Genomic DNA, 57,671 nt, shown 5'->3' with positions numbered 1-57,671 from the left:
AAATGATGAAACAATTTCTATTATAGCAAAGTCAAACAGTAAGTTTTTTGAACCTTTGGATTATGAATTTTATATCAATAAGTCTTTTTCAAAAGACGATATTACTGTTGAATGGACAACGCTTATGGGCAGTACTGAAGCGACAAAAGAAAATCAATTATGTGTCGCAATGGTAAAGGTTAAAGGAAATGAAGAGGCAATAAAGATTAATTTTTTTAATAAAGGAATTGAATTGATAGAAGATGCCTTAGCTAAATAAGTAAGTTTAAAAGAGTTGAAAAAGGAGTTGTTGTTTGTAGTGGGATTTTTTAAGAAGAATAAAGAAAAATTAATAACTTTTATAATCTGTGGAACTATTTTTATTGCTGTTTTATCCGTTATTGCTTTATTTAGTGGAGCAATAATGCGATTGTTTGGTTTTCAATATCATTCTGTAGGAAGTATTATTTTATTCTTTGTTATCGCAACAATTGTTTCATATCCGATTAATCTAATTGCGGGTGGATTTCCGAAGGCTCTTTATAAATTGAAGCGAATCAGTAAAAAAAGTACAATCGGTTTATATCTAATTTTAGATACTATTGCGACATGTTTTGGATTAATGATTGTGGACTATTGTATGTCTACTATTTTTGCAAGTGATCTATCAAAACTAGTCATTTCTTTTATATTAGCTTTGCCGGGCATTGATGATTTTAAAAATATGTAAGAATACGATGGAGGATTTTATATGGAAGAAGTAGTAAATAATGGAGAAATTGTTGCAACATACCCAGCTGTATTTGTGGGTACAGCAATTGGTGGCACAATATTTGAATTTATCTGCATGATTGTTTGTATAGTTGCAGCACCACCTGAACAAAAAACACTTTTGACAACCTTATTATTAGTTATTACATCAATTTTGATTATCATTAGCATTGGTTTTAAACGCTATAAGGTTATTGTTAATAGTGAAGGCATTACAGAGATTCCATTATTAGGAAAAAGAAAATACGTTAGTTTCAAAGAAATTAAAAGCATTAAAATCAAAGGATCAAAAGCAATCTTAATTTTAGGCAATGGTGTAAAGATTTATATTGATCCTTCAGCAGTAGGGCATAAAGAAATATTCAATGTTTTTTATGAAAATGGATTAATAAAATCTTCATTCTCCAAATAAGTTATAAATTTGAGTTTTAATCTTCTGTAGTATTATCCAATCATCCTATTTCCCGTTTTTAAAAGATGTATTGAATAGAATAAGATATGTTTTAGTCGGGATTTATCTCTTTTATCAATCTATTCGATTAATGAAGACAAAAAATGAAGTTAGAAAATAATTGGTTTTCAAAAGAAATGAAATTTTAAGTTAAGGAGGCGTAATTATGTCAGTAACTGCAAGAATTAAACAAAAATCATTATTTAAGAAAAAAATGAATCTAGAAGATATTATTAAATTTACAGGATTATCTTATGGTGTTTGTGATGAAAACTATCGCCTTGATAGAGATGAGATAGGCGAACATACTCTAATTTATGATGAAGCAAAATTAGCTAGAGGATTTGAGTTGTGGCTTGAAGGGAGTGATGTTTTACTTTCTTTAAGTTTACCAACTGCACCATCAGAAATTAGACTATTCTATAGCTTAGTAGAGAAACTTTGCAACGAGTTCAATACTAAAAAATATTTAAGAGAAGATGAAGAAGCTTATTTATATGAAGACGAAGAATTTATTAAATGGGATGAAGAAGCAAGTATTGTTGCACTAGAAGAGATGACAAGTAAAACGGAGGATGAGTATCGCTGTTTTGAAATATTTGGTATTTATAATCCAATCGCTATTGGACAAAGAGAATTACAAAGAATTGATTGCAACTTAAATAATCTTGAAGAATATCTAAATGAAATCCAATCTCTAGATGTTTATTATGCAACACCAAGCGTATATAGGAAGAAAGATACGAATGAATTATTTGGGATTTATTCGATTGTTGCTGATATTCCTTGTGTTGTTCCTAATAAACCTTATATCATTCTTGATCAAATCAAAGGAATTAATTATTGGTATGTCATGATTAGAAAAGGAATGACAGTTACATACGACGATTTTATCAATCATATCTCTTCAAAAGAATATTATGATGCAAATCATGTTATTGCCTTATTAAATGATGATGAAATTGATGCTTTGATTGAACAATATAGTGTCGAAATTTAGATTAAATGGGTAAGGATAAGGAGGCACTCTATATGGGATTGTTTGATAAATTTAAGAAGAAAAATGAATTATTAGATAATGAGCAAAATGAAGAAATTGAAGCACTAGGATGGGATGCAATAGATAAGTTATGTGATAAAGTTTATCCTAACCAAAAGAATCCTAAGCATTATGGAGCGATGATAAAATGGAGATTGGGCGGTAATGATCCCCTTGATGGTATTAGTGTATATGATGGTGGTGATTATTGGCATTTTATAACTTATGGACTATCTGAACTTTATGAAAAAGAAAGCGAAGATAAAGAGTGGAGTGGTTATGGTATGGAGTTGACTTTGAAACTCAAAAAGGATCACTACGAAAATGAAGAAGATGAAATACGTTGTATATGTGGTATATTACAATCTATTGCCAGAATTACTTTTACCCAAGGTGAATTATTTAATGCTTACGAATATCTATACACAGGTCAAACAACAGGTATAGATAGTAAAGGGACATCCAATATTACAGGATTTATAACGATACCAGATGATAAATTTGTTGAAATAAATACACCTAATGGAAAGGTAATATTTGTTGAATTTATTGGAGTGACAGATAAAGAATTAAGAGCCATTCAAAACAAGGAATATAGTGTAATAGAATTACTTGAGAAATTAAACACAGATGTTACGAGTTACACTAGATCATCAATAGTATAAGGCTGTAAGGTTAAAAAGGTTGTCACGTTAGTGAACAAGAAAATATTAGTTAATAATCATTTTATGTCATCAAATCATTATTGAAGTGAAAACATTTTAAATGGGGATAATTATGAAAGAGAGAAGTTACTTAATTAGTGTAGGAATTGTTATTTACATTGTTATGTCGGCAGTTGATAGGTTTATCTACCATATACCTAATATTATTTATATTCCATTGGCAATTCTTGGTATTACCTTAATTTTAATTGGCTTTTTCAAAGATAAATCTCAACAGCATAATATAAATGGTTAAAAAGATAGGAACTGAACTAATAAAGGAGATAAATATGGGAATATTTGAAAAGCTAAAAAAGAAGAATCATGAATTAAAATCTTTAAAAAAAATAAATAAGGTAGATATTACTCATATTGAAAAATTATTTAATATTAGTCTGCCTAGTGACTATGTTACATTTCTATTAAAATACAATGGTGTAGTTAGTAATGACGCATTTAATGAAATCTACTTAAAGGATATAAATGAAAATGTTAATGTCGATGTTATTTATGGAATAGATACAGGGAATGATGCTTCAAATATAGAATATTGGACGAATGCTTATATTGATGATTTATTTGGAAGCACTGTTATTATTGGGGATAGTATCCAACATGGTTTCTTTGTTTTAGTTTGTGATGGGTCAAATGACGGAGTTTATTATTATGATGATTCTTATAGTCTAAGTTCATCAGATGATGAGAACAATGTTTATTTTATCGCTAATACTTTTGATGAGTTTTTTACATTATTATATAACTAATCATTGATTTAAAGGTGGTGTTATTATCAATGAAAAATAAGTATAAAGTAGGTTTAATTTTTATATCAGCTATTGTTCTGTTGTTTGTTGTTTATGTGTTATATTTTTTCAATTACATCCCACATCAAAAATATTCAAATAGCGATTTTAATATCACAACCTATAAGAGTTCACATGATGAAGATGATGATGGCATCGATGATCAAACAGATATTTTGAATAATGTAAAAGCGTATGTTAGTAGCAAGCCTAAATATAAAAGTAAATATTACGGTACAGGTTATCCCAATGATCATTTTGGAGTGTGTAGTGATGTAGTAGCTTTTGGACTAAAAGATGCTGGCTATGATTTAATGGAGTTGGTTAATCAACATGTCCAAAATCATAAAGAAGATTATGATATAGATATTATTGACAAAAATATTGATTTTAGAAGGGTGCAAAACTTGAAGATTTATTTCAAATATAACGCACAATCATTAACAACCGATATTCACCGAATTGAAGAATGGCAAGGCGGAGATATTGTCATATTTGAAAATCATATTGGTATCGTATCGGATCATCGGAATAAAAATGGTGTAAGTTTTGTTATTCATCATGCTAGTCCATACCAAAGATATTATGAAGAAGATATATTGGAGTATCGAAATGATATCGTCGAACATTATAGAATAAATTGATTTAAATTAAGGAGTAATAGCTATGGATATAATTTTAGTTATTTATGCAGTTTTAGTGTTTTTGATTGGACCTATATGGATTATCAAGAGTGTGAAAACTGATAGCCAAAATAGAATAAAAATGGTTATGACAATAATAATTGGTACTCTTTTGGTTGCAAGTGTAATTTATGCATTAATCAGTGTACTAAAATAGAATTAAATATTAAGAAAGTTGGGATGATTATGGAAAAACAGGTAATAGGATGTTCAAAGTTTGTAAAAATATTAGGGATGATAACAACTGTGGTATTTGGACTAATATGTTTAGTAACACTTATATCAGGTTATTATATTGCTGCATTTTGTTTTCTGCCTTTTGTGTTTTTAGGTGGTGCACTTTTACTAGCATGTAAAAAGCAAACGATAGTCATAGATAAAAACACACTTACTTTTAATTATGTATTAAAAAAATCAATTGAAGTACGTTATACAGAAATTAGATGTTTATTATTGATACCACTAGGAAATAGAACACAAATGGCACTGATTGATAGAGGTTATAATCGTTTAGTGACATTAGATTATGCATTTGCTAATTTAGAATTGCTTTACGAAGCTTTAGCTGAACATGGTGTAGAAATTGTTGACTTTGAGGAATTGTTAGAAAAGAAAAAAGATGTATCCAAATATGTTGGTACATTTAATGCGATTGAGCGTAATTATTATAAATCAATTGTTGAAGAGTCTAAAACAATAGAAAGAATTTCTTCAAATCACTGTGGATTTTATTTAAATAAATCTAGGAAAATTTTACGTATTCTTGGAATAGTCTTTATCGTACTCGATGTAATTGGGTTTTTAATTGGTGGAAAACTTATGATGATTATGTATGTTTTTGTAATACTTGGATCATATGCAGTATACCTATGGTATTATCCATATATTTATATTGAAACAAAGACTAAAAAAGGTGAAGAAGTCATGTTACAAATGCCATTTCTAGGTGCTGCAATTGCTTTGCTTTTAAATTTAGCGACAGCAAAAATTTTTGGGTATGATTTTATTGATTATTTAAAAATAACATTGCTTTTAACAGTTATTTTCTCCATTCTTTTTATCATTAAAACATTGCGTACAAAAGTTCCACAAAGATTTGGTCGTAAATTATCGGTTATTTTTGCAGTTTTGGTGTTCTCGTTTACAATTACATTTCCTGTCAATTTCTTATTAACGTTTGGAAAGCCAGAACATGAAACAATTGTTATTACAGATAAAGATGTCGATACGGGCAATAGTTTGACAGATTATCAATTAATTGCTTCTTGGCGTGGTGAAGAAAAGGAATTTAATGTATCGAAAAGTCAATATTTAAAAACTAATATTGGTGACAGTCGTAGAGTATGTATCCGTAAAAGTTTGTTAGGCTTAGAGTACTATAGTGTTCATGAGTAAAATTATTAAGTTCGAGGTGTTTATGTTATGGCGATTTTGGTTCATATATTAACAATTCTATTTGGTTTCGTGACGTTTGTTATTATAAAAAATAAAAGATACAAAGATGTTCCACTTGTTAGTTCTATCATGATTTTCTCTTTTGTGGGATTTGGTATGATTTCGGTTATCACTATTTTTGTCCCTTCAGGAAAATTATTAGTTTTTCCTTTGGGTTGCATTATCTTTGGGCTAATCATAATTTTGATGCTCATTAATGATGTGTATTCACTTGTTAGATGCAATGAAAAAATTAATGGTGTGTATTGTGGATACAATACTTACTATGGTGGTAATGGAGTTTCTACTCAAGCACCAGTGTTTGAATATACATATCAAGGTCATGTATATAAAGAACAAACAACTCAAAATATTTCCTACAAACAATTAACAAAAAAGATGAGAGAAGGAGAAACTTATCAAATTTATGTTGATTCAAAACATCCAGCTGTATTTATTCTTCAAAAAAAGATCAAAATGAGTTCTATTGTCGTAGCATTTTTTGGAATTCTATTTTTAGTAGGTGGAATAGTTACTCTCTATGATGCATTTCCATACTTTTTAAAGATTATGAATTAAATATTTTTTTAATTAGAGGTTTGTAAAAGGTGTTTGACAAACAAATTTCATGTTGACATGTATATTGATGAATTAAGATACATTAAGATATGAGATGAAAGGAGAGAGAAGAAGATGGATGTTAGAACAAAGTTGAAAAAAGCAAGGAAGAATTATGGTCTGTCACAGGATGACCTAGCACTTAAATTATTTTTATCGAGGCAAACAATCTCTAATTGGGAGACGAATAAAACGTTACCAGATATTAAAAGTCTAATTAATATATCCTATATCTTTAATGTATCTTTAGATAACTTATTAAAAGAAGATTTGGAGGAAATGAAGAAAATGGTTGATAAAGGATTTGTTAAAAGATTTAATAAGCTCAGCATCTTGTTTTTTAGCGAATTAGTTCTATTGGCGGTTACGGCATATCCATTGTTTATGGAGGGTGTTCTAGGTTTCTCTACATGGTTTATTTTATTTTTGGTAACACTTTATACATCTAGTAAAGCCGAGAATTAAAAAAAAGAAAATGATTTACAAACATATAAAGAAATTATTGCTTATATTGAAGGAAATACACTAAGTCATGATGAGATAGAACAAGAAAAGGGTAAGAGGTCATATCAAACGATTGCATTTGTATTACTGGTTGGTATAACTACATTTATAATCATGCTTATCTCTATATTGATTTGCCATAAAGTTTTATGATATCTACACCTAAAAGCGTAAAAGAAGATAAGTATTTTGGTGAAGTGGATTAAAATTCTATTTGTTAAAGAGCTTTGACAATATTTTAAAGGTCTTTGAGGTTGCGTATTAAGATTTATATAATTGATTACGATGAAAAAAGCGAAAAGTGAATTTAGAGAAGAATATTTTAACATTTAGAAAAAAGTTAAGACTTTCTTAAGAAAAGTTAGGCAATGTAATTAGAGTAACTCGTCAAACTATTTCTAATTGGGGGTGTAGTTTGCTAATACTAGATGCATATTAATTGCTAGCGTTGGCTAAGGCACTACAGGTAAGTTTGGATACGCTTGTAGGTAATTTATTAGAATCTCTAGATATTGAAAAAGTAAATACTGTAGAAGAAATTAAAAACGCAAATTGCTTATTGAATTTGTTTTAATGATTTCAATTGGTAATATTTTTATTTTTTTAAAAAATGCTTCGATAAATATCTGATTGCTAGAAGCATTAGATGTTTTGTATGTGGGTTGAGCAATTACCTGCTTCATAAGTACGTATTAAAATCAATCTAATAACTAGGATACTGTGGGTTCAGTTTTATTAACTGAACTTTTTATTTTTACTGTATATAATATATATTGACAGTATTGATAGTTAGGTATATACTGTCTATGTAAGATATATACAGTATATAAAATTACGAGGTGAAAAAATGGAAATTATACTTAGTAGCTCGAGTTCTAAACCAATTTATGAACAAATCGTCATACAAATTAAAGAAATGATCATGAATGGTGAACTCAAAGCGAATGATCCTTTACCTTCGATGCGCAAGTTGGCCAAGGATTTACATGTTAGTATTATTACAACGCAAAGAGCTTATGATGAATTATCAAAAGATGGATTTATCCATGTTATTCCCGCAAAAGGAGCATTTGTATCTAAACAAAATAAAGATTTAATTCGAGAAGAAAATCTACGCAGAATTGAAAAGCAAATGGATGACATATGTTTGTTGGCAAAACAAAGTGGAGTAACTATGGATGAATTGGAAAAAATACTTCATTTGATGTATGAGGAGAGTTAATTATGGAAAATGCAATTGAAATTAAAAATCTAAGTAAAAGTTATGAGGATTTTTGTTTAAATAATATAATATTAAATATTCCCAAAGGAAGCATTGTCGGTTTGATTGGAGAAAATGGGGCTGGTAAATCAACATTAATTAGTTCGCTATTAGGGATTATAAAATCTTCTTATGAGGAATTAAAAATATTTGGAATGGATTTTAAAACAGATGAAATTCAAATAAAAAAAGATATTGCGGTGATATTTGATACCACACACTATGATGATGAGTTTACTCCAAAGTTTATAGGACAAATATTGAGTAAGGTTTATTCAAATTGGGATCAAGCAACTTATCTTAAATATATTCATCAATTTAATTTACCAATGAAAAAGAAAATCAAAAAGTTTTCTCGTGGTATGAAAATGAAATTAGAATTTGCGATTGCATTTAGCCATGATGCAAAACTATTGATATTAGATGAAGCAACTAGTGGGTTAGATCCAATAATTCGTGATGAGATTTTATCAATTATTCGTGAGTATACAGAAGATGAAAATCATACAGTATTGATGTCTTCACATATAACAAGTGATTTAGATAAGATTTCGGATTATATTGCTTATATTCATGAAGGCGAGCTTTTATTTATGAAGCCATATGATGAGCTAAGAGAAGAGTATGGCGTTCTTCATGTGGGTAAAGAATTATTAGATTCATTAAATCGAGAAGATATCATTGGATATACTAAAGGAGCCTATAGTTATACTATATTAGTTAAAAATCGTTTGGCAATACAAAGCGTTTTTAAAGATCTTGAAATTATGAGGCCAACGGTTGAAGAAATTATGTTGTTTTATGCAAAAGGGGGATGCTAAGTATGCTAGGGATTATGTTAAAAGATTTTTATGAAACATTTTGTATAAAGAAGAATCTATTAGGATTTGTATTTAGTATTTTATTGTATTGTTTTATTTTCTTTTTGATGCCAAGTGAATATATTATTATACTTTTAGTAGCATTATCAGTTCCAATGATGAGTGTCTCGCCATTACAGTATTCTATTGAAAGAGATGAAATTTCAAAATTTGATCAAATTTTGCTGACATATCCAATATCTAAAAAACAAATTGTAATTACTAAAATTTTAGAGACATATATTTTTACTGCTATATGTCAATTAGTGCTTTCTTTACCGATTATATTGATGTCTGTTTATGGGTATCATATTTTAGATTTGCAAGAAGGATTACTTATATTGTCAGTAGGGATTATTTTTTCTTTAATTATGTTACCAATTAATAATGCTGGATTTATGGCGCTTGGAAATAAAAAAGGAGCGATTATGTATGTAATTTTACTTGTTGCTTTTGTAATTGGATTTATTGCTTTAAACTTTGTAGTAGGAATAGAACAGTTATTGCTTATTCCTTTAAATAATTGGTTGTTATATGGTAGTATTTTAGCAGTTATATTAAATATCTTAGGATATTTTGCTTGTTTGAAAATATATGATATAAAACATTCTTAAAAGAAGTGGTAAATCTGTTTTGATGAAAGAATAGATTAACTATTTGGGAGTAATTTCAAGATTATCTTTATTAATTTTATAGATCTTTCTTTTGAACATTTAAAGAATATTGGTACTATGTCAAGAAAAAGTACCAAGTATCAAATTGGAAGAATGGAAAAAGTTATCCTGATTTGGAGATGATTATCAAGATTAGTAATCATTTTAATATTTCTGTCGATAACTTATTGAAACAAGACCATCAAATTGTATCAAAAATAGATTTTCAAAAAAGAAATCAAGAGTTTATTTTGTTATGTTGATCATGGTTTTAGTTATAAGTATTTTAATTGTTATGGGCATATATTCTTACTATAAAGAAAGTAATGCGGTTGCCTTTTCAATGAATAGAGATGAAACTTATAATGCTAGTGAAACTAGTAAATCAGAATTAAAAGTAGCAACTGGTTATTTTTCACTTGCTAAATCTGAAAAATTAAATGTAGATATAGACGCTAGTATCGATGATGGTAAAATGCATATCTATATTTTAAATGAAAATGATAAGCTTTGTTATCAACTAGATGGTCAGGATATTGCAGATTTACAAAAATTATTTTTAGAAAAAGGCTCTTATATGGTTCAAGTCGTTGTTGATGGATATAAGGAGGATGTAGTTTCGTTGAATTACGATATTAATATTCATAATTAAATAACTATCATCAGCTTAATTAAATTATGAGAAAATTATTTTCAGGAAGTACATTAAAAGTTATAGCAGTGAGTGCAATGCTGTTAGATCACTTTGGACAAGTTGTGTTAAAAAATGGTATAACATTAAAAGTACCTTACTCTATGTTTACGGACTTTCAATTTTCAAACTTATTGAATATAATTGATGTCTTACATATGATCGGTAGATTAGCATTTCCAATTTTTTGTTTTTTACTTGTTGAAGGATTTATGCATACACACAATTTAAAGAAGATTTAGCAAATTTATTAATATTTGCTGGTATCTCAGAGCTAATATACGATCTATCGTTAACAGGAAATATATTTGATGTAAGGCAGCAAAATGTATTGTTTACACTTTTAATAGGACTTCTTGTTATTGCAATTATTAAAAATAGCAGTAATAATTGGATTGTAGCTATTCCAATAATTTTAGGTGGAGCTTTTATATCATATATTTGTATGATGGATGGTTCGTATTATGGTATTGGCTTAATTAGTGTTTTTTACTTGTTTTATAATAGAATGTATTGTAAATTTTATATCTAATTTTCAATTATCCGCATAAACACTATACATTCAAGCATTTTGAAGTATAGAAAAACACTCATCTTACCACGAATTTACCACGATTGAATGAGCCTTGATATGACCGTAAAACTACTAAGGGAGATAGCACGAAACTGTGTATCTCCCGATTTTTTTATACAGTTGATTACTTCACTCCGATTTCAAATTTCAATATTGCTTTCATCATGTCTGTATGAATTTCTCCTTTTAGTTCTTCATCAACCTGCATAATGATTTTACCACTTTCAGAGTGGTAAAAAGGACGCAAGCATAATTTAGAAATATAACCGTCATAAAACTTCAAAATCTCTTTAACTGCCATTTCATCTCCGCTTGACGCTTTGCAAATCAATTCAAAAGAGGGATAGCCATAATCTTTACTCATTTCTTTACTTCCCTTCGCTCAAAAGCATTTTTAACTTCCTTAGTCCTCTAGTTCTTCTACTGCAAATAGCAGAACGTGATACATGGTACAGTTCTGAAATTTTTCTGTCGTTCATTCCTTGAAAATAACGTAATAAAATCGCACTACGCTGTTTTTCTGACAGTCTATGTAAAACTGTACCAAGTGTTTCATCAGATACATAAATTGTAAAGTGCAAGACTTTAAATGATACACAATCATAAAAACAGGTATCAATCGTTCCACGTTCAACTTGTTTCGTTTCGGCTATTTCACAAAACAATACTTCACGTTTAGAATGTCTTGCAAGCTGTCTGTTTCGACTTTTCACTTTGTTCTTAATGACAATCAGCATTAAAGAATTGAACTGTAATCTGACGATATGCTCGAAAGAAGATGTCCTCATAATCTCACCCCCTTTCTGCTAATGCTGAAATATATAAACGGAATACCGTTTATACCCTTTAGAAATACAGAAAAATGGTAAGAAAAAAGCCCACACAAAACATATATTTGTGCGAGCCTTAAATATTGCAATATTACTCTTTCTTTTATAACACTATCCTTTTAGCAGATTTCAAATTTTCTTTTATATATTGTTTTTAGCCTAACATACTATTTAACCCCTTGTATTATATCTCTAACTTTTGAAAAATTCTTTTTGAATATATTGAAATCATGATTGAAGCAATAGAAGCTACAAACATAACAACCCATGTTTCTTGTATAAATACATCGAATAAAATACCGTAAACCATTTGTCCAATAGGTTGACCGCACATAGCAACTGCTACCAGCGTAGCCATTATCTTTCCTACTAATTGCGGTGGTGTTTGTGTCTGAACAAGAGTGTAAATTTGAACAACAAACATAGTAGATACACCCATAGCCACAAAGCACATCACTGTAACTACCCAGTAGGAAACTATTGCAGGCAATTCTAAAAATAGCGAAATTCCCATAAGTAAAACAGCAGTAGAATTTCACGTTTCTTGTCTGGCAACTCACGTAATGCTTCACTCAACAAATCATTTTCAACGCCTACTGATAACCCATTGAGTGTAAAAATCTGAAAGTCAGTTGAATAGTTATCTGTTGTCGCAAACTGGCTAACAAGATAATCGCCAACATCCGAAAAGGACACCTCACGCTTTGCAATCCTTGAAAGATAAAGCATATAATTCTTTCGCTCGTCTTCCATAGCACGTTTACAGATATAGTCAAACTGATTTTCTATTGTGGTCTGAAAAGAAGATGGTTTCATGTTTCTCACCCCCTTTCTGTCTAGGAAAGGAAGTGAGCCTTGCTCGTTTATCTCCTTTCACTCTTAGTCCCAATGTGAAAGGGGGATTTGTTGCATTACTGATAAATAAACTTTGTAAAAAAGTTCTGAATAGCCAAAAAAGCATATAAACAGATTTATTTCTCTGTTTACATGCTTCTGTTATTCTATCTATATGATTTATAAAACCACATTGGTGGACGTACTTATCTATTGCAGATAGACGACTTTTTTTGACAAGAACCCAATGTAAGGAAATTTATTGTATATGATGTACTTCATGGCGACGTTGACCTCCAACAAACCGCCATTTGGAAGTAATATACAATATTTTAACAGCGTAAATAGCACTACCATATAACGGTTTTTTTTATTGGCGTTTAGTAGTGCTTTTTATTAAATATAAACCTATAAACCATATAACACGTTTTTCTATACCTGTTTTTAATTCAGTAGGAACAATAAAATGTATAGAGGTGGTCTACTATGCGTAAAAAAGAAGATAAATATGATTTTAGAGCCTTTGGTTTAGCCATTAAAGAAGCTCGATTGAAACGAGGTTTAACTCGTGAACAAGTGGGAGCATTGATTGAAATTGACCCACGGTACTTAACTAATATTGAAAATAAAGGGCAACACCCCAGCATACAAGTTCTTTATGACCTTGTATCGTTACTTCATGTTTCCGTTGATGAATTTTTCTTACCTGCTAATAACTTGGTAAAAAGCACCCGACGATTACAGATAGAGAAATACATGGATAGCTTTACAGACAAAGAACTATCCTTAATGGAATCTTTAGCCAGCGGTATCAACGAAGCAAGAAACATCGAAGACTAATTAAAAGAATCCATACATAACGGAAAGAGCCGATAAAATGAGATTGTATTAATCTCATTTTATCGGCTCTGCGTCTTTGCGTCTGGCTCTGTAATCACAGTTACTTTGAACTGCTTTATTTCAATTAAATTTTCTTGTCTGCATTTCGGACAATAGAGGGGGAATTTTTTTAATTCAGTATCTTCCCTTATCTTTAATCGTGTTTTATTTCCACATACAGGACACAATATCCACTTGTAGTTTATAATAACTATCTCCTCCTTTACACTTTAATTCAAATCTTTATTAAAAAATATTTCATCTTATTTAACAAGAAACCATATTTATATAACAACATAAAATACACTAAGTTATTTTATTGAACATATATCGTACTTTATCTATCCGACTATTTGGACGACGGGGCTGGCAAACAGGTTCACCGGTAGTAACATGGTACCCTTTTAACTCTGTTAAACAAACACTACGTCCATTTGTAAAGAAAGTTAAATCACTACGATATTCTTGAATACACCGAGCAGGGATTTCTCCACTAAGAATGACCTCATTATTTTTCAATTGAGTGTCTACGATGTTCGCACAATATTTAGGAGCATCGTTGTATGCTCGTGAAAGATATTCCTGTGGCGCATAAATTTTAAAACTAAGATATGGCTCTAACAATTCTGTTCCAGCTTTTTTTAAGACTTGTTCCAATACAATAGGAGCAAGCATCCGAAAATCTGCTGGGGTACTAACAGGGCTATAGTATAAGCCATACTTAAAACAGATTTTACAGTCCGTCACATTCCAACCATACAATCCTTGTTCACAGCCATAGCGTATCCCCTCCATAACTGCATTTTGAAACGATTGATTTAAGTATCCAAGAGAAACCGAGCTCTCATACTGTACTCCGCTCCCTAATGGAAGCTGTGCTACAGATAGACCAATGGAAGCCCAGAAAGGATTCGGTGGAACTTCGATGTGAATGGTATACTCTGCTTTTTTTAACGGTCTTTCCATATAAATGACTGTAGGCTCTTTTATTTCTATCTCCACATGATACTTTTCTTGCAACAGTGCACTAATCACTTCCATTTGTACTTTCCCTAAGAAAGAAAGTATAATTTCATGTGTCGTAGAATCCACGTAATATCGTAGAAGCGGATCACTATCTGAGATTTCCAAAAGGGCATCAAGCAACATTTCTCTCTGTTCAGGTTTACTCGGTTCAACAGTTGTTTGTAGTAGAGGGTGCGGATTTTCAATCTTTTTTCTCTGTGGCAATAGTTTTGTATCTCCAAGAACACTATTTAACTTCAAAAACTCATTTTGCAAAATAACAATTTCCCCGGAATAAGCCTTATCGATTTTACATAATTCACCATTTATTGAAGTATACATTTCTGTAATTTTTATTTTTTCCTTTTCCGATATTCTAACCGAATCTCGCAAATGCAGTACGCCACTATAAAGACGTATATATGCAAGACGCTGTCTTTTTTCCGAATACTCAATTTTGAAAACTTTTCCGCAAAGTTCAGACTGACCTCGATGTGTTGATGAATAAAATTTATTCGTAATCACTTCTATAAGGTTATCAATCCCTATATTGTTTTTTGCACTTCCGTGATAAACAGGGAACAGGGAACAATTATGAAATCTTATGCTTTCCTCTTGTTCGAGTTCTAATGCTTCCAATAATTTCCCAGACGTATATTTCTCTAAAAGGTCATCGTTTCCCTCTATTACCGTATCCCATTGTTCAGATTCGGTAAAGTTCGTCACACACATATTAGGATACAGTTCTACCTTCTGTTTGATTACAATTTCGGCAGAAAGTTTCTCTTTAATATCCTGATAAACCGTTGATAAATCAATTCCATTTTGGTCAATCTTATTGATAAAAAAGATTGTGGGAATCCCCATTTTCCTAAGTGCATGAAATAATATACGAGTTTGTGCTTGTACGCCATCTTTTGCAGAAATCAGTAGAATTGCCCCATCTAAAACTGATAATGAACGATATACTTCTGCTAAGAAATCCATATGTCCTGGCGTGTCTATGATGTTCACCTTCGTATTTTCCCACTGAAAAGAGGTTATTCCTGTCTGAATTGTAATTCCTCTCTGACGTTCTAAAAGCGTATTATCCGTCCTCGTTGTACCTTTGTCCACGCTTCCTAATTCTGTAATCGCTCCACTGTTATATAATAAGCTTTCTGTTAAGGTAGTTTTTCCCGCATCAACATGAGCTAAAACTCCAATATTAATAATTTTCATGTGATTTTCCTCCATTCAAAAGCCCAAAAGGGCATAAAAATCCCAGTGATAAATACTCTTATCACTGGGATTTTTATGCATAACCATAGGCATACAAAGCATACAGATATTCTCCGGATACTTTAGAATCACATGATAAAGGTATTCTTAAACTGGGTACAAAAAACTAAGCCCTCCTAAAAAAGGACATCCAATTATTTGTTCCCACTATCAAATTGACAGTTTATTTAAGAATACCTTGCCGCATATTTATTAACTCCTTTTAAATAGATACTTAAATAATAGCACGTAAGAGCATATTTGTAAAGGAATCTCCAATTTTTTATCAAAGAGAGTACGTGATTACAAAATAGCTGTAATAATGTACCAATATTTGTTATTCTATAATCTTCCAATTACTCCCGTTCTTTTCAAGTACCAAATCAAATTGAGATACCTGCGTTGCCTTTGCCTGATTTACCACAAATCAGATTTTATCCCTTTCTTCCTCTTGATTGCCCACAACAGAAAAGAAAAAGCCCTGTCAAGAGCTTTGCCACCATTGGTGGTGCTTTGCACTCTTGATCGGGCTTTTTGTTTGCTGTATCTTCTCGCAAGAGGAAAAAAGTTACTCGTCCTCATCATCAAAATTGTTATTCCTTAATACTTCTCGTAACAGTTCCATATCTTCTTTTGAGTTCGGGTTTATCATTTTCACGACTTGATAAGGTGTCTTATACTTATGTCCCTCTATGCTTTCCCCAAACATATCCATACTGTATAAATCATCATAGCGGTCTAATAATTTTTGAAACTTCAAATGCTGGATAAATTCTTTGATTGGGTAAAGGTCGGACGCTTCAATGCTTTTCCCGTTGATATAGTCTGTAATATATTCCCGTAACTTTTCTAACTCATATTCCAGCCATTCTTCCTCGCTGTCAAAGAAGTTATCATAGTGTCCATGTTTCAGTTCTGCATTTAGACGTTCTTCGGCTCTTAAAAACTGACAGACTTCCTTTTCAGATTGATTGACATACTTCCATTCTCCCGACAACAATTCATTGGGCGTAACGTCCAGCACTTCCATTATCTTTTCCAGCGTTTCATAGGCAGGATAGTTCAACCCTCTTTCAATCTTGGAAAGGCTCTGCATATTGATACCGATTTTGTCCGCAAGTTCCTGTTGTTTCATTCCCCTAAATTTTCTTATGGTCTGTATATTATTTCCTAAATGGCTTATTTTCATTGCATAACCCTCCATATCTCGTTATATCTTCGCTATTATAAGTCTATCATGCTTAATATGATTTGTAAAGGCAAAAAAAGATATTGACAAATAAGCATATAAGAATTACTATGTTCTTGTAATCGAATAAGCACAATAGAATGAAATATAAAAACATTCAAAAAGAAATACCTATCTGATTAAATCCGTAGATATGAATATCGGTTGAAATGGAACTTGTTAGAAAAGGCAAAACAGAACTTGCTGACAAAGTATTTCTGACACGGTGGCGGAAGCCTCTCAGGCTTACCGCCATGACACCTTGTGTCAAGGGGAAGAAATGCTTTGTCGGCTGGCGAGCCTGCGAGCCTTGTCTGTGCCCCCGTTATCTAACAGGGGGGCACTATTTCACAAAAGACAAGTCAAAAACCATACAACCCCAAAGCTGTAAGGAGTAATGAGGAGTTTTAAGAAGATAGTAATTTCACATTCTTTTGAATAGTGGTTTACAGGTATTTCAAGGCTATTGTGGGATTGGAGGAATACAATGAACAATTTAGAATTTGCACTTGAAATGAAGAATAAACGTCTTGCAAGCGGTCTTTCACAAGGAGAACTTGCAAGTCTTACCCATGTATCAAGATATAGTATCAACCGCTTTGAGAACGGAAAAGCCAACGCCAGCAAGGAAACACAAAATATTATCCTGCGTTGTCTGAATTACTATATCTGCGATAAGCCTTTTTATCTGCTCGTTGATTATCTGTCTGTCCGTTTTCCAACGACTGACGCATTGGAAATTATCCGAAAGGTGCTTGGCATGAAAGCAGATTATTTTATCCATTATGACTATGGATATTATGGCTATAAAGAGCATTACGCCTACGGAGAAATCAAGGTTATGGCTTCTGATGATGAACACATGGGCGTATTTTTGGAATTAAAAGGGGCAGGCTCACGCAATATGGAATATGTTTTACAGGCACAGAACAGGGATTGGTATTCATTCTTGAACCGCTGTCTTGACTGTGGCGGTGTTATCCGACGTTTTGACTTGGCAATCAACGATATGTGCGGTCTGCTGGATATTCCCGTTTTATCTGAAAAATACAAAAATGGCGGTGCGGATTGTCGCTGTAAAAACTATGAAAATGTGCAAGGCGGTAAACTAAGCGGAAAAAACCGCAATTTAGCAAGCACCCTTTATATCGGCTCAAAAGCAAGCACAAAATATTTCTGCCTGTATGAAAAACAAAAGGAACAGGCAACTAAAAAGAAACATACGGATATTATCAACCGTTTTGAAATTCGTCTGCGTGACAAAAAGGCAGTACAGGCAGTTGAGGAACTGTTATTGACGTATAACCCTCATGGGCTGGTGTTTTACCTTATTACTGATTTTGTGCAATTTCCCGACTATCCGCTGTGGGAGATATTCATTTCCCATGATAGTTTACCTTTTGAAATGAACCCCGTACCTGTCAATATGGAACGCACTCTGCAATGGCTGGAAAGACAGGTCATGCCGTCAATCGTGATGATAGAGGAAATCGACAGGCTGACAGGCTCAAACTACATGAAAATGATTGATGAATGTACCCACCTTTCTGAAAAACAGGAAATGCTTGTGGAACAAATGTGTACGGACATAGCAGACGTAATTGAAAGTGAGGGGGTGTTTTATGAGTAATGCACAGGATATTCCCGTATGGGAAAAATACACCCTTACCATTGAAGAAGCGTCAAAGTATTTCCGTATCGGAGAAAACAAGTTAAGACGCTTGGCAGAGGAAAACAAGGACGCTGGCTGGCTCATTATGAATGGCAACCGCATACAGATTAAACGACGACAGTTTGAACAGGTTATTGATAAATTGGACGCAATCTAATGCAAATGAGCCTTGTATGTGTTATGATGAACACAAGTCATATCAAGGCTCTTTCCAACAAGGAAAGGAGCAGACACCATGAAAGAAAAAAGACGGGATAACAAAGGACGTATCCTGCATACTGGAGAGAGCCAACGAACAGACGGAAAATACTTGTATAAATATGTAGACGCATTTGGAAATACAAAATATGTGTATGCTTGGAGATTGACACCCACAGACCCGACACCAAAGGGAAAACGGGAAAAAACCTCACTTCGTGAACTGGAACAGCAGATAAGACGGGATATTGAGGACGGTATCGACAGCACAGGCAAGAAAATGACGCTTTGCCAACTCTACGCCAAACAGAACGAACAGAGGGCAAACGTGAAGAAAAGCACAATGAAACAACGGGAACAGCTCATGCGGTTATTGAAAGAGGACAAGTTGGGTGCTAGGAGCATTGATACGATAAAACCCTCTGACGCTAAGGAATGGGCGTTACGCATGAAAGAGAAAGGCTTTTCCTACAATACTATTAACAACCATAAACGCTCGTTAAAAGCGTCATTCTATATCGCCATACAAGACGATTGTGTAAGGAAGAACCCTTTTGATTTCAAGTTAAGTGAAGTCCTAGAAAATGATACCAAAGAGAAAGTGGCATTGACAGAGGAACAAGAACAAGCCCTACTGTCATTTATTAAGACGGACAACGTGTATCATAAGTATTATGATGATGTGCTGATACTGTTAAAGACTGGACTTCGTATCTCGGAACTGTGCGGACTGACAGTAGCCGATATTGATTTCAAGAATGAAGTTGTGATTATCGACCACCAGTTATTAAAGAGCAAGGAACAGGGCTATTATATTGAAACGCCTAAAACAAAGAACGGAACAAGGCAAGTGCCATTAAGCAGAGAAACAATACAGGCATTTCAACGGGTTATGAAAAAACGCCCAAAGGCAGAACCATTTGTGATAGACGGACGGAGCAATTTTCTGTTTGTCAATCATAAAGGCAAGCCCAAAGTTGCGATTGATTACAATGCCTTATTTGTCCGTATGGTAAAGAAATACAACAAGCAACACAAGGACAATCCCTTGCCACATATCACACCGCATACGCTACGCCATACGTTCTGCACAAGGCTGGCAAGCAAGAACATGAACCCGAAAGATTTACAGTATATCATGGGACATTCAAACATCAGTATCACAATGAACTGGTATGCTCATGCGTCCATAGATACCGCAAAATCAGAGGTTCAGCGTCTAATCGCATAGAAGTATTTACCACGATTTTAACCACGTTTGATAGCGAAAATATAAAAAGATAGACCTAGATATGTGAGGTTTACCACAAAAGCAAAATGCCCGTAGAGCCGATAAAATAAGGCTTTGCGGACATTTGAGAAGATATAAAAAGATAGTCAAAAAGGCATATATAATTTAAATATAAATATATTATTTCTATTATTTTTATGTTTGTTTGTGGACTAGATTTTTTAATTTGTGGATTGTTTGATGGGTATTTTTTAACTGCTGTTTTTTCGATATTACTGATAAGTTTGTATAATGGTAAAAGAGGAGTTAATTTAAAGTATTTCTTTTATATATTTTATCCCGGTCATTTATTAGGATTATATCTAGTGGCACTATGGATAGGGTGTCTATTTCAATAGAAAAGTAAATATATGTGTAATCTATTAGGTTATACATTTTTTTATTATTATAGAAATTAAATGATTTTTATACCAATTTTTTAACATATAGAATATAATATTTTATCATAATATAAAATAAATTAGATTACAAAAATATATGGAGATGGTATGAAGTGTACAAGATTATGATTATTGAAGATGATGCAGTCATTGCTCAACAAATTAAAAAATACTTACAAACATGGGATTATGATGTAGAGTGTGCTTGTTGTTTTAATCATATTATGGATGATTTTTCACAGATGAATCCAGATTTGATTTTATTAGATTTAACATTGCCATACAAAAATGGATTTTATTGGTGTAATAAAATACGAAAGATTTCTAAAATACCGATTATGTTTATATCATCGGCTACTGATAATATGAATATTGTCATGGCTATGAATGCTGGGGCTGATGATTTTATTTCTAAACCGTTTGATCTTAATGTGTTACTTGCAAAAATACAAGCTTTATTAAGGAGAAGTTATGATTTTACTTCTCAAATGAATTATTTAGAATATAAAGGGGTTCGATTGAACTTAGGAAATAGTGTTGTAAGTTATGAGGGTAAAAGTGTTGAACTGACAAAAAATGAAAGTAAGATTTTAAAAATATTATTAGAATACAAAGATGAAATCGTGGAAAGAGATACTTTGATGGAGTATCTATGGCAAACGGACTGTTATGTGGATGATAATACGTTATCGGTCAATGTCAATCGTTTAAGAAAAACCTTAGAAAAGATCGGTATTCATGATTTGATTAAAACAAAGAAAGGGATTGGATATATCCTATGAAGTGGTGGTCACTGATTAAACCTTATTTAAGGGAACGAAGTTTTTATATTATCACATTGTCTATTTTTATTGTTATTTATTGTGGTGTTTATTTTGTTTATGATATTGAATTACAAGCTGTATTTTATGCTACATATTTAGTTTTATTTATATTAGTTATTGTTGCTTGTATAGATTTTTATACTTATTATCGAAAGTATCAAGAATTAAAATTAATGAAGCAAAATGTATTGGTATTTAATAATCCTAGCTATAAGTTAGGATTATTCGATAAAGAGTATCTAGATGTTGTTGAGGAAATAAAAAGATTATATTATGAAAATGATGGAATCACTAATCAACAGTTTAAAGATTTAGAAGATTATTTTACTTTGTGGGTTCATCAAATTAAATTACCTATCTCCGCTATTAAATTATTGTTAGAAACGGAAAAAGTGCCGGATAAAAAACTTTTAAAATCTGAACTTTTACGTATTAATCAATATACAGATATGGTATTGGCTTATTTAAGAATGCGAAGTATCGATACCGATTATGTCTTTGAAATTTATGAATTAGATGATTTAATTCGTCAAGCTATTCGTAAATTCTCAACTGAATTTATTCGAAAAAAGCTTCAAATTCAATTTGATGAAACACATATAAAAGTATTAACTGATGAAAAATGGCTTGTCTTTGTCTTAGAACAATTACTATCTAATGCAATTAAATATACAAATCAAGGGTACGTTCATATCTATGGAAATGATAACACCTTATATATTGAAGATACCGGAATAGGTATTGATGCTTCAGATTTACCTAGAGTATTTGATAAAGGATTTACAGGATATAACGGTCGTAGTGATAAAAAAGCATCTGGATTAGGTTTATATTTATGTAAGAATATTATTGATAAGTTATCTCATAGATTAGAATTAGAATCACAAGTTGATAAAGGAACAAAGGTTATTTTACATCTTGAGCGTAAGGATTTAAGAGTAGAATAGCCTTTTCTTACAAAAATGTCCAAAATGATATCAAAGTGTAAGATAAATCGATGGCTAACAATCGTTGTATTTTTTATACTTGGAGATGTAAAAAGGAGGAATTGAAATATGATGTTATTAAAAGTTAAAAATTTAAAAAAGATATATGCTACTCGATTTGGAGGACAAAAGATAGAAGCATTAAAGAATGTTAATTTAGAAGTAGAAAATGGCGAATATGTTGCAATCATGGGTGAATCAGGGAGTGGGAAGACGACCTTGTTGAATATGTTAGCTGCTTTAGATAAACCAACTAATGGCCAAATTATTTTAAATGGAAGAAACATTGTCGATATTAGTGATAAAGATATTTCTGCTTTTAGAAGAGAACACTTAGGTTTTGTATTTCAAGATTTCAATTTATTAGATACCTTTTCTTTGAAAGATAATATCTTCTTACCATTAGTTTTATCGAAAACAAATTACAAAGAAATGGAAAATCGTATCGTTCCTATTGCAAAAGATTTAGGAATTAGTGATTTATTAGAAAAATATCCTTATGAAGTATCTGGAGGACAAAAACAAAGATGTGCAATAGCAAGAGCGTTAATCACAAAGCCAGAACTAATATTAGCAGATGAGCCAACAGGAGCACTTGATTCAAAATCTACAAATGATTTATTGACACTGTTTAATAAGATAAATGAAAATGGACAAACAATTATTATGGTGACCCATTCAACGTTGGCAGCCAGTCATGCTAGTCGTGTGTTGTTTATCAAAGATGGAGAAGTTTTCCATCAAATTTATAAAGGAACTAAAACAAATGAAGAAATGTATCAAAGTATCTCTGATACATTAACATTATTGGCTACAGGTGGTGTTAGAAATGAATAAACTTTTTTATCCTAAACTAGCACTTACAAATATTAAGAAGAACAGTAAAACTTACATACCATTTTTGTTAACGTGTATCATAACGATTGCTTTGTTTTATGATATATGCTCATTAGCTGGTAATAGCGGATTAGATTCTATGCCAGGTGCGGGTGAAATGAGAATGATGTTAATACTTGGAACTTATGTAGTTGGGTTCTTTGCAATTATTTTCTTGTTTTATACAAATAGTTTCTTAATGAAACGTAGAAAAAAAGAATTTGGTTTATTTAACATATTAGGAATGGAAAAAAGACATGTGTCTTTGATTATTGCTTATGAAACATTATTAACAGCAGTTATTAGTTTGTCATTAGGCTTTCTGATTGGTATTTCTTTAGATAAACTTTTATTTATGGCAATTGGAAAAATGTTTGATTCTAATATAACTTTAGGCTTCTATATTTCATCAAGTGCAATAAAAACTTCATTGATTTTATTTGGCCTTATTTTCTTATTCATGTACTTGAATTCTATTCGACAAATTAAGCTCGCAAATCCAATTGAACTTCTTCATAGTACAGAGTATGGAGAAAAAGAACCAAAGTCGAAATGGATCATGACAATTTTAGGAATCGTGTGTTTATCGATAGGATATTATATTTCCTTAACAACGAAAAATCCGATAACTGCGATGATGTTGTTTTTTGCTGCGGTCATCTTAGTTATTATTGGTACTTATCTATTATTTACTGCAGGAAGTGTAACGTTATTAAAAGCATTAAAAAAGAATAAAGGATATTTCTACAAACCAAATCATTTTATTAGTGTATCAGGTATGATTTATCGTATGAAACAAAATGCAGCAGGACTTGCCAATATTTGTATACTATCAACAATGGTATTGGTAATGATTTCTACAACCTTTAGTTTATGGATTGGTATTGATGATTTAACTAGACAAAGATATCCAAGAGAAATTGTTGCTTATACAAATGCGAATGAAGATGATATACAAACGATTCGTGATGTGTCAGATCAACTTCTTAAAGATAAGAATCTTGAAAAAGAGAATATACTAGATTATAGATATGTGGAATTTACAGGTTATCAAAAAGAGCAATCCATACTTACAGATAGAAAAAATATTTATGCGAATATGACAGATGCAATTTGTACAGTAATGGTTACAGATTTAGATGATTATAACCAAAGTATGAATACAAATTATACACTCAATGAGAATGAAATATTACTGTATGGCAATAGAAAAGAATTTGAATACGATCAATTTGAAGTATTTGACTATAAATTTAAAGTAAAAGAACAAGTTGATGAATTTATGGGAAATGGTAATTCGGCAGCGAATGTTGCATCAGGATATTTCATCGTTGTAAAAGATGAAACAATTGTAAATGATATTTATCGATTACAAAAAGAAGTATATGGTGATTATGCCTCTAATTTATATAATTATTATGGATTTGATATAGATGCATCGGATACTGTAATCAAGGAATACTATCATTCATTGGTAAGAAATCTAGGAGATGTTGGACTTGAGGGTTATGATGTTGAATGTAAAACAATAAGCTATGCAGGATTTATTGCATTGTATGGAGGATTCTTATTCATCGGTATTTTCTTAAGTATTCTATTTATCATGGCTACAATTTTGATTATTTACTACAAACAAATTACGGAAGGTTATGAAGATAAAGAAAGATTTGAAATTATGCAAAAAGTAGGAATGGACCATAAACTTGTAAAGAAATCTATCAATTCACAAGTATTAACTGTATTCTTTTTACCATTAGTTACAGCGGTTATTCATTTAGCATTTGCATTTCCAATTGTAAGCAAACTACTTTCTATGTTGATGTTATCAGATATTGAATTGTTTATATATTGTACATTAGGTTGTATTGGAGTATTTACATTAGTTTATATATTCATTTATTCAATTACAGCGAAGTCATATTATTCTATTGTAAAAAGAAATTAGTAGATATTAACAGGTCAATATAAAAGGAAGGTATGATTTATGGGCAAGAGAATTAAATTTATTTCATCATTATTAATTGTAACTATTATTAGCTGCTTTCTAACAGGATGTTCGTTACAAGATAAAATAGATGAATATGCAAGTGATAAAGAACAATGTTATTTGAATTCTGAGGATGTAACACAGTTCATATATAAAAAGAAGAATTATACAATTTTAGAAGATACTGTTTCAGATAGAGAACTAGGTGATTGGGTTGGATATTTTAGACAGTTGGTTGTTGTTGATGAAACTGGAAAAATTCTTTATCAGGAAGAAACAAAAACAAATATTATTGATTCATTAAAGGATATGCCGGACAACATTGCTAGTGAATCTTATGTTATTCCTTTTCTAAATATTTATACGAATACAAAAGATGATAATTCCTTAATAGTAGAGGTAAATGGAGAATATCATAAAGCAATATTTAATAAAAATGTAAAAGATATGGATAAAATCTTTGATTTTAAAACTTTAAATCAATCAATAAGTGATAAATTTGAAGTCAATCCTGAAAATACAACACAACTTATTTATGGGAAAAGAATTTATCAAATTACCACAGAAATTATTTCAAAAAATGAATTAGGTAATTACATTGATGTTTTAGCAGAAAATATCGTATTCGATGCCATAACAAAGATTCCATTGTCTGATAAAGAATTAGGAGAAATTGACTGGTCTGGAAATGAAAGTAATCATCAACGTGAACAATGGATATATAAGGATATTTATGAGATTAAAAACATTGATAAAAATGAAGCAATAGCAGTAATGATAAATAATCAGTATTATGTTGCAAGACATCAATAATAGAACTTGAATAAATAACAAGGCATTAAGATTATTCTTAGTGTCTTTTTCTAAATGAGTTAAAATGCTATATGGAAATCATAATTTAGGAAAATACTCGATTCATAATAAAGGTACAGTTGAAGAAATAACATCATTAATTGAATCGAATGGAATTTATATGTCAAATGATGAAATTACACTCATTGGTAGAAGTGATTATAGTTTGCATGATAGAAAAGAAATGAGTTCTTATGAGTTAAACAATAGTACATATAATATAGTGCTTGACCATCAACCAAGAGAACTTGAAAAATGTTCTAATAACAATGCTGATTTGCATTTGTCGGGATATACTCATGCTGGACAAATCTTTCCATTATATTATGATTATGAGTTTTTAAATATTAATGAACTAAATTATGGATTAGAAACAGATAATCAAATGAATGCCATAAATACTTCGGTATTTCTGGATAGGGATTTCCAATTAGAACCGAATAACATAGTGAATATGTAATTGACATTCGTTAAAAATAATGTACTTTATAAATTTATTATGAGATAATGAAAATAAATTAAGGAAGTGATAATTGTGAAATACATTTTTCTACATGGATTAGGTCAAACATCTTCAAGTTGGGATAAAGTAATAGATAATTTAGATTTTAAAGATGATATTTTATGTCCTAATTTATCAAAATGGACTAAAAATAAAGAAACTTGTTACCATACATTATATACGGAACTTGAAAACTACTGTAGTGAAATTAGAGAACCTATATGCCTTTGTGGACTGTCATTAGGTGGAATATTAGCAATGCAGTATGCTATTGAACATTCTAATAAAGTTCATGCAGTTGTGCTAATCGGTACACAATACAAAATTCCAAAACTATTATTAAAAATACAAAATGTTATATTTCGTTTTATGCCTCATTCAATGTTTTCTAAAATGGGATTTCAAAAAGCTGATTTCATTCACCTTTGTAAGTCTATGATTGAACTAGATTTTACAAATGATTTAAAGAGAATAAGTTGTCCTGCTTTGATTTTATGTGGTGAAAAGGATAAAGCAAATAAAGAGGCTTGTATCCAGTTACAAAAGATGTTATCAAATGCGACACTTAAACTTATTTCCAATGCAAGTCATGAAGTTAATATTGATAATTCAAATATATTAGCAGATATTATCAAAGATTTTTTTGGTAATCATTAACATAAATAATAAAAATCAAATCGTAAAATTTAGTTTACATTACATTTTTGCGTAGAAATTGAAATATTATAATGCATTATCCGGAAATGATTAGAGTTTTATAGAAGGTTATATTAGAAAAAATTTAATCGAATAAAATTCTATGTTCAAGTAATGTTGCTTATAATATGAAATTGATATATCATTCCTATTATTAATGGATATATTTGAGTTTATCTTGTTAATTGCTTTTGTATAGGAATTTTAAATCATTTGTTTTGTATGAAATACTTGTTTTGCTAGATGGAAAAGAGGTGTATTTATTATGCAATATCTATTAACATCTGATTTTATATATGAGTTATTAGTGTTATTGGCTAATACAATCACTGTTGCAGGTATTATGTCGACTTATTTAAAAACGAGAAATATAAAGCCGAAACTTAAAATATATTTTATAGCACTTATTTTTGTGATGATAAGCTATACGTTTATTTTTGACATCTTATTAAAACCTTTGGTAGAAAATCTAAATCCAGATAGTTATACTGATATATTAATTTCTTGGTTATATGCAAATCTTTCAAACTATTCAATGATTGTTTTATCAATTCATCTATTTCTGGATAAAAATTTAAAATTGAATTTATTTATAACATCTATATTTTGGTCTATGTATGGATTATTATTTTTCTGTTTTAACAACTTTCTATATTTATTTACATCTCCTGAAATGTTGTTATATCCAATGCTTGGAATAATTATGGCTATTGTTATATTTATTATCCAATATTCTTCTGTAAAATTTTTGCGATTTAAAGAATTGTTTGAAGAATTTAACAATAGAAATTATCCATATTGGTTTGTAATTTCAGTTTCTATACTTGTCTTAATGATTGTTGTATGGGTTCCAGCAGTAATACCTAGATATGATTCAGAGTTTAGGATAGAAGAATTATTTACACTGGTTGTTATTCTTTCATTATTAGTACTACTTGTACGATATTCATATAATCTTATCCGTATTAAAACAGAATACGAGTATAATCAAATGATTTTAAATCAACAAAATTTATACATTAAAGATTTAGAAGATATCCAACAAAATATGCGTATATTTAAACATGATTATAAAAATATGATGTCTAGTATTTATCTGAATTCAAAAGAAGGGAATTTAAAAGAAATTGAAAATTTAATTTCAGATATGATTGATGAATTTGATGAAAATATTGATTCTAAGATGTCCTTGACAACTCAACTTTCAAATATACAAATTAATGAAGTTAAGAGCTTACTTTTTAAAAAGATTACTGAGATTCATAAGCGAAATATAGATTTTCATTTAGAAGTTGTAAAACCTGTTCAAAAGAATAACATTCAAACAGTTGATTTAGTAAGAATGTTAGGAATTTTGCTAGATAATGCAATTGAGGAAGTAGAAGAGAATCATGGAGACATAACACTACTTATGATTCAAGATGAAGACGCGCTTACAATTGTTGTAGATAATTATGTAAATCGAGATGTAAATATAAATGAAATTGACGGAAATGGGTTCAGCACAAAAGAAAATCATTTGGGTATAGGACTTCATAGTTTAGAAAATATAATAAACAAATATTCAAATATCTCTCATAATATATCTTGTAAAAATAATCGATTTGTTCAAGAAATAATTATTTTAATGGTTAGGAGGTAAAGAAGTGTTAAATGTATTTATATGTGATGATGAAAAAGAAATTTTAGATTTTATAAGTAAAGAAATAGAAAATCAAATCATAATCCAAAATTATGATATGAAAATTATATCAAGTACAATCAATCCAAAAAATCTTATAGATAACCTAAAAAAGAGTCAATCAAAAAGAAATTTATATTTTCTTGATGTAGAGTTTAAAAATAGTCAATATGATGGATTTGCTTTAGGAAAAGAGATTCGTAAAATAGATCCGAATGGAACAATTGTTTATATCACAAGTTATAAAGACCTAGCATACAAAACTTTTCAATATCATTTGGAAGCCTTCGATTACATTATTAAAGATACAGATAAAAAATTAAGAGAATCAATTTGTGATTGTTTAAAGTCTATAATTGAAAGCATGGTACAAGAAACAATAGATCCAAGTGAATTTTATACATTTAAAACAGGTGAAAGGTTATGTCATATACCACTTGATGAAATTGATTATTTTGAAACATCACCAAGATCTCATTATGTGGTTCTACATGCTAAGCATGATAGAAAAGAGTTTATAGGTAATCTATCGGATATTGAAAAACAATTGTTTCCTAGATTTTTAAAAATTCATCGTTCTTACTTAGTTGCATTAGATAAGATAGATCAACTTGATTTAAAGAATAACCAAGTTTTTATCGAAGGAAATGTTTGCTTAGTATCTAGAAAGATGAAATCAAAATTATTAGAAGAAATGAACAGGATACGCTAATGTATCTTGTTTTTTGCTGTTTAGGAAATAAAATGACCATTTAAGAAATTTTTGACATAGAAAAATATAGTTCTTTTATAATCATCATGAAAGGAATGGTGATTATGCAAAAAGTGTATATTCGATTAGAGCATATATCTAAGAGTTTTGGAAGTACGCAAGTACTGAAAGATATATGTGGAAAATTATATAAAGGAGAAATACTAGGTTTTTTAGGCCCAAGTGGTGCTGGTAAGACAACAACGATTAAAATTCTTACAGGACAACTAAAAGCCACAAGCGGGGATGCCTATGTATTAGATATTCATTCTAATAATATAGATGAAACAATTTATGAACAAATTGGAATTGTTACGGATAATAGTGGTGTCTATGAAAGAATGAGCGTATATGATAATTTAAGATATTTTTCAAGGATATTAAATGTACCAAAAGAAAGAATTGACTATTTATTAAATAGAGTTGGTTTATATGAACATAAAAACAAACTTGCAAGTCAGTTATCAAAGGGGCAAAAACAAAGATTAGTTTTAGCAAGGTCTATCTTACATAATCCAAAAGTTTTATTCTTAGATGAACCAACGAGTGGATTGGATCCTTCAACAGCTTTAGAAATTCATAAATTATTACTTGAACTTAAAGAAAGTGGAATGTCGATTTTTCTTACAACTCATAACATGGAAGAAGCTACTAAATTATGTGACCATGTAGCTTTGTTGAATGATGGAAAAATTGTAGAATATGGAACACCTAAAGACTTATGTATCAAATACAATACAGATAAGAAATATAAAGTTACTTTAGTAAATGATGAAGAATATGTATTAACAAGTTCTATAAATGATATTAAAACTTTAATAAACTTAATCAATGAAGGAAAGATTGAAACAATACACTCTTGTGAACCGACTTTAGAACATGTATTTATTAAAGTTACTGGAAGGGAGTTGAATTAGATGATTAGCTTTAGAAAAGTATTTGCGATTATGGATGCAAAAACTAAAACACTAATGAGTAAGAATTTCTTTCTAATGATGTTATTTTCTATTGGTTATGGAATATTAATGAATTCAGTTATAGGTGAAGTAACTACTTATGCTCTAGCATTAGCGGTCGTATGTAATGTTGGAATGGCTTTATATATTACCACACTTATACTAGCTGAAGAAAAAGAAAAGAACACACTACGAGTTCTTATGACTTCATCAGTAACTGGGATTGAATATTTTTTAGGAACAGTGATTCCAATATTGATTGAGTTAGAGATTGTTAATTTAATTCTAGTCATTGTTTTAGGGGTACAAATGAGTTTAACAGCATGGATTATTTATATATTAATGACGACTCTAGCTACACTTTCATGTGCTATGATAGGAATGATTTTTGGAATTTATGCAAAGAATCAAATGAATGCTAATTCAGTAGTCACTCCTGCTGTACTTATCTTAATGTTAATTCCAATGTTTGCTGATTTAATGCCTATTATGGCTATTCTTTCTAATTATCTATTTACAGGAGTAGTTATTGAAAGCATAAATAGTCTTACTTATAATTCCATTATAGTTACTCCTATGCAATGGACAGTACTTCTAATAGAATGTGTATTATCTATAATCGCTTTTCTTTTTCTTTATAAGAAAAATGGATTTGAAGCATAAATAAACTTAATCAATATATATAAGTATGATAAGAGGTGGATATAAATTGATTTCGATGTCAATGGTGGGAACTAATAAGGCAATTTTGGTATTTAAGTTGTAAATTATAATTTATACTGGACACAAAGCAGTCAAGGGATTGACTGCTTTATATGTATAGACTAAAGTTATAATAAAATTAAATGGATATTAAATCATAAATTTTATTTTATATTACATTTTTGCAAGGTATCTCATATTTATTGAACTCTCGTCCATAAAGTTTATAATAGATAGAAAAGGAGTGATATTATGTATGATATTACTATTCTTATTGTTGAGGATGATAAGATATTAGCAAATGAATTTAAAGAATATTTAAATAAATATGGATATCAAGTGAATCTTATTGAAAATTTCTCAAAAGTATTGAATGAATGTATGAATATTTGTCCTGATTTAATTTTAATGGATATAAACTTGCCATTTTATGATGGCTTTTACTGGTGCTCTAAAATTAGAGAATATTCCCAAGTGCCGATGATCTTTATCAGTAGTAGAAACTCCGATAATGATAAAATTATGGCCATTGCTCAAGGCGGAGATGATTATGTTGAAAAGCCATTTAATTTACCAGTTTTGAGGGCAAAAATAGAAGCTATTACAAGAAGAACATATCAATATAAAGTAAATCAAAAAATATATATTAAAGATAATATCTTTTATGACTATTCAAATAACTGCATTTATTTTAAAAATGAAAAAGTTGATTTAACAAAATCAGAAAATATTATCATTAAAGTATTGTTGGAAGAAAAGGATAAAGTGGTATCAAGAAATGCACTTATGGATGAATTGTGGAATACGGATGAATTTATTTCAGATAATACTCTTACAGTATTAATATCAAGGTTGAGATTGAAATTGAAAGATGTTATTGGAGACGAATTAATATGCACAAAAAAAGGACAAGGATACTACATTGAATGAAATATATAAGAAAAAATTTTAAATATTTATTCTGTTTAGTATTAATTTTTGTTTCCTTTAACCTTTATTTTATTTTTCTTCTTCCAGAAGTAGATAATCAGTATTTACTTTATTTAGATTTATTACTTAGTGTTTGTCTAGGGATTTTCTCGTTTGTAGATGGAATGAAATTCTATCGAAGAGAAAAGGAAATTGAAGAGTATTTAAAATTGGATGATTTTATTTATACAGAACTAGATGATTTAGAACATAAAGATATTATGGAGCATGATTTTCAAGTTTTTCAAGTAAAATTGAATGAACAAGTTGCGATTAATCAAGATTTACAAGATTTTTTTGCGAAATGGTGTCATGAAGTCAAAATACCACTTTCTGCAGCAATGTTAATGAATGAAAAAATAGAGAATTCACTATTAAAACTACAATTAAAAGAACAATTAGAAAAAATGAATCTATATCTAAATTTGGCTTTAGTAAGTTGTAAAGTACAAGGAGCATTTGATGATTTGCAGATACAAAAACTGAAATTAAAAGAATGGGTTAATGCTTCTATAAGAAATAATCGTTTTTTCTTAATGAACGAAAATGTGAATCTAAAGATTGATTTACATAATGAATACGTTTATTCGGATAAAACATGGCTTGTGTATATCATTGATCAACTTCTAGGAAATGCAATAAAATATGCTAGAGAAAATGCCAAAATTCATATTTATAGTGAACAGAACGAACGAAGCGTTCAGCTATATATTAAAGATGAGGGAGAAGGTATAAAAGATTATGATTTGCCAAGAATATTTGATCGAGGTTATGTGGGGAGCAATCATCATAATGGAAAATATAAATCAACAGGTATGGGATTATACATGGTCAATCTTATGATTAAAAAACTCGGACATCAAATAAGTGTTGATAGTCAATATCAACAATATACTTGTTTCTGTATTACTTTTCAAAACATAGAAAAGCACTTCAATCTCTAATGTTGCAGCAATGTAATACTAGAGATTGTTTTTGTAACATAAATGCAAGGATTTATTTTTGTGCATTCTCTATAATGAAAGATGTAAGGAGGAATTTATATATGAGCGAAAATACAGTTTTAGAAATTAAGAACCTTGTTAAAAATTATGGTACAAAAGGATTCAAAACAAGTGTTTTAAAAGGATTGGATTTAAAAGTAAATAAGAATGATTTTATTGCGATCATGGGACCAAGTGGTTCTGGAAAAACAACGTTATTAAATATTCTATCTACAATTGATAAACCTACACAGGGATCTGTCATTATTGATGGCAAGGATATTACAAAATTAAAAAACAAAGAATTATCAAATCTTCGTAAGGATAAGATTGGTTTTGTTTTTCAAGATTATAATTTGCTAGATACGATGACGTTACAAGATAACATTGCTTTACCACTTTCATTAAATGGTGTATCAAGTAAAGAATGCATTCAAAAGACAAATGAATTGGCAGAAATGTTTGGATTAAGAGAACATTTAAAAAAATATCCTTATCAATTATCCGGTGGACAAAAGCAAAGAGGTGCAACTTGTCGTGCCTTAATTACGGATCCAGAAATAATCTTTGCTGATGAACCAACGGGAGCTTTGGATTCTAAGTCAAGCCATGATTTACTTGAATGTTTAAAGTTAGTAAATGATAATGATCAAGCAACTATTTTAATGGTTACGCATGATGCTTTCAGTGCTTCCTATGCGAAAGAAGTTTATATTTTAAGCGATGGTGCAATTAAATGTAAACTTACAAAAGGGCAAAACCAAAAAGAGTTTTATGATCGCATCATTGAAATGCAGGCATCTATGGGAAGTGATTTCTCATGAGTATGTTAAAATTAGCTTTTCAAAACTTTAAATCTAGTTTTAAAAGTTATTTATCTTTGATTATTTCTCTTTCTTTTACTATTTTAATCTTATCTAATTTTATGAATCTTGTTTCTTCAGGTATTTTAAATCAATTAGGAGAATCACAAGCATCTAATATTGAAGTATTTATTCAAATTTTATCCTTTGTAGTTTCTTGTTTTATGGTGTTTTTTGTATGGTATTCTACGAATGTATTTTTAACAAAACGTAAAAAAGAAATTGGAACTTATGTATTCATGGGGTTATCGAATCAAAAGATTGGAAAACTTTACATGATTGAAACTTCATTGATTGGTTTGGTTTCTTTGGTAATTGGAATTGGATTTGGAGTTTTAACTTCACAATTATTTACAATGATTATCATGAGATTATCTGATATTGCCATTCAGATAGAGTTTAACTTTACATTAAGTTCTATTTTAATAACATGTTTGATATTCACTGTGATTTATCTGATTTTTGTGATTAAAGGATATGTTAATATTGTAAGAAGCAGTGTATTAGAAATGGTTTCGGCTAATAGACAAAATGAATATGTAAAACAAAATAATGTAGTTTTTATATTGAAATCTATATTAGGAATTGTACTATTAGGCGTTGGTTTTTATCTTGCGACAAAAGATGCAGGATTAGAAGTAGTAGGGAATATTCTAATTGCAACAGTTATGGTTATTGTTGGAATCTATATGCTGTTTGGTGGACTTGTTCCATTTGTTTTTCAAACACTAGCAAAGAATAAGAAATTTTTATACAAAAAAGAAAGAAACTTATGGATTAACAATATGATTTTTCGTATGAAGAAAAATTATAGAACGTATGCTATTGTATGTGTACTTATGCTTTGTTCAGTAACAGCATTAGGATTTGGATTTGCAATGAAAAATAGAAATGATAATATCAGTCATTTTGAAAATACTTATACTTATCAGGTTCTGGGTAGTCAAAAAGGAATTCGGGATGAATTTACTTCTTTGATTAAAAAAGAAAATGAAATTAAATATTCATCAGAAGTTGAAGTTGCTGTTCTTCCAAATGAAGTAACCGATAATGAGTATGAAAATACACCTTATGCTATATTATCTTATTCACAAATAAAACAAATCGCAAAAGATACAGGTCTAGAGTTTGAATTGTCTGAACCAAAAGATGACGAGTATATCAAATTAGGACATTTATATCTTATGTCGTTAACGAATGATAGTATAGTTAATACGAGTGAGATAAACAATAAAGTATACACAGAAATAGAAGAATCAAGTGTTCCGTACCTTGGCTATCTTCAAGAGGACATGGAATATATGATTGTAAATGATACAGTCTTTGATGAATTGCACGAATTAGGACAATCTATGTATCTATACAACTATAAATTAGCACAACCAAAACATTTTGAATTATCTGTTGATGATATTCAAACAAGTCCACATTATTTAGGTTTAGTGAAAATAGATCCAGAAAGAAATGAGAATGCATGGATAAATATCATGTTTAGTGTATCATTCTTTGTGTTCATGGTCTTTGTATTAGCAAGCGGTAGTATCTTATTTATGAAGATTTATAATGATGCATTTGAGGAAAAAGAACGCTATCAAGTATTATCAAAGATAGGAATTGATAGAAAAGTATTAAATAAAGCAATTGCTAATGAATTAAAGGTTGCATATCTTCTTCCTCTGATAGTTATGACAATATCATCTTATTTTTCTATTCAAGCAATTGCTAATTTGATGCAAAGTAAATCATTGTTGCAAGTCAATATAGTTAGTATTCTTATTATTTATGGATTCTTTATCATTTGTTATTTCTTATCGAAAGCTATGTATAGAAAAAATTTAAATATTTAACAAATAAGGTTATGAATAGAAAACACTAATCCAAAATTAAATAAGTATGTTATAAAATTTATCGAGTAATGGGAGTTCTTAATAGAATTCCTGTTTTCTTTTTGTGTTGACTAAAATATTATATCATTTTCAATTTCTGTGATATATAATATAAATTAAAAGGAGGGACCTTAATGAAAAAAATTCTGATTGTTGAAGATGAAGAGGATATTCAAGAATTATTAAAATTTTTTCTAGAAGATAATGATTATCAAACCATGATTGCAAGTGATGGTATAGAAGCTATTGATACGTTTCATCGTTTTCAACCGGATATGATTTTGTTAGATATTATGATTCCCAAGATTGATGGATATGCAGTATGTGAGTTAATTCGTAAGGAATCAAAAATTCCTATCATTATGATTACTGCACTATCTGATGAGACTAATCAATTAAAAGGATTTGATCTTTTGATTGATGATTATGTTACTAAGCCTTTTTCTATGCCTATCTTACTTAGAAAGATACAAGCAATATTTAGAAGAATAGATAATGATTTGAATACAAAACAAGAGCTGATTCAATACAAGGATATTGTTTTAAATATGAATGAATACACTGTATCAATTAACAAAGAATTCATCGATTTTACTCGTAAAGAGTTTGAAATCTTGAAGGAATTATTAGCACATCCGGGATATGTTCAAACAAGAGAGATGCTTTTAGATAAAGTTTGGCAGTATGAATATTATGATAGCGATCGTGTGGTAGACAATCATATAAAAAATATTAGAAAAAAATTGGGTAAGGATTATATAAAAACAGTAAAAGGAATTGGGTATAAAGTTGAAAAAGATTAGACAGCATTTAAATGCAAAAGTATTTATTATTACCACAACTTTACTAATGTCTATTAGTTTAATAACATATTTATTCATATTCTTTACAGCTCCTAAAAGTTATTTAACTGAAATAAATACAAGTGTTGATCGTGCAGCACAAAACTTGGTTTCATATTTATCTAATGCTGACAAAGATGAATGCATTACATTGTTAGAAAACTTTGCAGAAGAGCATAATATTTCGTATGAAGTTTACGATAAAAAAGGAAATCTATTAAATTTCTCAGCCACTTCTATTCAACCAGCACCAAATCAAGAGGCTCAAGAGCTAGCAAAAAAAACACATACAATTAAACAATATAAATTTCGTTTGGAAGATTCTCAAGAGGAGTTCACATTAAAAGTTTTAGGTACACAAGAAAGAGTGAATTTATTTGCAAATACATTAAAGAAAAATCTTCCTTTTATAACATTACTTGTTTTCTTAATATCTATTTTGATTTCTTATTTCTATTCCAAATTTATTACCACTCCTATATTGCGAATTAGTGATTTGTCAAAAAAACTAGCTTCATTAGATTTTTCGGTTAATTTTTCTAATAATAGAAATGATGAAATTGGTGTGTTGAGTGATAATCTAGATGATTTATCTAATCAATTATCATCTGCGCTTGAGGATTTAAAAATAGCAAATAAAAAACTAAAAGAAGATGTGGAAAAGGAAAAACAATTAGAACAGCAACAACTTTCTTTTTTCTCAGCAGTATCTCATGAATTAAAAACCCCGATTACAATTTTAAAAGGGCAACTTCAAGGTATGATTTACAATGTAGGAGGTTATAAAGATAGGGATAAATATCTTCAAAAAAGTTATCAAGTAACTGAACGTATGGAAAATCTTGTTCAAGAAATACTTTCAATTTCAAAGATGAAAAACTCTACTTTTGATTTAAGTTTGAATAAAACCGATATGGCACAATTACTGTATAGTTGCATCAATGAAAATAACGAGCTAGCAATTCAGCACAATATTGAAATTATTGAACAAATAGATAATTCTATTTTTGTGAATGTGGACAGTTCACTTATGAAAAAAGCATTGAATAATATTATTCATAACGCTATTGTCTATTCACCAGATGAAAATGTGGTTCAAATTAAATTACATAAAATTCAAGATAAAATTATATTAGATATAGAAAATACAGGCGCTCATATTGATGAGCACGAGATTTCAGAGTTGTTTCTTCCTTTTACTAGACACGAAAAGTCAAGAAACAGAAATACAGGTGGGAGTGGTTTAGGACTATATTTAGTGAAAATGATTTTGGATTTGCATAAGATGCCATTTACAATGAAAAATACTAAACGGGGAATTTTATTTTCTATTTGCATGGAAAGAGATTGCATGAAATAGGATTAGTTATTAAAATTTTCAATTGTTAAATAACTTTGACAATGTTCAAAAGATTTTTGGTAGATAAATTAACTCTCAATTTATATAATTTATTTGATGAAAGAAGTGAAATGATGGATTTAGGAAATAACATACAGATATTCAGAAAGAAGTTAAGACTTTCTCAAGAAAAACTTGGTGAAGCAGTTGGAGTTACAAGGCAAACTGTATCTAATTGGGAATGTAATTCAACTGTGCCTGATGCATATCAACTGATTGCATTGGCAAAGGCTTTACAGGTAAGTTTAGATACTCTTGTCGGAAACTCTGTCGATTCTTTACTTATAGAAAAAGTGAATAATGTAGAAACAGAGGTTGTAAAAGCAAATAACCTGTTAAAAATTTCAATCTATATTTTAGTATTTGTTATTTTACTTTTACTATTTGTCTTCATTTCGTCAAATTAGTTATATTGGAGGTAATTATGAATAAAGCGAAACTGTTAGATGATTTTAAAGTTCTTTTTGTACTTATCATTTCCATTTTAGTAGGAAATGTGTTTATGCATTTTTTTGGAAAAATGCCTTTGAATATTTGGGTGGCTAGAGGAATTGGATGTTTGGTATGCGGAGTAGTTTATATTCTAATAGATAAATATGTACTAAAAAAGCCGACAGATAATTAAAGTATAGCAATATAAAAGTAAAGACTATCAATTATATTTTTAAATTTCGGTTAATAAATTAAAAAATATGTATTTCAATAACTCATTATTTTGATGAGTTTTTTTGTGCATCTATTTCTACACATAAAAAACACATAAAGCATACATTGATTATATTTTGGTTTGTTAAACTCAATATGTATTCAAAAACTAGGAGGAATTTCAAATGAAAAAGAATAGATTGTTTTTAACAAGTTTAGTAATTGGAACTGTAATGTTAGGAGGTTGCTCTAAAGATGTAGAACCAGATAATCAATCATCTCAAAATAATACTGGTTATCATAATGAGAATAGTTCTAGTAATCAAAATAATGGAACAAGAGATGTTTTGAATGATGCAGATTATACTGGATATGTTACAAAGTTTTCAAACGAAGGGTTTTCTTTGAATCTTGTTCGAACAGAAAAAACAGAGGATGGTGGAGACTTAGCTATTGTAGGTAGTGGTAATGGGGAAAACAGTGGTACGGGTAATTTAGATGTTCAATATGCTTCTGATGTTATTGTTAAAACGATAGTAATAAATATGAGTTCTTCAACCTATACAGTATCGGATGATGGAAACAAAGAGGATATTTTAAAAGATACTCAAGTTGCAATTCATGGAACATTAAACGGAAAGATATTTGTCGCCAATGAAGTTTATCTTATAAGATATGTGGGGTAGTGACATGAACATATTATCGCGAACTATTAAATATATTACTCGAAAAAAAAGTAAAAGCGTTTTGCTTTTGTTAGTATTTCTTGTTGTTAATGTTATGCTGCTTTCAACAAATGCAATGATTCATTCTTTAGAAAATACAAAAGATCAAATTAAACAAAATACGAAATCTAAGTTAATAGTGAATATTCTTGATGATAACAATCCAATAAAAAATACTGTTATTCAAGAATTAGAAGAGTTAAATAATATAAATTTTATCAATAAACGAAGTAGTATCATTATGTCTATGGATACTTTGAAAGCAGTAAATGATACATCTGATAAAAATTTACTTAATATTATTGCATATGATGATTTATCCAAAGATAGTTTGTTTGAAGAAGGAAAATATAAATTATCAGAGGGTAAAATACAAAATTTACATGGGGATGAAGTTATTGTTAATCATACTTTTGCTGAGGTTAATGGCTTAGCTATAGGAGACATATTAACAATTAAAGAAGATATAGTAGTTAAAATTGTTGGTATTTTTATGTCGAATGATGAAGAAAATCAACCAAAAATGATTGCTTCAAAAGATAGAATAGAAAATCAAATTTATATTTCACAAGAATTAATGAATAAAATTAATGATAATCCAGTTTATACAGAAGTATATGCATATGTGGACAATCCAGATCTTATTCAAACAATGCAAACGAAAGTAAGTGATATTTGCAAAGAGTATGTGGTAACAAACACAGATACTTTATACCAGCAAATTAAAATTCCAATTGATCAAGTGCAAAGGATTGCTAGTCTTATTCAAATAATTACGATCATTACTTCTTGTGTGATTACTACATTAATATTGAGTATGTGGATACGTGCAAGATATAAAGAAATGGCTGTTATGATAAGTTTAGGAATTTCTAAATTTCACATATATCTTCAAACATTTTTAGAGTCATTTATATTATTTATCATAGGAAGTATAGTGGCAAGTGGATTAACATTTATTTTTCTAGATACACTTACAACATTCATGCCTATGGTAGAAAATGTTTCTATTCATTTGAAATTAACATTAAATGATATTTTTATGCAGATAGGAATAGGAACAATAACAATTACAATTGCTTTGCTAGTTGCACAAATACCGGTATTAAAAACTAATCCAAAAGAAATATTATCTAAAATGGAGGGATAGATGTGAGCGATTTTAATAGAGCAATACGTTCAATGTTTAGAAAACCAATGAAAAGTATTTTGTTACTTTGTGTTGTTACGTTTATTGGTGTATTTATGGTTGTTGGTTTTGCAACTAAAAATACCAATGTCAATTTACAAGATAACGCTCGACAAGCTATAGGTGCTAGTTATCAATTAGAATTAAATATGAATAATCGACGAGAAAGGCTTTTAGAACTGTCTGAAAAACTTGGAGAAAAAGAAGGAGAAATAGATGGATATTGGCAAAAACAAACCGAATCAGGACAATGGCTAACTGGGACTGATAATGAATTTGAAACAGTTTTTTATGAAGATGTAATGAAAATCAGTGAAGTTGATGGAATTTCGAAATTTAATATAACAACCTTAGATACTGCAGTAAATCCATATAATTTTAAAAGAATCGAAGATAAAAATGCAGATCAAAGTTATGATTTAAAAGGTGTTCATTTAATTGGCAATTATAGTTCTAATATGGATAAAAACTTTGTTAATGGAAATGTAGAATTAATTGAAGGTAGACATATTACAAATGAAGATAAAGATGTATGCATTATCTCTGAAGAACTTGCTAAATTAAATCAACTTAATGTTGGAGACAGTATTCAATTTAATGACTCACACGATCTAAACAAATCTGAGGTTTATACTGCTAATATTATTGGTATTTATAAAACAAGTAAACCAATTCCCGCAACAATTACAGGGGATACTTATCGAAGTGAAAATACGATTTTTACAGATTTAAGATTTCCAGAAAAGCCAAGTGGTCATAAAGATGATCCCTTATTTATGACGGCAACTTTTAAGGTAGATGATGTTAATCAATATGAAGAAGTGAAAGAAAGAATTTTAGATACAGATATTAATTGGGAAAGATATGATTTGCTTGATGATAAAGGAAATTTAGATACAATGTCATCAAACTTTAATACATTGGAAGAGACAAGTAATATGATGATTATTGTTATAACGATAGCAAGTTTTATAATATTAACTTTAATTTTTATATTTTGGATTAAGACTCGTTCAAAAGAAGTGGCAATTTATATGTCATTGGGTTTAACAAAATTTAATATTATTAAACAAATCTTGATAGAAGCACTACTTGTAGGCATAGTGGCACTTTCAATATCAGCAATTGCTTCTATTCCTGTATCAAAAATAGCAGTTAATTATATTGTTGATAATCAGGTGCAACAAATGGAAGAACAACAAATTATGCAGCAAGGACAAGTCAGTGGATATGATGAAAATGCAGGTCAAAGTGTAAAAGGTACTGAAGTAAAGATTACACCTTCTATATATGGAACATCTTTTGCAACAATTTTAATCTTAGAAGTTTTAACTGTAAATGTTGCAGGTATATTGATCATGAAAAAGAAACCAAAAGAAATATTAAGTGAAATGAGTTAGTTAAGGAGAAAATAAATATGTTAGAAATTATAAATGTGAGTTATTATTATAAGACAAATAAAAGTAAGAAGATATTGGATGAAGTCTCTATGCAGTTTGAAGAAGGAGTTTTTTATGCGATTGTTGGACCAAGTGGTTCTGGTAAGACTACGTTTCTATCTTTATTAGCAGGTTTGGACACTCCGATTGATGGAATGATTTTATATGATGGTATGCCAGTAACTAAAAATAAACTGACAGAACATAGAAAACATAATATTTCGTTGGTATTCCAGAATTACAATCTTATTGATTATTTAACGCCTGAAGAAAATGTGCGATTAGGTGGAAATAGAAATGCTGTTCTACTTTTACAGGAGGTAGGAATCGATAAACATGATATGAAACGTAATGTTATGCAACTATCCGGAGGACAACAACAACGTGTGGCAATTGCACGCGCATTAGCGAGTGATGCAAAGGTATTGCTTGCGGATGAGCCGACTGGAAATCTTGATGAAAACACTGCTGAAGAAATAATTGGACTCTTAAAGAAAAGTGCTCACGAATTAAAGAAGTGTGTTATTGTAGTTACTCATAGTAATTTGTTAGCTGATGAAGCAGATAAGGTAATTGAGATTAAAAATGGTAAACTTATGGATGTGAGTCATCAATGATAAAAAGAAAGAAAAAAATAATCTTACATAGATTATTTGCATTAATCATTTTATTGGTTTTAATCTGTGGTTCAACACTAATAATTTCTCGTATTATATCTCCTGATAAAAATGTAGATGATTCAAATATAGATTCACCAATTTTGGATACAACTATTGATTCTAATGAAAAAGACTTTTCAAATTTGCCTGATACTGAAATATTTAGAAAGCTTAAATCCATGATTTCTCAAGATCATAGAATAGAAAATATATTACTAAATTATGGAGAATATCCAGAAGAATTATTAGAAATGTTATCGAAAAACATTGAAATGTTGGAATTTGTAATTGATTATCCAGAGAAAAAGGGAAAACTGTACTCTGATAATATAGGAGAAGTTACAAAAGGAGATATTCCTTTGTTATTGCAATGGGATCAACGATGGGGATATGTAGACTACGGAAATAGTTCAATTGCAGTGAGCGGATGTGGACCTACTGCTTTATCTATGGTTATTGCTGGACTCACGGGAGATAATACAATTACACCTTATACCGTTGCTAAGTTTGCTGATAATAATGGCTATTATGTTGAAGGAAGTGGTAGTAGTTGGTCATTAATGACAGAAGGTGCTGCTTATTTTGGAGTGACTGGAGAAGAAATTTCTCTTTCTAAGGATACGATTTATTCTATCTTAAGATCAGGAAGTCCAATAATTTGTAGTATGCGACCAGGAGATTTTACAACAACAGGACATTTCATTGTTTTAACAGGTATTAAAGATGGGAAAATACAAATCAACGATCCAAATAGTAAACAACGAAGTTATAAATTATGGACGTATGAACAGATTGCTCATCAAATCAATAATTTATGGAGTTTTACATTATAGAAGAGAATGGTTAAATGCCATTCTTTTTTAGTAATAGCAATTTTAATAACATAAAATAGAATCATAATTATAGAATATATATGCAAATATTTATTATGGTTCTTAATTATAATAGTGTTAATTTCATAACTGTGGGGAGAGATGAGTTATGATTCATAATCGTGGACCTCCTATTTCTTATTTTTATTTTTTATAAAATATGAGGAGGAAATAGCAATGAAAGATTATAAATATGATTACAATAAAAATAGTTTTAAGGTAAATGATAATGAAGAACATAGAAAGTATTACATAAAAGTGAATAGTGAGTATGTTGAAGTAAGTGAGGAGGTGTTCAAAACTATTAGAAGTAGTTATGATCAAATGAGATATATACATCATATGGAAGTGGCTAAATCAGTCTTGTATTTTGAAGATATTGATTTAGCTACTTTTTTTGTGTCTAAGAATGAAACAGAATTGATAGATAAAATTGTTGTACATGATTTATATATGAAAGTTTTAAATGAAATATCTTTATTAAATGAACCGAATAGAACAATAGCGAATCTTATCTTTATTGAAAATAAGTCAATAAGAGATGTTGCAAAAATACTAGGAGTAAAAAATTCAACCATTATTTATCATAAAAAGCAATTGCAGAAAATAATTCAAAAAAAGTTAAAAAAATTTCTACCACTTGACGAATAACTTTCACATATATGGGTGAAAGGCTTTTGTGTTAAAGAGGGAGGTAATTATCATGCAAAAACAAATAAAAGCTTGGATTTATTGTCGCGTTAGAGAAGGTGGTTCAAGGATTTTATTGGATTATCAAGCTGCTGCACTAGAAGATTATGCTTTAAAAAACAATATGAATATTGTTGGTGTAATTAAAGAAATATCAGAAGGTAAATGGCTTGACTCATTTAAAATGAATTTTTTGATTAACGCAATACGTAAAAAAGAAATCAATATTGTTTTAGTGTATTGTCCTTCAAGAATTTCAATTTATAGAGATATAGTAGATGAATTTGAAATGTTTTGTCATGTTCATCATGTACAGTTGATTTCAATAAAAGAGTATATGATTTCTCAATTAACTTGATTATGATGGATATTGTTCATTGTCGTGATCCGCCATATCTGCCCATTTTATTAGTTTAAAGTGGAGGTATCATATGAGTTACGACTATAAGAAAGAGTACAATCTTTGGAAACAATGGAAAGATAATGAAGAAAAAATATTAAGAAAGCATAATGTTGATGAAAAAATAATTTCAGATTTACGCAAATTTGATATGGCACAATTTAATGCTGAGAGATCATTTAAAAGACATCAAAATGTTACAAAAGATATTTTCTTCATTACTCAGCCGGTATATGACAAAATAGAAATTAAAAATATAGAGAATATATTAGATCAAATTGAAAATGAGTCTTTATATGAATATTTGAAAAGAGTAGATCCAATGATTCTAAAAATAATAGAACTCAAAATTATTGGATACAATATCAATGAAATTTCTCAAATGTTGGATATTTCTGTGAGAAGCATTTACCGAAAAATAAAAAAAGTGAAAAATTCTCTAAAGAAGTGACAAAAAATTACGTTTTCGTGGCATATATAGTGAGCCCACTTAAAAAGTAGGTTTCACTGATCCTTGAAAACAAAATAACAGCTATTAGATACATTCCTAATAAATGAGCCGTTTAGACAATCCGCCATGACCAGTGATATGCGAGCGATTAATATTGTGCTAAAAAAATTATTTGGCAAATAATTTGCAATGATATTTATTAGGTATAATGATACTCCTGTAATGCAGTTGTGTGAGTTACCACACGAAGGTGAAATTCCTGTGAAAGCAATGCTAATGCTTGTCTAATAGTATCCTTAATGTTTTCAGGTACTCAGGGAAAAATGGAAAACAACGATTCATATGATAAATTAACCAGATTCATTTTGAGTCTGGTTTTACATAGGAGGTAACCTATATGAAAATCAAAAGGGGACAAATTTATTTAGTAGATTTAAGTGAGGGGTATGGTTCAGAGCAAGGTGGCGTAAGACCAGTATTGGTTGTTCAAAACAATAAAGGTAATAAATATAGTCCAACGATTATTGTAGCTTGTCTTACAAGTAAGGTTTATGAGAAGCATCATCTACCTACCCATTATAGTATTCCGACTACAGTAGGATTGAAATATCCTTCGATTGTAATGATGGAACAAATAAAAGTCATTGATAAAAGTAGGATCATTAAATATATAGGTAGTGTTTCGCCAAGATTTATGAAACTGCTAGATAGACGTATTCTAATAAGTTTAGGATTGAATAAACAAAGGAAACAAAATTGATGTCAAATGTATAAACTTCAATAAAAGTATGAATTTGTACATTTGTTAATCTTTAAAATAAAGAATAAGATGTAGGTGAGGTGAAAGATATGAAAATAATTAAAAAGAAAAACATTGATTTTGAAGAACATCAAAACGAGTTATGGGGAAATTATTTACTATATTTTTTAGGAAGATTTTTACTTTAATAAAGTTATACTGTTATTTCCAATATTTCTATTTAGTATGTATCCAAGATTATGAAAAAAATTAACTTAAAGTATTTATATCCAGATATATATCATAAGGATAAATTAGTAGTTGTTACTGATGATGTATATGCATTATTGCGGAAGAACAAGAAACAAGAATATAATGAATATTTTTGTTTTGAAGAGGAATTAGTTGATATTAAATCAGAACTAGATAAGTTATATTATGATGAATTGAGAGAATTATTATATTCTTCATTAAATCAACTTACTTTAAAACAAGCTAATAGGATTTATGAAGTTTATTTTTTCAATTATACAAAAACAGAAATAGCTAATATAGAAGGCTGCAGTGAATCCGCAATACGAAAATCAATTAATAGAGGATTGGTTCAACTTAGAAGAAAATTACGCAAATATGATTTATATAATCATTGAAAGGAGCAAAAAATATGGAAGAAATTGAAAACAAAAATATATTAACTATAAAAGAATTTAGTTTAAGAACAGGATTAAGCGTTAAAGCTATACGTAAGTTAATAATTGATCATAAACTTGTCTTTATTAAGACAACTCAAAAATTTTACATTGATTACGCAAAATCGATGGAAATTCTTTGGAATAGATGAAAGAAAGTAGGTGTTTTAGATGACTAAAGAAATTGTATCAATTAGAGAATTTGCAGAGATGACAAATATTAAAGAATATGTTGTTAGAAGATTGGTAAAGGAAAATAAACTTGTATTCTTTATGAGTGGATCAAGAGCATATATAAATTATCCATTATCAGTAAAAAAACTATGGTCTAATGAACAATAGAACTATTAACATATAGTGAGATAATTGACGGTTACGGTTTAAGGTGAATTCTAAATAGTATATATTGAGATTTATAAAAACAGTAAAGCTATTGACTAAAGTACAAATATTCATTAAAATATAAATGAAAGATATATGTGTATATACATTTATATCTGGACATATTATTAAGTGAACAGAAATGTTCAAATATTATCCGCTAGCTGGTCCGCGGGATATAAAAGGCCAGCATTCAAATATTATCCGTTAATTCGTGTACGGGATATAAAAGACGAATGTTCAAAATGCCCCACTAAGGGGCATTTTATGTAGGAGTAAGATTTAATGATTCAATTAGGAAATCTATATTTTATAAAACAGTCATTTTTTGATTTGGTACAAGATAGTACATTACCAATCAATAAGCCAAGTGATGAAATGGGAGAACATGGACGTCCTTCTTTCTGTGCAATTAAGATAGATCAGGGCAATTATTACTGGGTAATTCCATTCTCTCATCAAGTTGAAAAATATCAGAAAGTATACGATAAGAATATTCAAAAATATGGTCGATGTGATACTATTGAGTTTGGGTATGTCTTAGGAGAGAAAAAAGCATTCTTGCTACAAAATATGTTTCCAGTAACTGAAGGATATTTTAAAAATGTGTATATTGATAAAAATACAAAAAAACCTATTGAACTCTCTGAAAAATTGAAACGTAGTTTAAAATCAAAAGCTAATAAACTATTATCGTTCTATTATAGAAAAGGTATCAAGTTAATGTTTACAGATGTAGAAGGCATTTTACAAAAATTGAATGTTATCTAAGAAATTAAATTCATGGATTGAATGCTCATGTTCTGGAGTTTATTTGGAGTTTAAAACCCCAAAAAATTCTAAAATGTTATATAGTATAGGTAAAGTCACTATTTAGAATAATCGCCTATTTATCAACTATTTTTAAGATGGGTGAAAGTAAGTAAAATACACCGATAATTGGTGTAGAATAAACTATTAAATTCCTATCACTTGTGTGGTGGGAATTTTTTTGTTTATAAGAAAAAGTCAAATCCATTGACATTGGATAATTATATGTTATACTTAAATAGTAATCATTCCTAATAAGGAATTAAAAAGGAGAAAAAGAATATGGCAAAATTTGTATGTAAAGTGTGTGGATATGTTTATGAAGGAGATGCAGCACCAGCTGAATGTCCAGTATGTCATGTAGGCGCTGATCAGTTCGAAGAAGTAAAAGGTGAAATGAAATTAGCTGCTGAACATGAATATGGTGTTTATGCTAAAACTGTAAAAAATAATCCTGATATCACTGATGAAGATAAAAAATATATCTTTGATCAGTTAAAAGCAAACTTTGAAGGTGAATGTTCAGAAGTTGGTATGTACTTATGTATGGCTAGAATTGCACATAGAGAAGGTTATCCAGAAATTGGTTTGTATTGGGAAAAAGCAGCTTATGAAGAAGCAGAACATGCTGCTAAATTTGCAGAAATGTTAGGTGAAGACTTAGAACCAAATATGAAAGCAACTACTAAGGATAACTTAGCTTGGCGTGTAGACTGTGAATTTGGTGCAACTGCTGGTAAGGTTGAACTTGCTACATGCGCTAAAAAGAACAACTTAGATGCAATTCATGATACAGTTCACGAAATGGCAAGAGATGAAGCAAGACATGGTAAAGCATTAAAAGGTTTATTAGATAGATATTTTGGAAAATAATTAAATCAGTAAGAATTTAAAGGCATCAACTTAAGGACTAAACATCCACAAAGTTGATGTCTTTTTTTGTTAATGTAAATTATAATTGTTTAATGAATAATTGTTTTAAGTTATCTAAAGTGATTTTCATAATGAAGGTCCTTATAAAAAAGATCTGGCTGAAGTAAATAAGAAAATGCAAGACTCTTATTCTTCAAAATATGATGTATCAATTAATTCTATGCTTTGTTCAAGTGGAAATCTAGGTATTGTGTATGATATCAAAGATAATGGAATCACAACAGATATTCAGTATATGTTATTATATTCTCTAGATAATCACAAACTAGAGACAATTGCATGTCGTTCCGATACAAGTGTAGAAAGAGCTGATTTCTATTTATGGTCCATTGTTTTGTTGAGAACTCTATCAGAAGAAGATCATTCTTCAACAGAATGGCTTTCATTACTTGCAGATTCAATGGATGGTCCTAATCAGGTAGGTGATTATTATTTCAAACTTGATATGGGTGATGAAAACTATATGTTTGTAGTATTACCTAAATAATTAAATGAGTGAGGAGCAGAAATGCTCCTTTTTGTTGATTATATGATTAATGTTTTTAAAAATTATAGTATAAAAAGAACTAGAGCTAAAATACACTCTAGTCCTTTTCTGATTTCGCAATATCTTCTCTAATCAGCTTTTTGATGTATCCCATTTTTGAATCAACTTGATCAAGCTTTTCAAGAATATCTGCATCTGTTTTCTTATTGAATGCAAGATTAACGCATTTTGTCATCTTTTTTGCATAGTTTGCACTTGCTTTCTTCTGTGCTTCAGTTGCCATGATTGCCTCTCCTTATAATAAATATGAAATTAAGAATACGAGCGCTGCAATAAGTCCGATGAGTTCAGTTGCTTTTAAGAATAATTTGTTCATTGTTTTCTTTGAAAAGTAGTATTACAATAGTAATGGGAAGAGAGGACTAGCCTCTCAAGCCATTATTTAATTTGGTTTACCAAGATTAGAGTCCATCTAATTAAAGAAATGATTCTAATCACTAGCGTTTCGATTAACCCTGTAATTCGAAACGCTTTTCTTTTACCACTTTATTGCCTCCAATGCCTATTATAATATAAATTGAATAAGTTATCACTATCTCTTTAGATATCTACAATATTAAAAGAATTCTTTTCTAAAACTCGTGTTATAATAGAATCGAGTCCAAAGAAAGGAATTCTTCTTATATTATATGAATAAAGCTATATTAGTTATGACATCGGACAATCCCTTCTACATAGATGAACTCAAATCATTATGTATTGCATGTGATATTGAAGTAGAAGATGTTGTTATTCAGAAATTAGAAAAAATTAATCCTGCCACTTATATTGGTAAAGGTAAAATAGAAGAAATCAGATTAAGATTAGATGGAGAAATGGTTATCTTTGATGATGAATTATCTCCATTACAGGTAAAGAACCTTACTGACCAATTACAAACAGAAGTAACAGATCGTACAGATTTAATTCTTCGTATATTTGAACAGCGTGCACAGACAAAAGAAGCAAAATTACAGGTAGAAATAGCTAGAGACCAATATTTATTACCAAGACTTGCAGGGATGCAGGAACATATGTCACATCAGCAAGGTGGTTCTGGGTTTAGAGGATCTGGTGAAAAACAGATTGAGTTAGATCGTCGTATCATCTCTAGAAAGTTGTCCCGTTCTAGAAAAGAACTGGCACAGATTGTAAAACAAAGACAAACACAAAGAGAAAGACGTAAACGTAATAATGTCCCTGTGATTGCCTTGGTCGGTTATACAAATAGTGGAAAGTCTACTTTGCTTAATACTTTATGTCAGAACAAAGAGAAAAAAGTATTTGAGAAGGATATGTTATTTGCAACATTACAGACTTCTACTAGAAATATCAAGATTAAGAATCATACATGCTTGCTTACTGATACAGTTGGTTTTATTGAACGTCTACCACACAATCTGATTCAGGCATTTCGTTCCACTTTAGAAGAAGTGAAAGAAGCAGATTTATTACTCCATGTTGTTGATTCAAGTTTTGAAGATTATCAATTACAGGTTGATACAACCAATAAGGTATTAGAAGAATTAGGGGTTGAAAATACACCTATGATCTATGTGTACAACAAGGTTGATTTAAATAAGTATGGTTATGTACATCCTGTAACGCCCTATGTTTTTATATCTGCGAAGGAAAAGATTGGCTTAGATTTGTTAGAAGATGAAATAAGTCATATCCTCTTTAAGGATTATGAAACTTTCCAATTAGGTATTCCTTATGATAAGGGAGAAGATTTCAAGTATCTCTATGAGCATACCTATGTGGAACAGGTTGACTATCGTGATGATTATATCTATTTACAGATAGAAGCTAAAAGACAGGATATTAAAGACTATCTTATGTACATCCTTTTAAATTAATGAAACGGAGTTTCATTAATTAATCATTTTTTGTATATTTTATGAAACGTTATAATAATCAATCTTGGAACAGTTTACATTTATAAGGCGTGATTGATAGAATGTATTCATAAGATAAAGGAGACACATAAAATGGAAAGAAAAATGCCAAAAGATTTTTACTGGGGTGGTTCAGTATCATCATTCCAGACTGAAGGACACAGAAATGAAGGTGGAAAGGGTGTTTGTATCTATGACGTAAGACCTATGAACCCTGAATTTTCTGACTGGAACGATGCAATTGATGAATACACTCGTTATGATGAAGATATCGCATTGATGAAAGGTATGGGATTCAACTTCTATCGTTTCTCAATCTGTTGGAGCCGTATCATTCCTAATGGTACATTAGATGAACCAGTGAACGAAGAAGGTGTAAAGTTCTACAGTGATTTAATTGATAAGCTACTTGCTGCAGGCATTGAACCAATGATCACTTTAGTGCATTTCGATATGCCTTATCATCTTGTAAAGAACTATAATGGTTTTGCTTCAAGATATGTTGTAGACTGTTTTGAAAGATATGCAAAAGTTTGTATTGAAAGATTTGGTGATAGAGTGAAACATTGGATGTCATTCAATGAACAGAACCTTCATTCAATGATGTTAAGAGTTTCTAACGCTGAAGAAATTCCTGAAGGTGTAAGTCTTCCTAAACATTTATATCAGGTAAACCACAATGTTATGATGGCTCATTGTAAAGCAGTACGTGCTTTAAGAGAAATGCAGCCAGATGCTAAGTTCTGTGGTATGGGTGCCATCACTAATATTTACGCATATGACAACAGCCCAGAAAATAACTTATTCGCAACTCAGGCTTATAACTTATTAAATGGTTATCTTGTTGATACATTTGCACAGGGTAAATATCCTGATTACTGGAATGCTTACTTAGAAAATCGTGGATGGATGCCTACATTTGAAGAAGGCGATGAAGAACTATTAAAATATACTGTAGACTATATCGCATTCTCTTATTATCGTTCTAATACAGTTAAGACTGGTGTCTTTGATTATGAAAGACCAGCTTGTGACTGTGTGAATGAACAGCAGATCCAGAATCCTCATTGTGAAGCCAATGAATGGCATTGGGAGATCGATCCAGTTGGATTCAGATGGACTTTAAATGATTTACATCATAGAACAGGTTTACCAGTATTCGTACTTGAAAATGGTATTGGATGGCGTGAAGATATGACTCAGGAAGAAGTAGACAAAATGCTTGCTGAAGGTCGTACAATCGAAGATGATTATCGTATCAACTATCATAGAGACCATATCCGTGAAATGGAAAATGCAATGTTTGAAGATGGTGTAGACTGTTTAGGTTATATTACTTGGGGACCAATCGATATCCTAGCTAGTATGTGTAATATGGATAAGCGTTATGGATTTGTTTATGTTAATAGAACAAATAAAGATTTAAGAGATATGAAACGTATTCCAAAGAAATCTTATAATTATATCAAGAAAGTATTCGAATCTAACGGTGCTGATTTAGACTAATACTTGCTTAGACCATGCGAAATGCATGGCCTTTTTTTATGTGAATTTATAAACGTTTAGTGAATAAATTAACTTAATGTAAAGGCTTTCATTTTTTCTCATATCGTCCTAAAATAGTATTAAAGGAGATTTGAGATATGATTACTTTTAGAGGTGGCGTCCATCCCTATGATGGAAAAGAATATACGAAAGATAAACAAATAGAAAAATTAGAAGCCAGCCAGGAGGTTGTTTTTTTAATGAAACAGCATATTGGTGCACCAAGTATTCCTGTAGTAAAGGTTAAAGATGAAGTACATGTAGGTACATTGATTGCTCAGGCGGGTGGTTATGTATCAGCCAATATAATGTCTTCTGTCTCGGGTATTGTGAAACGTATTGAAAAAAGACAGGATGCATCAGGTCATTACCAGGATGCAGTCGTTATAGAAAATGATGGAAATTATACTTCTGATTATGAGGCACATGAAAATAATATCGATACACTTACTTTTGAAGAAAAGATAGAAAAAGTAAAAGAAGCAGGTGTAGTTGGCCTAGGTGGAGCAGGCTTCCCAACACATGTGAAGCTCAATGTAAAAGAACCAGAAAAAATAGAATATGTTATTGTGAATGGAGCTGAGTGTGAGCCTTATCTTACATCTGACTATCGTTTGATGCTTGAAAGATCTAAAGAACTGGTTGAAGGATTAAAGATCATGTTAACTCTTTATCCTCATGCTGTAGGCTATATTGGAATTGAAGATAATAAGAAAGAAGCGATTCATACATTAGAAAAACTATGCGCACATGAAGAAAGAATAAGCGTTAAAGTATTGAAGACCAAATATCCACAGGGTGGAGAAAGAATGTTGATAGAAGTATTGACTGGAAGAAGACTGAATTCAAAGATGCTTCCTCTTGATGTTGGTTGTATTGTAGATAATGTGGCCACAGTTCTTGCAATTAGAGATGCGATTAAATATGATCGTCCTTTAATTTCTACAGTCATGACACTCACAGGAGACGGCTTGAATACTCCTTGTAATGTAGAGGTTCTTGTAGGAACTGATTTCCAGTTTATTGTTGAATCACGTGGTGGTTTGAAAGAGAATGTAAAGAAAATCATCAGTGGAGGCCCAATGATGGGTATTTCACTTATTTCTCTTCATATTCCTGCAGTAAAGACAAGCAGTTCTATTCTTGCTTTTACTCATGATGAAGTGGCATTAAATATGCCTACAGTTTGTATTAGATGTGGGCGCTGTATAGATGCCTGTCCAAGTCATCTCATTCCTCAAAAGCTTTATCAGGCTTCTTTGAAGAATGATATCAATACATTCATACAGCTGAATGGTATGGAATGTATAGAATGTGGATGCTGCAGTTATGTATGTCCTGCAAAAAGAAATATGACACAGGCTATTAGAAAATGTAAGTCAACTGTCGCATCTCTTAAAAGAAAGTAGGGGAATGTTATGAATAAACTATTACATACATCATCATCACCTCATGTACGTGATCAAACAGATACAACACGTATTATGATTGATGTCATTATCGCATTGATGCCTGCAACACTCTATGGAATTTATCAATTTAAGTTAAATGCAGCACTTATTGTCGTTTTATCAGTGCTTACTTGTGTATTATCTGAATATCTATTTGAATACTTTATGAAGAAGGCTATTACAATCAAGGATTGTTCTGCGATTGTAACAGGACTCATTCTTGCATTAAATCTTCCATCCACTGTTCCTTTATGGATACCAGTCATAGGCGCTCTATTTGCGATTATTATCGTAAAACAGTTATATGGTGGGTTAGGACAGAATTTTATGAATCCTGCTTTAGCTGCACGCTGTTTCTTGCTTATTTCATTTACTGGACGAATGACAAATTTCGTCTTTGATGGTGTCACTACTGCAACGCCACTCGCAATTCTTGAAACGAGATCTCATTATGACTTGTTCCGTCTATTTATCGGTACAACAGCTGGGACTATTGGTGAAACATCCACTCTGATGATTTTACTAGGTGGCGCTTATATGTTAGTAAAAAGAGTCATTAAACCAACTATACCAGTGGCTTATCTTCTTTCTTTCTCACTCTTTACTCTTATTTTTTCACCATTCCGTTTTGATTTCTATTATCTCGCATGTCAGTTATGTGGTGGAGGTTTAATGCTTGGATGCTTCTTTATGGCCACTGATTATGTAACAACACCTATTAATTTTGAAGGCCAGATTGTCTTTGGTGTTTTAATAGGAATACTCACTGGTTTATTTAGATTCTTTGGGACAACTACAGAAGGTGTTTCTTATGCGATTATTCTAGGAAATCTTGTTGTACCTCTTATTGAGAAATATACACTTCTCTATAAAACAAAGAAGGCGGTGGTATCATGAATATAAAGAGAATCATCAAGGATACATGCATCTTATTTATCATTACTATTGTATCTGGTTGTCTCCTTGGTTTTGTTTATAATTCTACAAAAGATAAAATAGCCGCAAAACAAGAAGAAACAAAGATTCTTGCCTATAAGCAGGTTATGAGTGAAGCAGATGATTTCAAGGCTGATTACAGTAAACTCATTCAACAAAGCCCAAAGCTTCTTACAAAAGATTATGGAAAGAATGGTATTGAAATCACCAATGCTTTAGGGGCTTATAAAGATAATAAATTACAAGGCTATGTCATTCAGGTGACTGATAAAGATGGCTTTGGTGGTGAAATAGAACTTATTATTGGAATTGATTTAAACAAACAGATTAAAGGCGTAGAAATCTTATCTATTAATGAAACAGTAGGGCTCGGTATGAACGCGAAGAATGAATCTTTTAGATTACAATATTTGAATAAGAAGGTGGATTCATTTGTCATAACTAAAACAGGTAAAGAGAAAGATAATGAAATTGATTCTCTTTCTAGTGCCACTATTACTTCTAAAGCAGTCACAAATGGTGTCAATGGTGCCCTTGATTTCTATGATCTGTTGAAAGGAGATGGACAACGTGAATAAATATATCAAACCTGTTTATAATGGCATTATTAAAGAAAATCCTACATTTGTCTTAATGTTAGGTATGTGTCCAACTCTTGCTGTCACAACTTCAGCTATGAGTGGGATGGGTATGGGACTTACGACAATGGCTGTACTTATTATGAGTAACTTTGTGATTTCCGCATTACGTAAGATTATTCCTGAACGTGTTAGAATTCCAGCTTATATAGTTATCGTGGCAACTCTTGTGACTGTTGTACAGCTCCTATTACAGGCAAATCTTCCATCTTTATATGATACATTAGGTATTTATATTCCTCTTATTGTGGTTAACTGTATTATTCTAGGCCGTGCAGAAGCATTTGCATCTAAGAACAATCCTATTCTTTCTATATTAGATGGTGTAGGTATGGGTTTAGGATTTACTTTAGCCCTTACTTGTATTGGACTCGTGAGAGAACTTTTAGGTGCTGGTACTGCTTTTGGTTATACAATCATGCCAAAAGCCTATGAACCTATTTCTATTTTTATCATGGCTCCAGGGGCATTCTTTGTCTTATCCATGCTAACCGCAATACAAAATAAATTAAAACTACCAAGCGCAACCAACATTGAACATTCTTCTACACTTGAATGTGGTGGAGATTGCACACATTGTCATGGTATTACTTGCTTTGAAGAATATAAGAAGGAGGCGCAGAAATAATGAAAACATTACTTTTAACTTTAATTAGTGTCTCTTTAGTCAATAACGTTGTTTTATCTCAATTCTTAGGTTTATGTCCATTCTTAGGTGTTTCTAAGAAAATAGAAACAGCAGCAGGTATGGGAGGCGCCGTTATATTTGTTATTACGATTGCTTCAGCTGTCACTTCGCTTCTTTATCGATTATTAGTGAAATTCCATGTAGAATATCTAGAAACAATTGCATTTATTCTTATTATTGCAGCACTTGTCCAATTAGTAGAATTATTCTTAAAGAAATATTCACAAGGGCTGTATCAGTCTCTAGGGGTTTATTTACCACTGATTACAACAAACTGTGCCGTACTTGGCGTGGCTTTGACGAATGTGCAGAATCATTATAATTTCATTACAAGTGTTGTCGCTGGTTTTGGAACATCTGTAGGATTCACTCTATCTATTATTATTCTTGCAGGAATTAGAGAAAGAATAGAAGATAATGATATTCCTCATAGCTTCAAAGGGTCTCCTATTGTATTGATTACTGCAGGTTTGATGGCCGTTGCCTTTATTGGCTTTTCAGGTTTGATTTAAAGGGGGAGAATGAATATGAAGTCAATTATGATTGCAACTCTCCTTGTTGGTTTGATAGGGCTATTTATTGGAATAGTTCTTGGTATTGCGAGTGAGAAGTTTAAGGTTGTTGTAGATGAAAAAGAGCAGAAAATCAGATCTGTTCTTCCAGGTAATAACTGTGGTGCTTGTGGTTATCCGGGATGTGATGGCTTAGCTCATGCCATTGCGCAAGGAGAAGCACCTAGTAATCAATGTCCTGTAGGAGGTAATGAAGTAGGCGCAAAGATTGCCTCTATTTTAGGACAGCAAGCACAGGTAAGTACACGTTATACAGCCTTTGTGAAATGTAAAGGAACTTGTGATAAAGTCACACCTGTATCTGATTATTCAGGTATTAAAGATTGTTTAAGTGCTGCATTAGTACCAGGTAAAGGTGGTAAGATGTGTACTTCAGGCTGTATTGGTTTAGGAAGCTGTGTACAGGCTTGTGATTTTAATGCAATCCATATTATAAAT

71 protein-coding genes and 3 pseudogenes (2 of these 74 cut by a window edge) are annotated in these 57,671 nt (G+C 30.3%); 65 read left to right on the top strand and 9 right to left on the bottom strand.

What is annotated here, in order from left to right; translation table 11 throughout:
• The 18 genes and pseudogenes from H8909_RS00745 to H8909_RS13710 all read left to right on the top strand — a co-directional run.
• Positions 1–259 carry the 3' portion of a hypothetical protein gene (locus H8909_RS00745; RefSeq protein ID WP_117517438.1) on the top strand. Its footprint begins 185 nt before the window's first position, so 259 of the gene's 444 nt are visible here — the last part of the coding sequence; the start codon falls outside the window, past its left edge; it ends in the stop codon at positions 257–259.
• 39 nt (positions 260–298) lie between these two features.
• Positions 299–709, top strand: a complete 411-nt coding sequence (locus tag H8909_RS00740; RefSeq protein WP_187011492.1) for a regulatory YrvL family protein — start codon at positions 299–301, stop codon at positions 707–709.
• A gap of 21 nt (positions 710–730) precedes the next feature.
• Positions 731–1,162, top strand: a complete 432-nt coding sequence (locus H8909_RS00735; RefSeq protein ID WP_117517433.1) for a hypothetical protein — start codon at positions 731–733, stop codon at positions 1,160–1,162.
• Positions 1,163–1,367: 205 nt separating this feature from the next.
• Complete coding sequence (locus H8909_RS00730; RefSeq protein ID WP_117517431.1) at positions 1,368–2,201, top strand: DUF4299 family protein; 834 nt, start codon at positions 1,368–1,370, stop codon at positions 2,199–2,201.
• 32 nt (positions 2,202–2,233) lie between these two features.
• Positions 2,234–2,905, top strand: coding sequence for a suppressor of fused domain protein (locus H8909_RS00725; RefSeq protein WP_117517429.1), 672 nt, complete (start codon positions 2,234–2,236; stop codon positions 2,903–2,905).
• A gap of 112 nt (positions 2,906–3,017) precedes the next feature.
• On the top strand, positions 3,018–3,200 hold the full coding sequence (locus H8909_RS00720; protein ID WP_117517427.1) for a hypothetical protein: 183 nt from the start codon (positions 3,018–3,020) through the stop codon (positions 3,198–3,200).
• A gap of 34 nt (positions 3,201–3,234) precedes the next feature.
• Complete coding sequence (locus H8909_RS00715; protein WP_158550349.1) at positions 3,235–3,708, top strand: SMI1/KNR4 family protein; 474 nt, start codon at positions 3,235–3,237, stop codon at positions 3,706–3,708.
• A gap of 29 nt (positions 3,709–3,737) precedes the next feature.
• Positions 3,738–4,391, top strand: coding sequence for a DUF1287 domain-containing protein (locus H8909_RS00710; RefSeq protein ID WP_187011491.1), 654 nt, complete (start codon positions 3,738–3,740; stop codon positions 4,389–4,391).
• A 22-nt stretch (positions 4,392–4,413) separates the two neighbouring features.
• Entirely contained in the window at positions 4,414–4,587 is a 174-nt protein-coding gene (locus H8909_RS00705; RefSeq protein ID WP_154410900.1) for a hypothetical protein, read from the top strand.
• Positions 4,588–4,616: 29 nt separating this feature from the next.
• Entirely contained in the window at positions 4,617–5,825 is a 1,209-nt protein-coding gene (locus tag H8909_RS00700) for a DUF2207 domain-containing protein (RefSeq protein WP_117517529.1), read from the top strand.
• 27 nt (positions 5,826–5,852) lie between these two features.
• Positions 5,853–6,443 (top strand): DUF3592 domain-containing protein, encoded by a 591-nt coding sequence (locus H8909_RS00695; RefSeq protein WP_117517421.1) that lies wholly within the window; start codon positions 5,853–5,855, stop codon positions 6,441–6,443.
• 114 nt (positions 6,444–6,557) lie between these two features.
• Positions 6,558–6,947, top strand: coding sequence for a helix-turn-helix transcriptional regulator (locus H8909_RS00690; RefSeq protein ID WP_233513059.1), 390 nt, complete (start codon positions 6,558–6,560; stop codon positions 6,945–6,947).
• 886 nt (positions 6,948–7,833) lie between these two features.
• Positions 7,834–8,208, top strand: a complete 375-nt coding sequence (locus H8909_RS00685) for a GntR family transcriptional regulator (RefSeq protein WP_117517419.1) — start codon at positions 7,834–7,836, stop codon at positions 8,206–8,208.
• Between the two features lie 2 nt (positions 8,209–8,210).
• Positions 8,211–9,068: an ABC transporter ATP-binding protein gene (locus H8909_RS00680; protein ID WP_117517417.1), complete on the top strand. Its 858-nt coding sequence runs from the start codon at positions 8,211–8,213 to the stop codon at positions 9,066–9,068.
• 2 nt (positions 9,069–9,070) lie between these two features.
• A complete protein-coding gene (locus H8909_RS00675; RefSeq protein WP_158550347.1) occupies positions 9,071–9,721 on the top strand; it encodes an ABC-2 transporter permease in 651 nt (216 codons plus the stop codon).
• 146 nt (positions 9,722–9,867) lie between these two features.
• Positions 9,868–10,023 (top strand): annotated as a pseudogene (locus H8909_RS13715) (hypothetical protein); the annotation flags it as partial.
• A complete protein-coding gene (locus H8909_RS00665; RefSeq protein ID WP_117517410.1) occupies positions 10,017–10,412 on the top strand; it encodes a hypothetical protein in 396 nt (131 codons plus the stop codon). The pseudogene H8909_RS13715 and the gene H8909_RS00665, both read left to right, overlap by 7 nt.
• Positions 10,413–10,438: 26 nt before the next feature.
• A pseudogene (locus tag H8909_RS13710) lies at positions 10,439–10,983 on the top strand (TraX family protein).
• 166 nt (positions 10,984–11,149) lie between these two features.
• Here H8909_RS13710 and H8909_RS00655 read toward each other — a convergent pair.
• From H8909_RS00655 to H8909_RS00640, 4 genes and pseudogenes are all read right to left on the bottom strand, one after another.
• Positions 11,150–11,389: a helix-turn-helix domain-containing protein gene (locus H8909_RS00655; RefSeq protein ID WP_008788617.1), complete on the bottom strand. Its 240-nt coding sequence runs from the start codon at positions 11,387–11,389 to the stop codon at positions 11,150–11,152.
• 4 nt (positions 11,390–11,393) lie between these two features.
• A complete protein-coding gene (locus H8909_RS00650) occupies positions 11,394–11,813 on the bottom strand; it encodes a sigma factor-like helix-turn-helix DNA-binding protein (protein ID WP_010727158.1) in 420 nt (139 codons plus the stop codon).
• A gap of 226 nt (positions 11,814–12,039) precedes the next feature.
• Positions 12,040–12,387 (bottom strand): annotated as a pseudogene (gene mef(H), locus H8909_RS00645) (macrolide efflux MFS transporter Mef(H)); the annotation flags it as partial.
• Positions 12,348–12,671, bottom strand: coding sequence for a hypothetical protein (locus H8909_RS00640; protein ID WP_010727157.1), 324 nt, complete (start codon positions 12,669–12,671; stop codon positions 12,348–12,350). The pseudogene mef(H) and the gene H8909_RS00640, both read right to left, overlap by 40 nt.
• Positions 12,672–13,175: 504 nt before the next feature.
• On the opposite strand from H8909_RS00640, the gene H8909_RS00635 reads away from it, so the two are divergent.
• On the top strand, positions 13,176–13,529 hold the full coding sequence (locus H8909_RS00635) for a helix-turn-helix transcriptional regulator (RefSeq protein WP_001227347.1): 354 nt from the start codon (positions 13,176–13,178) through the stop codon (positions 13,527–13,529).
• A gap of 59 nt (positions 13,530–13,588) precedes the next feature.
• Here H8909_RS00635 and H8909_RS00630 read toward each other — a convergent pair whose 3' ends face one another.
• The 4 genes from H8909_RS00630 to H8909_RS00610 all read right to left on the bottom strand — a co-directional run bounded on the left by H8909_RS00630 (position 13,589) and on the right by H8909_RS00610 (position 17,037).
• A complete protein-coding gene (locus H8909_RS00630) occupies positions 13,589–13,756 on the bottom strand; it encodes a cysteine-rich KTR domain-containing protein (protein ID WP_000336323.1) in 168 nt (55 codons plus the stop codon).
• Between the two features lie 118 nt (positions 13,757–13,874).
• Entirely contained in the window at positions 13,875–15,794 is a 1,920-nt protein-coding gene (tet(M), locus tag H8909_RS00625; protein WP_021382096.1) for a tetracycline resistance ribosomal protection protein Tet(M), read from the bottom strand.
• Positions 15,795–15,809: 15 nt separating this feature from the next.
• The gene (locus H8909_RS00620) at positions 15,810–15,887 is read right to left on the bottom strand and encodes a tetracycline resistance determinant leader peptide (RefSeq protein WP_078372222.1); all 78 of its coding nucleotides are present in this window, start codon (positions 15,885–15,887) and stop codon (positions 15,810–15,812) included.
• Positions 15,888–16,401: 514 nt separating this feature from the next.
• Entirely contained in the window at positions 16,402–17,037 is a 636-nt protein-coding gene (locus tag H8909_RS00610; protein ID WP_008788621.1) for a helix-turn-helix domain-containing protein, read from the bottom strand.
• Between the two features lie 511 nt (positions 17,038–17,548).
• Between H8909_RS00610 and H8909_RS00605 the strand changes: the two genes are divergently transcribed.
• The 38 genes from H8909_RS00605 (at position 17,549) to H8909_RS00420 (ending at position 49,466) form a co-directional block, all read left to right on the top strand.
• Positions 17,549–18,691, top strand: coding sequence for an XRE family transcriptional regulator (locus H8909_RS00605; protein ID WP_010727154.1), 1,143 nt, complete (start codon positions 17,549–17,551; stop codon positions 18,689–18,691).
• Positions 18,684–18,890: an excisionase gene (locus tag H8909_RS00600; RefSeq protein ID WP_002341493.1), complete on the top strand. Its 207-nt coding sequence runs from the start codon at positions 18,684–18,686 to the stop codon at positions 18,888–18,890. Before H8909_RS00605 ends, H8909_RS00600 begins: the two co-directional genes overlap by 8 nt.
• Positions 18,891–18,968: 78 nt before the next feature.
• Positions 18,969–20,162: a site-specific integrase gene (locus tag H8909_RS00595; RefSeq protein ID WP_010727153.1), complete on the top strand. Its 1,194-nt coding sequence runs from the start codon at positions 18,969–18,971 to the stop codon at positions 20,160–20,162.
• Positions 20,163–20,341: 179 nt separating this feature from the next.
• The gene (locus tag H8909_RS13705; RefSeq protein ID WP_369409783.1) at positions 20,342–20,560 is read left to right on the top strand and encodes a TraX family protein; all 219 of its coding nucleotides are present in this window, start codon (positions 20,342–20,344) and stop codon (positions 20,558–20,560) included.
• Between the two features lie 167 nt (positions 20,561–20,727).
• Positions 20,728–21,384 carry a response regulator transcription factor gene (locus H8909_RS00585; RefSeq protein ID WP_154410901.1) on the top strand — a complete coding sequence of 219 codons (657 nt, stop codon included), beginning with the start codon at positions 20,728–20,730 and terminating at the stop codon, positions 21,382–21,384.
• Entirely contained in the window at positions 21,381–22,373 is a 993-nt protein-coding gene (locus H8909_RS00580; protein WP_117517406.1) for a sensor histidine kinase, read from the top strand. Before H8909_RS00585 ends, H8909_RS00580 begins: the two co-directional genes overlap by 4 nt.
• A 108-nt stretch (positions 22,374–22,481) precedes the next feature.
• Positions 22,482–23,249 (top strand): ABC transporter ATP-binding protein, encoded by a 768-nt coding sequence (locus H8909_RS00575; RefSeq protein WP_117561246.1) that lies wholly within the window; start codon positions 22,482–22,484, stop codon positions 23,247–23,249.
• On the top strand, positions 23,242–25,233 hold the full coding sequence (locus H8909_RS00570) for an ABC transporter permease (RefSeq protein WP_117517402.1): 1,992 nt from the start codon (positions 23,242–23,244) through the stop codon (positions 25,231–25,233). The genes H8909_RS00575 and H8909_RS00570 overlap by 8 nt, the downstream gene beginning before the upstream one ends.
• Positions 25,234–25,272: 39 nt before the next feature.
• Positions 25,273–26,088: a NisI/SpaI family lantibiotic immunity lipoprotein gene (locus tag H8909_RS00565; RefSeq protein ID WP_117517400.1), complete on the top strand. Its 816-nt coding sequence runs from the start codon at positions 25,273–25,275 to the stop codon at positions 26,086–26,088.
• A gap of 64 nt (positions 26,089–26,152) precedes the next feature.
• A complete protein-coding gene (locus tag H8909_RS00560; protein WP_187011489.1) occupies positions 26,153–26,587 on the top strand; it encodes a metallophosphoesterase family protein in 435 nt (144 codons plus the stop codon).
• Between the two features lie 75 nt (positions 26,588–26,662).
• Complete coding sequence (locus tag H8909_RS00555; protein ID WP_117517396.1) at positions 26,663–27,286, top strand: alpha/beta fold hydrolase; 624 nt, start codon at positions 26,663–26,665, stop codon at positions 27,284–27,286.
• A gap of 304 nt (positions 27,287–27,590) precedes the next feature.
• A complete protein-coding gene (locus H8909_RS00550; protein WP_117561242.1) occupies positions 27,591–28,967 on the top strand; it encodes a sensor histidine kinase in 1,377 nt (458 codons plus the stop codon).
• A gap of 4 nt (positions 28,968–28,971) precedes the next feature.
• Positions 28,972–29,718 (top strand): LytR/AlgR family response regulator transcription factor, encoded by a 747-nt coding sequence (locus H8909_RS13700; RefSeq protein ID WP_117517393.1) that lies wholly within the window; start codon positions 28,972–28,974, stop codon positions 29,716–29,718.
• Positions 29,719–29,822: 104 nt separating this feature from the next.
• Positions 29,823–30,674, top strand: a complete 852-nt coding sequence (locus H8909_RS00540; protein ID WP_117517391.1) for an ABC transporter ATP-binding protein — start codon at positions 29,823–29,825, stop codon at positions 30,672–30,674.
• Entirely contained in the window at positions 30,675–31,376 is a 702-nt protein-coding gene (locus H8909_RS00535) for an ABC transporter permease (protein WP_117561240.1), read from the top strand.
• A gap of 291 nt (positions 31,377–31,667) precedes the next feature.
• Complete coding sequence (locus H8909_RS00530; protein WP_187011488.1) at positions 31,668–32,345, top strand: response regulator transcription factor; 678 nt, start codon at positions 31,668–31,670, stop codon at positions 32,343–32,345.
• The gene (locus H8909_RS00525) at positions 32,342–33,328 is read left to right on the top strand and encodes a sensor histidine kinase (RefSeq protein ID WP_117517387.1); all 987 of its coding nucleotides are present in this window, start codon (positions 32,342–32,344) and stop codon (positions 33,326–33,328) included. The genes H8909_RS00530 and H8909_RS00525 overlap by 4 nt, the downstream gene beginning before the upstream one ends.
• Positions 33,329–33,429: 101 nt before the next feature.
• Positions 33,430–34,191 (top strand): ABC transporter ATP-binding protein, encoded by a 762-nt coding sequence (locus H8909_RS00520; protein ID WP_117561238.1) that lies wholly within the window; start codon positions 33,430–33,432, stop codon positions 34,189–34,191.
• Positions 34,188–36,077 carry an FtsX-like permease family protein gene (locus H8909_RS00515; RefSeq protein ID WP_187011487.1) on the top strand — a complete coding sequence of 630 codons (1,890 nt, stop codon included), beginning with the start codon at positions 34,188–34,190 and terminating at the stop codon, positions 36,075–36,077. The genes H8909_RS00520 and H8909_RS00515 overlap by 4 nt, the downstream gene beginning before the upstream one ends.
• 173 nt (positions 36,078–36,250) lie before the next feature.
• Positions 36,251–36,919 carry a response regulator transcription factor gene (locus H8909_RS00510; protein ID WP_117517383.1) on the top strand — a complete coding sequence of 223 codons (669 nt, stop codon included), beginning with the start codon at positions 36,251–36,253 and terminating at the stop codon, positions 36,917–36,919.
• On the top strand, positions 36,906–38,318 hold the full coding sequence (locus H8909_RS00505) for a sensor histidine kinase (protein ID WP_117517381.1): 1,413 nt from the start codon (positions 36,906–36,908) through the stop codon (positions 38,316–38,318). The genes H8909_RS00510 and H8909_RS00505 overlap by 14 nt, the downstream gene beginning before the upstream one ends.
• Before the next feature lie 113 nt (positions 38,319–38,431).
• Positions 38,432–38,764 (top strand): helix-turn-helix domain-containing protein, encoded by a 333-nt coding sequence (locus tag H8909_RS00500; protein ID WP_158584763.1) that lies wholly within the window; start codon positions 38,432–38,434, stop codon positions 38,762–38,764.
• Between the two features lie 17 nt (positions 38,765–38,781).
• Positions 38,782–38,982, top strand: a complete 201-nt coding sequence (locus H8909_RS00495; RefSeq protein WP_117517377.1) for a hypothetical protein — start codon at positions 38,782–38,784, stop codon at positions 38,980–38,982.
• 205 nt (positions 38,983–39,187) lie between these two features.
• The gene (locus H8909_RS00490; RefSeq protein WP_117517375.1) at positions 39,188–39,688 is read left to right on the top strand and encodes a hypothetical protein; all 501 of its coding nucleotides are present in this window, start codon (positions 39,188–39,190) and stop codon (positions 39,686–39,688) included.
• 4 nt (positions 39,689–39,692) lie between these two features.
• Positions 39,693–40,877 carry an ABC transporter permease gene (locus H8909_RS00485; protein ID WP_158553772.1) on the top strand — a complete coding sequence of 395 codons (1,185 nt, stop codon included), beginning with the start codon at positions 39,693–39,695 and terminating at the stop codon, positions 40,875–40,877.
• A 2-nt stretch (positions 40,878–40,879) separates the two neighbouring features.
• The gene (locus tag H8909_RS13690; protein WP_117517371.1) at positions 40,880–42,316 is read left to right on the top strand and encodes an ABC transporter permease; all 1,437 of its coding nucleotides are present in this window, start codon (positions 40,880–40,882) and stop codon (positions 42,314–42,316) included.
• Positions 42,317–42,333: 17 nt separating this feature from the next.
• A complete protein-coding gene (locus tag H8909_RS00475) occupies positions 42,334–42,972 on the top strand; it encodes an ABC transporter ATP-binding protein (RefSeq protein WP_117517369.1) in 639 nt (212 codons plus the stop codon).
• A complete protein-coding gene (locus H8909_RS00470) occupies positions 42,969–43,847 on the top strand; it encodes a C39 family peptidase (protein ID WP_117517367.1) in 879 nt (292 codons plus the stop codon). The genes H8909_RS00475 and H8909_RS00470 overlap by 4 nt, the downstream gene beginning before the upstream one ends.
• A gap of 216 nt (positions 43,848–44,063) precedes the next feature.
• Positions 44,064–44,537, top strand: a complete 474-nt coding sequence (locus H8909_RS00465; protein WP_117517365.1) for an RNA polymerase sigma factor — start codon at positions 44,064–44,066, stop codon at positions 44,535–44,537.
• Positions 44,538–44,589: 52 nt separating this feature from the next.
• Entirely contained in the window at positions 44,590–44,934 is a 345-nt protein-coding gene (locus H8909_RS00460) for a recombinase family protein (protein WP_117517363.1), read from the top strand.
• 73 nt (positions 44,935–45,007) lie between these two features.
• Positions 45,008–45,427, top strand: a complete 420-nt coding sequence (locus H8909_RS00455; protein ID WP_117517360.1) for an ECF-type sigma factor — start codon at positions 45,008–45,010, stop codon at positions 45,425–45,427.
• A 397-nt stretch (positions 45,428–45,824) separates the two neighbouring features.
• Positions 45,825–46,187, top strand: coding sequence for a type II toxin-antitoxin system PemK/MazF family toxin (locus tag H8909_RS00450; protein ID WP_117517358.1), 363 nt, complete (start codon positions 45,825–45,827; stop codon positions 46,185–46,187).
• A gap of 239 nt (positions 46,188–46,426) precedes the next feature.
• Positions 46,427–46,816 carry an RNA polymerase sigma factor gene (locus tag H8909_RS00445; RefSeq protein WP_117517356.1) on the top strand — a complete coding sequence of 130 codons (390 nt, stop codon included), beginning with the start codon at positions 46,427–46,429 and terminating at the stop codon, positions 46,814–46,816.
• A gap of 14 nt (positions 46,817–46,830) precedes the next feature.
• Positions 46,831–47,007 (top strand): hypothetical protein, encoded by a 177-nt coding sequence (locus H8909_RS00440; RefSeq protein WP_154410911.1) that lies wholly within the window; start codon positions 46,831–46,833, stop codon positions 47,005–47,007.
• Between the two features lie 19 nt (positions 47,008–47,026).
• Positions 47,027–47,197 (top strand): hypothetical protein, encoded by a 171-nt coding sequence (locus H8909_RS00435; protein ID WP_154410912.1) that lies wholly within the window; start codon positions 47,027–47,029, stop codon positions 47,195–47,197.
• A gap of 324 nt (positions 47,198–47,521) precedes the next feature.
• A complete protein-coding gene (gene cptIN / locus H8909_RS00430; protein ID WP_117517354.1) occupies positions 47,522–48,007 on the top strand; it encodes a type III toxin-antitoxin system CptIN family toxin in 486 nt (161 codons plus the stop codon).
• A gap of 321 nt (positions 48,008–48,328) precedes the next feature.
• Positions 48,329–48,919: a rubredoxin-like domain-containing protein gene (locus tag H8909_RS00425; protein ID WP_187011486.1), complete on the top strand. Its 591-nt coding sequence runs from the start codon at positions 48,329–48,331 to the stop codon at positions 48,917–48,919.
• A gap of 175 nt (positions 48,920–49,094) precedes the next feature.
• Positions 49,095–49,466: a hypothetical protein gene (locus tag H8909_RS00420; protein ID WP_187011485.1), complete on the top strand. Its 372-nt coding sequence runs from the start codon at positions 49,095–49,097 to the stop codon at positions 49,464–49,466.
• A 97-nt stretch (positions 49,467–49,563) separates the two neighbouring features.
• Here the strand turns inward: H8909_RS00420 and H8909_RS00415 are convergent, their stop codons facing one another.
• Positions 49,564–49,749 carry a hypothetical protein gene (locus tag H8909_RS00415; protein WP_187011484.1) on the bottom strand — a complete coding sequence of 62 codons (186 nt, stop codon included), beginning with the start codon at positions 49,747–49,749 and terminating at the stop codon, positions 49,564–49,566.
• A 406-nt stretch (positions 49,750–50,155) separates the two neighbouring features.
• Between H8909_RS00415 and hflX the strand changes: the two genes are divergently transcribed.
• From hflX to H8909_RS00375, 8 genes are all read left to right on the top strand, one after another.
• Positions 50,156–51,364, top strand: a complete 1,209-nt coding sequence (gene hflX / locus H8909_RS00410; protein ID WP_117458833.1) for a GTPase HflX — start codon at positions 50,156–50,158, stop codon at positions 51,362–51,364.
• Positions 51,365–51,496: 132 nt separating this feature from the next.
• A complete protein-coding gene (locus H8909_RS00405) occupies positions 51,497–52,909 on the top strand; it encodes a glycoside hydrolase family 1 protein (RefSeq protein ID WP_055233450.1) in 1,413 nt (470 codons plus the stop codon).
• 137 nt (positions 52,910–53,046) lie between these two features.
• Entirely contained in the window at positions 53,047–54,357 is a 1,311-nt protein-coding gene (gene rsxC, locus H8909_RS00400; RefSeq protein ID WP_187011483.1) for an electron transport complex subunit RsxC, read from the top strand.
• Positions 54,358–54,366: 9 nt separating this feature from the next.
• Entirely contained in the window at positions 54,367–55,296 is a 930-nt protein-coding gene (locus tag H8909_RS00395; RefSeq protein ID WP_187011482.1) for an RnfABCDGE type electron transport complex subunit D, read from the top strand.
• Complete coding sequence (locus H8909_RS00390) at positions 55,293–55,913, top strand: RnfABCDGE type electron transport complex subunit G (RefSeq protein WP_202985872.1); 621 nt, start codon at positions 55,293–55,295, stop codon at positions 55,911–55,913. The genes H8909_RS00395 and H8909_RS00390 overlap by 4 nt, the downstream gene beginning before the upstream one ends.
• Positions 55,906–56,601, top strand: a complete 696-nt coding sequence (gene rsxE / locus H8909_RS00385; RefSeq protein WP_055233453.1) for an electron transport complex subunit RsxE — start codon at positions 55,906–55,908, stop codon at positions 56,599–56,601. Before H8909_RS00390 ends, rsxE begins: the two co-directional genes overlap by 8 nt.
• Entirely contained in the window at positions 56,601–57,173 is a 573-nt protein-coding gene (gene rsxA / locus H8909_RS00380; protein WP_187011481.1) for an electron transport complex subunit RsxA, read from the top strand. The genes rsxE and rsxA overlap by 1 nt, the downstream gene beginning before the upstream one ends.
• Before the next feature lie 15 nt (positions 57,174–57,188).
• On the top strand, positions 57,189–57,671 hold the 5' portion of the coding sequence (locus H8909_RS00375; RefSeq protein ID WP_238928179.1) for an RnfABCDGE type electron transport complex subunit B. It continues 303 nt past the right edge of the window; only the first 483 of its 786 coding nucleotides appear in the window; it begins with the start codon at positions 57,189–57,191; the stop codon falls past the right edge of the window.

The organism is Catenibacterium faecis (assembly GCF_014306455.1).
In the GTDB taxonomy this organism is placed as follows: Bacteria; Bacillota_I; Bacilli_A; order Erysipelotrichales; family Coprobacillaceae; genus Catenibacterium; species Catenibacterium mitsuoka_A.
This window is presented reverse-complemented; position numbering and strand designations above follow the sequence as displayed.

Excerpts from the sequence above, each read along its gene's own strand:
- H8909_RS00450 (WP_117517358.1), top strand. The coding sequence starts at position 45,825 with ATGAAAATCAAAAGGGGACAAATTTATTTAGTAGATTTAAGTGAGGGG.
- H8909_RS00435 (WP_154410912.1), top strand. The coding sequence starts at position 47,027 with ATGACTAAAGAAATTGTATCAATTAGAGAATTTGCAGAGATGACAAAT.
- H8909_RS00425 (WP_187011486.1), top strand. The coding sequence starts at position 48,329 with ATGGCAAAATTTGTATGTAAAGTGTGTGGATATGTTTATGAAGGAGAT.
- H8909_RS00605 (WP_010727154.1), top strand. The coding sequence starts at position 17,549 with ATGAACAATTTAGAATTTGCACTTGAAATGAAGAATAAACGTCTTGCA.
- rsxC (WP_187011483.1), top strand. The coding sequence starts at position 53,047 with ATGATTACTTTTAGAGGTGGCGTCCATCCCTATGATGGAAAAGAATAT.
- H8909_RS00500 (WP_158584763.1), top strand. The coding sequence starts at position 38,432 with ATGGATTTAGGAAATAACATACAGATATTCAGAAAGAAGTTAAGACTT.
- H8909_RS00585 (WP_154410901.1), top strand. The coding sequence starts at position 20,728 with ATGATTATTGAAGATGATGCAGTCATTGCTCAACAAATTAAAAAATAC.
- H8909_RS00705 (WP_154410900.1), top strand. The coding sequence starts at position 4,414 with ATGGATATAATTTTAGTTATTTATGCAGTTTTAGTGTTTTTGATTGGA.
- H8909_RS00460 (WP_117517363.1), top strand. The coding sequence starts at position 44,590 with ATGCAAAAACAAATAAAAGCTTGGATTTATTGTCGCGTTAGAGAAGGT.
- H8909_RS00455 (WP_117517360.1), top strand. The coding sequence starts at position 45,008 with ATGAGTTACGACTATAAGAAAGAGTACAATCTTTGGAAACAATGGAAA.
- H8909_RS00710 (WP_187011491.1), top strand. The coding sequence starts at position 3,738 with ATGAAAAATAAGTATAAAGTAGGTTTAATTTTTATATCAGCTATTGTT.
- H8909_RS00415 (WP_187011484.1), bottom strand. The coding sequence starts at position 49,749 with ATGGCAACTGAAGCACAGAAGAAAGCAAGTGCAAACTATGCAAAAAAG.
- H8909_RS00620 (WP_078372222.1), bottom strand. The coding sequence starts at position 15,887 with ATGCCTATGGTTATGCATAAAAATCCCAGTGATAAGAGTATTTATCAC.
- H8909_RS00600 (WP_002341493.1), top strand. The coding sequence starts at position 18,684 with ATGAGTAATGCACAGGATATTCCCGTATGGGAAAAATACACCCTTACC.
- H8909_RS00470 (WP_117517367.1), top strand. The coding sequence starts at position 42,969 with ATGATAAAAAGAAAGAAAAAAATAATCTTACATAGATTATTTGCATTA.
- H8909_RS00405 (WP_055233450.1), top strand. The coding sequence starts at position 51,497 with ATGGAAAGAAAAATGCCAAAAGATTTTTACTGGGGTGGTTCAGTATCA.
- H8909_RS00720 (WP_117517427.1), top strand. The coding sequence starts at position 3,018 with ATGAAAGAGAGAAGTTACTTAATTAGTGTAGGAATTGTTATTTACATT.
- H8909_RS00475 (WP_117517369.1), top strand. The coding sequence starts at position 42,334 with ATGTTAGAAATTATAAATGTGAGTTATTATTATAAGACAAATAAAAGT.
- H8909_RS00610 (WP_008788621.1), bottom strand. The coding sequence starts at position 17,037 with ATGGAGGGTTATGCAATGAAAATAAGCCATTTAGGAAATAATATACAG.
- hflX (WP_117458833.1), top strand. The coding sequence starts at position 50,156 with ATGAATAAAGCTATATTAGTTATGACATCGGACAATCCCTTCTACATA.
- H8909_RS00580 (WP_117517406.1), top strand. The coding sequence starts at position 21,381 with ATGAAGTGGTGGTCACTGATTAAACCTTATTTAAGGGAACGAAGTTTT.
- H8909_RS00695 (WP_117517421.1), top strand. The coding sequence starts at position 5,853 with ATGGCGATTTTGGTTCATATATTAACAATTCTATTTGGTTTCGTGACG.
- H8909_RS00565 (WP_117517400.1), top strand. The coding sequence starts at position 25,273 with ATGGGCAAGAGAATTAAATTTATTTCATCATTATTAATTGTAACTATT.
- H8909_RS00525 (WP_117517387.1), top strand. The coding sequence starts at position 32,342 with ATGAAATATATAAGAAAAAATTTTAAATATTTATTCTGTTTAGTATTA.
- H8909_RS00390 (WP_202985872.1), top strand. The coding sequence starts at position 55,293 with ATGAATATAAAGAGAATCATCAAGGATACATGCATCTTATTTATCATT.
- H8909_RS00685 (WP_117517419.1), top strand. The coding sequence starts at position 7,834 with ATGGAAATTATACTTAGTAGCTCGAGTTCTAAACCAATTTATGAACAA.
- H8909_RS00595 (WP_010727153.1), top strand. The coding sequence starts at position 18,969 with ATGAAAGAAAAAAGACGGGATAACAAAGGACGTATCCTGCATACTGGA.
- H8909_RS00725 (WP_117517429.1), top strand. The coding sequence starts at position 2,234 with ATGGGATTGTTTGATAAATTTAAGAAGAAAAATGAATTATTAGATAAT.
- rsxA (WP_187011481.1), top strand. The coding sequence starts at position 56,601 with ATGAAAACATTACTTTTAACTTTAATTAGTGTCTCTTTAGTCAATAAC.
- H8909_RS00485 (WP_158553772.1), top strand. The coding sequence starts at position 39,693 with ATGAACATATTATCGCGAACTATTAAATATATTACTCGAAAAAAAAGT.
- H8909_RS00650 (WP_010727158.1), bottom strand. The coding sequence starts at position 11,813 with ATGAGGACATCTTCTTTCGAGCATATCGTCAGATTACAGTTCAATTCT.
- H8909_RS00570 (WP_117517402.1), top strand. The coding sequence starts at position 23,242 with ATGAATAAACTTTTTTATCCTAAACTAGCACTTACAAATATTAAGAAG.
- H8909_RS00575 (WP_117561246.1), top strand. The coding sequence starts at position 22,482 with ATGATGTTATTAAAAGTTAAAAATTTAAAAAAGATATATGCTACTCGA.
- H8909_RS00735 (WP_117517433.1), top strand. The coding sequence starts at position 731 with ATGGAAGAAGTAGTAAATAATGGAGAAATTGTTGCAACATACCCAGCT.
- H8909_RS00715 (WP_158550349.1), top strand. The coding sequence starts at position 3,235 with ATGGGAATATTTGAAAAGCTAAAAAAGAAGAATCATGAATTAAAATCT.
- H8909_RS00665 (WP_117517410.1), top strand. The coding sequence starts at position 10,017 with ATGTTGATCATGGTTTTAGTTATAAGTATTTTAATTGTTATGGGCATA.
- H8909_RS00395 (WP_187011482.1), top strand. The coding sequence starts at position 54,367 with ATGAATAAACTATTACATACATCATCATCACCTCATGTACGTGATCAA.
- H8909_RS00515 (WP_187011487.1), top strand. The coding sequence starts at position 34,188 with ATGAGTATGTTAAAATTAGCTTTTCAAAACTTTAAATCTAGTTTTAAA.
- H8909_RS00510 (WP_117517383.1), top strand. The coding sequence starts at position 36,251 with ATGAAAAAAATTCTGATTGTTGAAGATGAAGAGGATATTCAAGAATTA.
- H8909_RS00535 (WP_117561240.1), top strand. The coding sequence starts at position 30,675 with ATGATTAGCTTTAGAAAAGTATTTGCGATTATGGATGCAAAAACTAAA.
- cptIN (WP_117517354.1), top strand. The coding sequence starts at position 47,522 with ATGATTCAATTAGGAAATCTATATTTTATAAAACAGTCATTTTTTGAT.
- H8909_RS00680 (WP_117517417.1), top strand. The coding sequence starts at position 8,211 with ATGGAAAATGCAATTGAAATTAAAAATCTAAGTAAAAGTTATGAGGAT.
- H8909_RS00440 (WP_154410911.1), top strand. The coding sequence starts at position 46,831 with ATGGAAGAAATTGAAAACAAAAATATATTAACTATAAAAGAATTTAGT.
- H8909_RS00675 (WP_158550347.1), top strand. The coding sequence starts at position 9,071 with ATGCTAGGGATTATGTTAAAAGATTTTTATGAAACATTTTGTATAAAG.
- H8909_RS00495 (WP_117517377.1), top strand. The coding sequence starts at position 38,782 with ATGAATAAAGCGAAACTGTTAGATGATTTTAAAGTTCTTTTTGTACTT.
- H8909_RS00465 (WP_117517365.1), top strand. The coding sequence starts at position 44,064 with ATGAAAGATTATAAATATGATTACAATAAAAATAGTTTTAAGGTAAAT.
- H8909_RS00520 (WP_117561238.1), top strand. The coding sequence starts at position 33,430 with ATGAGCGAAAATACAGTTTTAGAAATTAAGAACCTTGTTAAAAATTAT.
- H8909_RS00490 (WP_117517375.1), top strand. The coding sequence starts at position 39,188 with ATGAAAAAGAATAGATTGTTTTTAACAAGTTTAGTAATTGGAACTGTA.
- H8909_RS00420 (WP_187011485.1), top strand. The coding sequence starts at position 49,095 with ATGCAAGACTCTTATTCTTCAAAATATGATGTATCAATTAATTCTATG.
- H8909_RS00635 (WP_001227347.1), top strand. The coding sequence starts at position 13,176 with ATGCGTAAAAAAGAAGATAAATATGATTTTAGAGCCTTTGGTTTAGCC.
- H8909_RS00640 (WP_010727157.1), bottom strand. The coding sequence starts at position 12,671 with ATGAAACCATCTTCTTTTCAGACCACAATAGAAAATCAGTTTGACTAT.
- H8909_RS00730 (WP_117517431.1), top strand. The coding sequence starts at position 1,368 with ATGTCAGTAACTGCAAGAATTAAACAAAAATCATTATTTAAGAAAAAA.
- H8909_RS00700 (WP_117517529.1), top strand. The coding sequence starts at position 4,617 with ATGGAAAAACAGGTAATAGGATGTTCAAAGTTTGTAAAAATATTAGGG.
- H8909_RS00655 (WP_008788617.1), bottom strand. The coding sequence starts at position 11,389 with ATGAGTAAAGATTATGGCTATCCCTCTTTTGAATTGATTTGCAAAGCG.
- H8909_RS00560 (WP_187011489.1), top strand. The coding sequence starts at position 26,153 with ATGCTATATGGAAATCATAATTTAGGAAAATACTCGATTCATAATAAA.
- H8909_RS00690 (WP_233513059.1), top strand. The coding sequence starts at position 6,558 with ATGGATGTTAGAACAAAGTTGAAAAAAGCAAGGAAGAATTATGGTCTG.
- H8909_RS00540 (WP_117517391.1), top strand. The coding sequence starts at position 29,823 with ATGCAAAAAGTGTATATTCGATTAGAGCATATATCTAAGAGTTTTGGA.
- H8909_RS00530 (WP_187011488.1), top strand. The coding sequence starts at position 31,668 with ATGTATGATATTACTATTCTTATTGTTGAGGATGATAAGATATTAGCA.
- H8909_RS00445 (WP_117517356.1), top strand. The coding sequence starts at position 46,427 with ATGAAAAAAATTAACTTAAAGTATTTATATCCAGATATATATCATAAG.
- H8909_RS00550 (WP_117561242.1), top strand. The coding sequence starts at position 27,591 with ATGCAATATCTATTAACATCTGATTTTATATATGAGTTATTAGTGTTA.